This window comes from Mongoliibacter sp., assembly GCF_007692705.1.
In the GTDB taxonomy this organism is placed as follows: Bacteria; Bacteroidota; Bacteroidia; order Cytophagales; family Cyclobacteriaceae; genus Mongoliibacter.
On sequence record NZ_REBN01000119.1, the window covers coordinates 1 to 45,204 of the forward strand.

Annotated in this window: 40 protein-coding genes; 20 read left to right on the forward strand and 20 right to left on the reverse strand. The window is 40.1% G+C overall.

What is annotated here, in order from left to right:
- The coding region (locus EA341_RS05625) for a M1 family metallopeptidase (protein WP_293012148.1) at nucleotides 1-1,828 on the reverse strand (1,828 nt) is incomplete at its 3' end.
- Between the two features lie 47 nt (nucleotides 1,829-1,875).
- Here EA341_RS05625 and EA341_RS05630 point away from each other — a divergent pair.
- The 3 genes from EA341_RS05630 (at nucleotide 1,876) to frr (ending at nucleotide 3,758) form a co-directional block, all read left to right on the forward strand.
- Nucleotides 1,876-2,370 (forward strand): biotin/lipoyl-containing protein, encoded by a 495-nt coding sequence (locus EA341_RS05630; protein ID WP_293012151.1) that lies wholly within the window; start codon nucleotides 1,876-1,878, stop codon nucleotides 2,368-2,370.
- Between the two features lie 99 nt (nucleotides 2,371-2,469).
- On the forward strand, nucleotides 2,470-3,180 hold the full coding sequence (pyrH, locus tag EA341_RS05635) for a UMP kinase (RefSeq protein ID WP_293012154.1): 711 nt from the start codon (nucleotides 2,470-2,472) through the stop codon (nucleotides 3,178-3,180).
- Between the two features lie 17 nt (nucleotides 3,181-3,197).
- Nucleotides 3,198-3,758 (forward strand): ribosome recycling factor, encoded by a 561-nt coding sequence (gene frr, locus EA341_RS05640; protein ID WP_293012157.1) that lies wholly within the window; start codon nucleotides 3,198-3,200, stop codon nucleotides 3,756-3,758.
- Between the two features lie 71 nt (nucleotides 3,759-3,829).
- Here the strand turns inward: frr and EA341_RS05645 are convergent, their stop codons facing one another.
- Together EA341_RS05645 and EA341_RS05650 are read right to left on the reverse strand one after the other, a co-directional pair.
- Nucleotides 3,830-4,657 carry a purine-nucleoside phosphorylase gene (locus EA341_RS05645; RefSeq protein ID WP_293012160.1) on the reverse strand — a complete coding sequence of 276 codons (828 nt, stop codon included), beginning with the start codon at nucleotides 4,655-4,657 and terminating at the stop codon, nucleotides 3,830-3,832.
- A gap of 9 nt (nucleotides 4,658-4,666) precedes the next feature.
- Entirely contained in the window at nucleotides 4,667-5,503 is an 837-nt protein-coding gene (locus EA341_RS05650; RefSeq protein WP_293012162.1) for a purine-nucleoside phosphorylase, read from the reverse strand.
- A 119-nt stretch (nucleotides 5,504-5,622) separates the two neighbouring features.
- Between EA341_RS05650 and EA341_RS05655 the strand changes: the two genes are divergently transcribed.
- Nucleotides 5,623-6,147 (forward strand): NADPH-dependent FMN reductase, encoded by a 525-nt coding sequence (locus EA341_RS05655; RefSeq protein WP_293012165.1) that lies wholly within the window; start codon nucleotides 5,623-5,625, stop codon nucleotides 6,145-6,147.
- Nucleotides 6,148-6,150: 3 nt separating this feature from the next.
- Here the strand turns inward: EA341_RS05655 and ftsZ are convergent, their stop codons facing one another.
- The 13 genes from ftsZ to mraZ form a co-directional block, all read right to left on the reverse strand.
- Nucleotides 6,151-7,794, reverse strand: a complete 1,644-nt coding sequence (ftsZ, locus tag EA341_RS05660) for a cell division protein FtsZ (RefSeq protein ID WP_293012168.1) — start codon at nucleotides 7,792-7,794, stop codon at nucleotides 6,151-6,153.
- Between the two features lie 105 nt (nucleotides 7,795-7,899).
- Nucleotides 7,900-9,213: a cell division protein FtsA gene (gene ftsA, locus EA341_RS05665; RefSeq protein WP_293012170.1), complete on the reverse strand. Its 1,314-nt coding sequence runs from the start codon at nucleotides 9,211-9,213 to the stop codon at nucleotides 7,900-7,902.
- A gap of 11 nt (nucleotides 9,214-9,224) precedes the next feature.
- Nucleotides 9,225-9,980 (reverse strand): cell division protein, encoded by a 756-nt coding sequence (locus EA341_RS05670; protein WP_293012172.1) that lies wholly within the window; start codon nucleotides 9,978-9,980, stop codon nucleotides 9,225-9,227.
- Nucleotides 9,970-11,364 carry a UDP-N-acetylmuramate--L-alanine ligase gene (murC, locus tag EA341_RS05675; protein ID WP_293012174.1) on the reverse strand — a complete coding sequence of 465 codons (1,395 nt, stop codon included), beginning with the start codon at nucleotides 11,362-11,364 and terminating at the stop codon, nucleotides 9,970-9,972. Before murC ends, EA341_RS05670 begins: the two co-directional genes overlap by 11 nt.
- Entirely contained in the window at nucleotides 11,361-12,443 is a 1,083-nt protein-coding gene (gene murG, locus EA341_RS05680) for an undecaprenyldiphospho-muramoylpentapeptide beta-N-acetylglucosaminyltransferase (RefSeq protein ID WP_293012236.1), read from the reverse strand. The genes murC and murG overlap by 4 nt, the downstream gene beginning before the upstream one ends.
- Before the next feature lie 33 nt (nucleotides 12,444-12,476).
- Nucleotides 12,477-13,649, reverse strand: a complete 1,173-nt coding sequence (locus tag EA341_RS05685) for an FtsW/RodA/SpoVE family cell cycle protein (protein ID WP_293012177.1) — start codon at nucleotides 13,647-13,649, stop codon at nucleotides 12,477-12,479.
- The gene (gene murD / locus EA341_RS05690) at nucleotides 13,646-14,998 is read right to left on the reverse strand and encodes a UDP-N-acetylmuramoyl-L-alanine--D-glutamate ligase (RefSeq protein ID WP_293012179.1); all 1,353 of its coding nucleotides are present in this window, start codon (nucleotides 14,996-14,998) and stop codon (nucleotides 13,646-13,648) included. The genes EA341_RS05685 and murD overlap by 4 nt, the downstream gene beginning before the upstream one ends.
- Nucleotides 14,999-16,210, reverse strand: coding sequence for a phospho-N-acetylmuramoyl-pentapeptide-transferase (gene mraY / locus EA341_RS05695; protein WP_293012181.1), 1,212 nt, complete (start codon nucleotides 16,208-16,210; stop codon nucleotides 14,999-15,001).
- 1 nt (nucleotide 16,211) lies between these two features.
- Entirely contained in the window at nucleotides 16,212-17,675 is a 1,464-nt protein-coding gene (locus EA341_RS05700; protein ID WP_293012182.1) for a UDP-N-acetylmuramoyl-L-alanyl-D-glutamate--2,6-diaminopimelate ligase, read from the reverse strand.
- Nucleotides 17,676-19,784, reverse strand: a complete 2,109-nt coding sequence (locus EA341_RS05705) for a penicillin-binding protein (RefSeq protein WP_293012184.1) — start codon at nucleotides 19,782-19,784, stop codon at nucleotides 17,676-17,678. It lies immediately after the preceding gene.
- Nucleotides 19,781-20,161: an FtsL-like putative cell division protein gene (locus EA341_RS05710; protein ID WP_293012187.1), complete on the reverse strand. Its 381-nt coding sequence runs from the start codon at nucleotides 20,159-20,161 to the stop codon at nucleotides 19,781-19,783. The genes EA341_RS05705 and EA341_RS05710 overlap by 4 nt, the downstream gene beginning before the upstream one ends.
- A gap of 2 nt (nucleotides 20,162-20,163) precedes the next feature.
- A complete protein-coding gene (gene rsmH, locus EA341_RS05715) occupies nucleotides 20,164-21,069 on the reverse strand; it encodes a 16S rRNA (cytosine(1402)-N(4))-methyltransferase RsmH (protein ID WP_293012189.1) in 906 nt (301 codons plus the stop codon).
- Nucleotides 21,070-21,072: 3 nt separating this feature from the next.
- On the reverse strand, nucleotides 21,073-21,507 hold the full coding sequence (mraZ, locus tag EA341_RS05720) for a division/cell wall cluster transcriptional repressor MraZ (protein WP_367126978.1): 435 nt from the start codon (nucleotides 21,505-21,507) through the stop codon (nucleotides 21,073-21,075).
- A gap of 476 nt (nucleotides 21,508-21,983) precedes the next feature.
- Here mraZ and EA341_RS05725 point away from each other — a divergent pair, with 476 nt between their 5' ends.
- Nucleotides 21,984-23,201 carry a TlpA disulfide reductase family protein gene (locus tag EA341_RS05725; protein ID WP_293012193.1) on the forward strand — a complete coding sequence of 406 codons (1,218 nt, stop codon included), beginning with the start codon at nucleotides 21,984-21,986 and terminating at the stop codon, nucleotides 23,199-23,201.
- 23 nt (nucleotides 23,202-23,224) lie between these two features.
- Here the strand turns inward: EA341_RS05725 and EA341_RS05730 are convergent, their stop codons facing one another.
- The gene (locus EA341_RS05730; protein WP_293012195.1) at nucleotides 23,225-24,199 is read right to left on the reverse strand and encodes a polyprenyl synthetase family protein; all 975 of its coding nucleotides are present in this window, start codon (nucleotides 24,197-24,199) and stop codon (nucleotides 23,225-23,227) included.
- 232 nt (nucleotides 24,200-24,431) lie between these two features.
- Between EA341_RS05730 and EA341_RS05735 the strand changes: the two genes are divergently transcribed.
- The 6 genes from EA341_RS05735 to EA341_RS05760 all read left to right on the forward strand — a co-directional run bounded on the left by EA341_RS05735 (nucleotide 24,432) and on the right by EA341_RS05760 (nucleotide 32,972).
- Nucleotides 24,432-26,132, forward strand: coding sequence for a 1-acyl-sn-glycerol-3-phosphate acyltransferase (locus EA341_RS05735; protein WP_293012197.1), 1,701 nt, complete (start codon nucleotides 24,432-24,434; stop codon nucleotides 26,130-26,132).
- Nucleotides 26,107-27,165, forward strand: a complete 1,059-nt coding sequence (locus EA341_RS05740) for an NAD(P)H-dependent glycerol-3-phosphate dehydrogenase (protein ID WP_293012198.1) — start codon at nucleotides 26,107-26,109, stop codon at nucleotides 27,163-27,165. Before EA341_RS05735 ends, EA341_RS05740 begins: the two co-directional genes overlap by 26 nt.
- Before the next feature lie 13 nt (nucleotides 27,166-27,178).
- Complete coding sequence (locus EA341_RS05745) at nucleotides 27,179-28,456, forward strand: APC family permease (RefSeq protein WP_293012200.1); 1,278 nt, start codon at nucleotides 27,179-27,181, stop codon at nucleotides 28,454-28,456.
- 52 nt (nucleotides 28,457-28,508) lie between these two features.
- Nucleotides 28,509-30,158: a DUF5060 domain-containing protein gene (locus EA341_RS05750; RefSeq protein ID WP_293012202.1), complete on the forward strand. Its 1,650-nt coding sequence runs from the start codon at nucleotides 28,509-28,511 to the stop codon at nucleotides 30,156-30,158.
- A 265-nt stretch (nucleotides 30,159-30,423) separates the two neighbouring features.
- The gene (locus EA341_RS05755) at nucleotides 30,424-31,377 is read left to right on the forward strand and encodes a nucleoside hydrolase (RefSeq protein WP_293012204.1); all 954 of its coding nucleotides are present in this window, start codon (nucleotides 30,424-30,426) and stop codon (nucleotides 31,375-31,377) included.
- A gap of 266 nt (nucleotides 31,378-31,643) precedes the next feature.
- Nucleotides 31,644-32,972 (forward strand): pyridoxal phosphate-dependent aminotransferase, encoded by a 1,329-nt coding sequence (locus tag EA341_RS05760; RefSeq protein ID WP_293012206.1) that lies wholly within the window; start codon nucleotides 31,644-31,646, stop codon nucleotides 32,970-32,972.
- Here EA341_RS05760 and EA341_RS05765 read toward each other — a convergent pair.
- Nucleotides 32,926-33,906, reverse strand: coding sequence for a zinc dependent phospholipase C family protein (locus tag EA341_RS05765; protein WP_293012209.1), 981 nt, complete (start codon nucleotides 33,904-33,906; stop codon nucleotides 32,926-32,928). The genes EA341_RS05760 and EA341_RS05765 overlap by 47 nt on opposite strands.
- Before the next feature lie 259 nt (nucleotides 33,907-34,165).
- Between EA341_RS05765 and rpsT the strand changes: the two genes are divergently transcribed.
- From rpsT to EA341_RS05810, 9 genes are all read left to right on the forward strand, one after another.
- Nucleotides 34,166-34,420 carry a 30S ribosomal protein S20 gene (rpsT, locus tag EA341_RS05770; protein ID WP_293012211.1) on the forward strand — a complete coding sequence of 85 codons (255 nt, stop codon included), beginning with the start codon at nucleotides 34,166-34,168 and terminating at the stop codon, nucleotides 34,418-34,420.
- A gap of 142 nt (nucleotides 34,421-34,562) precedes the next feature.
- Complete coding sequence (gene radC / locus EA341_RS05775) at nucleotides 34,563-35,261, forward strand: DNA repair protein RadC (RefSeq protein WP_293012213.1); 699 nt, start codon at nucleotides 34,563-34,565, stop codon at nucleotides 35,259-35,261.
- Nucleotides 35,262-35,263: 2 nt separating this feature from the next.
- Nucleotides 35,264-35,890, forward strand: a complete 627-nt coding sequence (locus EA341_RS05780; protein WP_293012215.1) for a DUF1684 domain-containing protein — start codon at nucleotides 35,264-35,266, stop codon at nucleotides 35,888-35,890.
- Nucleotides 35,891-36,335: 445 nt separating this feature from the next.
- A complete protein-coding gene (gene pheT, locus EA341_RS05785; RefSeq protein ID WP_293012217.1) occupies nucleotides 36,336-38,747 on the forward strand; it encodes a phenylalanine--tRNA ligase subunit beta in 2,412 nt (803 codons plus the stop codon).
- A 4-nt stretch (nucleotides 38,748-38,751) separates the two neighbouring features.
- Nucleotides 38,752-39,036 (forward strand): hypothetical protein, encoded by a 285-nt coding sequence (locus tag EA341_RS05790; protein WP_293012219.1) that lies wholly within the window; start codon nucleotides 38,752-38,754, stop codon nucleotides 39,034-39,036.
- Between the two features lies 1 nt (nucleotide 39,037).
- Nucleotides 39,038-39,322 (forward strand): cell division protein ZapA, encoded by a 285-nt coding sequence (locus EA341_RS05795; protein WP_293012221.1) that lies wholly within the window; start codon nucleotides 39,038-39,040, stop codon nucleotides 39,320-39,322.
- A 64-nt stretch (nucleotides 39,323-39,386) separates the two neighbouring features.
- Entirely contained in the window at nucleotides 39,387-40,952 is a 1,566-nt protein-coding gene (gene rny / locus EA341_RS05800) for a ribonuclease Y (protein ID WP_293012223.1), read from the forward strand.
- 394 nt (nucleotides 40,953-41,346) lie between these two features.
- Nucleotides 41,347-42,126, forward strand: coding sequence for a zinc-dependent peptidase (locus EA341_RS05805; RefSeq protein ID WP_293012226.1), 780 nt, complete (start codon nucleotides 41,347-41,349; stop codon nucleotides 42,124-42,126).
- Between the two features lie 70 nt (nucleotides 42,127-42,196).
- Nucleotides 42,197-43,486, forward strand: coding sequence for a M20/M25/M40 family metallo-hydrolase (locus tag EA341_RS05810; RefSeq protein ID WP_293012228.1), 1,290 nt, complete (start codon nucleotides 42,197-42,199; stop codon nucleotides 43,484-43,486).
- A 135-nt stretch (nucleotides 43,487-43,621) separates the two neighbouring features.
- Here the strand turns inward: EA341_RS05810 and EA341_RS05815 are convergent, their stop codons facing one another.
- Both EA341_RS05815 and EA341_RS05820 read right to left on the reverse strand, forming a co-directional pair.
- Nucleotides 43,622-44,101 (reverse strand): hypothetical protein, encoded by a 480-nt coding sequence (locus tag EA341_RS05815; protein WP_293012231.1) that lies wholly within the window; start codon nucleotides 44,099-44,101, stop codon nucleotides 43,622-43,624.
- Nucleotides 44,070-44,282 carry a hypothetical protein gene (locus tag EA341_RS05820; RefSeq protein WP_293012234.1) on the reverse strand — a complete coding sequence of 71 codons (213 nt, stop codon included), beginning with the start codon at nucleotides 44,280-44,282 and terminating at the stop codon, nucleotides 44,070-44,072. Before EA341_RS05820 ends, EA341_RS05815 begins: the two co-directional genes overlap by 32 nt.
- Nucleotides 44,283-45,204 lie beyond the last annotated feature (922 nt).

The following is a 45,204-nucleotide window of genomic DNA, read 5'->3' on the forward strand; positions in this document are numbered from 1 at the left end:
CTGATTCATTAAATTGTCTAACAAAATGATCCAATCCTCTAAAAGAATTTTTTTCAGCAAGAAGAACTTTTCTCTCGTCGAAGTACATTAGCGAAACTGGCGTTTCATTTTCAAGTGCGAATTGTTGCCACTCTTTTTCCAGTACAAAATCTTTTTCTTTTCTTTCCCCATCAACATACCAACTGACTTTAAAAGGTAGCTTGTAGAGTGGTGTTGTCTCGAAATCCTGTCTTTGAGCAACTGTTAATAGTAAGTTATCAGGCTGACTATAGTCTACTTCATATTCTAGAATTGGATGACCAGAATCCAAAAACCACTGGTTAAAAAACCAATTTAAATCCATCCCGGTCACTTCTTCAAAAGCCAACCTAAGATCATGGACTTCCACACTCTGGAAAGCGTGTTTGGTCAAATAATGCTTGAGGGATTCAAAGAAGGCTAAATCTCCAAGGTGATTCCTAAGCATGTGAAGAATTCTTCCTCCTTTGGCATATGAATGACTATCGAACATATCTTCCGGGTCGTCATAATAAAACCTAATCAAATCAACCTGCTTCCTTGAGGCTTCTGCCATATACTGCTCCATTTCAGAAACATGATGCAAGTCAGCTTCATCACTTCCTTCTTTGTAGTCATACCACAGGTATTCAGAATAGTTGGCAAAAGCTTCGTTCAAGGTAAGGTTCGACCATGATTCATTGGTTACATAATTGCCAAACCATTGATGAAACAGTTCATGAGCAATAATTCCATCCCACTCCGAATCTATTGCCGCCCTTTCATCCAGATTAAGCTCTTCCATAAAAACAGAAATGGTAGTGTTTTCCATAGCTCCTGACACAAAATCCCGCACCACTACTTGATCATATTTCTGCCAAGGATATTTTACACCCAACAAATCTGAAAAGAAGCCGATCATCTCCGGTGTGTGTTTGAAGACTGTCTTCGCTCCCTCGGCATATTTCTCCTCTACATAGTAATTAACTTGAATATCTTCCCAAGAGTCCTCAATTTCCACAAATTCGCCAACGACCACAGCCATAAGGTATGGTGCATGTGGTAAATTCATTTCCCAATGATCAGTTCTTGTACCATCTCCATTAGCGGTTGAGGCAATCAAAGCTCCATTACTGATCGTTCTAAATTTCTCCTCTACAGTCAATTTGATATCATGAGTCGCACGCTCATTCGGTCTGTCGAAAGTAGGAACCCATTTCGAATTATGCTCCGTTTCGCCCTGAGTCCAAATTTGAGTAGGCTTATTTTCTTCACCATCTGAATTGATAAAATACAAACCTTTACGGTCTGTAATTGCCGCGCTACCTGAACCCGAATTTTCATTTGGCATAGCTGTGTACCTGATATTGACCGTCAATGTATCTTTTAATGAGAATTCCTCAGGGAGGTAAACAGTTAGTTTTTGTGTGTCATATTGAAAATTCAGATCATTTTTCCCTGCTTCATCCACAAGAGCTACTCCATGGATTTCAAAATCTTTGGCATCGAGTACTATAGTTTTCTGAGAGAAAAAATAAGGTTTGAGGGTAAGCATGGCTTCTCCTATAACCCACTCGTTTTCAAAGTCAAAACTGAGATCCAAAGATGTGTGCAAAAGATCAAAATCCCTTTGCGCTGACCCCTGGTATTCAGAGATTTTTCTTTCGAGCTTCTTGACCAGCTTGCTTTTATCAGTCTCTTCTGAAAGTACTGTTTCACTGTTGTAAACTGATGATGGCTCCTTGTTTTCTATAGCAACCCTATTTGACTGGCAAGACCAAATCAAGAGGAAAATGAAGGCTAAGATGGGTTTGCTTTTATTCATTCTCATTAAAATGATTTTAAGATTAATCGTATATTAGGCGCAAAATAAAGCAAATGTATTCAGTAAGCATCAATAATTCAGTTTTTGAGGTCGAAAAATCAGCAGCCTCGATCAAAGTAAATGACACAATTTTAAATTGGGACATCACCAAAACAGGCGAAAATCACTATAGTGTGATTTTCGAAAACAACTCTTTTAACCTCGAATTGGTCAGTATCGACAAGGATAGCAAAACCGTTATCTTAAAACTCAATAACAAATCCTGCGAAATCAAACTCAAGGATAAATTTGACCTTTTGCTGGAAAAACTCGGAATGAACATGATGGCTTCCAATGCTGTCAAGGACATCAAAGCTCCCATGCCAGGTTTGATTTTTGATATCAAGGTAAAAGAAGGTGATGAAGTCAAAAAAGGCGATCCGGTATTAATCCTTGAGGCAATGAAAATGGAGAATATTTTAAAATCACCCGGAGACGGCATAGTACAAACTATCAAAATCAAGAAAGGACAGAGCGTGGAGAAAAATCAAGTCTTGATCCAATTTTAACCTTCCCCATATTTAGTTTTCTATTATAAGGCTTTATATTTGGCAGATTTATAAGATATAAATAAAACCAGTAACCTTCCTTTTTACCAAAAAATCGTAATGAAATACAATAGGATCTTATTGAAGCTGAGTGGAGAAGCCCTTATGGGAGAGAAGAATTATGGGATTGACTCCAACAGGCTTCAACAGTACGCCCATGAAATAAAAAAAGTAAAAGACCTCGGTGTAGAAGTAGCTATAGTAATCGGAGGCGGAAATATTTTCAGGGGTGTACAAGCCGAAAAAACAGGGATAGACAGGGTACAGGGTGATTATATGGGCATGCTTGCCACTCTGATCAATGCTATGGCTTTGCAGAGCGCATTGGAACAAGACGGAATGTACACAAGATTGATGTCTGGTATAAAAGTGGAAAGTGTTTGTGAGCCTTTCATCAGGAGAAGAGCAATAAGACACCTTGAAAAAGGAAGGATTGTGATATTCGGCGCCGGTATTGGTAACCCATATTTCACTACAGATTCAACTGCAAGCTTAAGAGCTATTGAAATAGAGGCAGATGTGGTTTTGAAAGGAACAAGAGTTGATGGTGTCTATACTGCTGACCCTGAAAAGGATAAGAATGCAAAGAAATACAGCACCTTGTCTTTTCAGGAAGCTTATCAAAAAAACCTCAATATAATGGATATGACAGCATTTACCCTATGTCAGGAAAACAACCTTCCTATCGTGGTATTTGATATGAATAAATCCGGCAACCTTGAGAAAATTATTGCCGGAGAAGAAATAGGAACATTAATCACTTCAAATTAATCCAGAATCTACAAGACATGGAAGAAATTCAACTTTACCTGGAAGAAGCAAAAGAACTTATGCAAAAAGCAGTGGATCACACTGCAGGAGAATTGGTCAAAATACGCGCTGGAAAAGCAATGCCAAATCTTTTGGATGGCGTAATGGTTTCTTATTATGGTGCCCCGACACCATTGCAACAAATTGCATCAGTGACTACTCCAGATGCGCGCACTTTGACAATCAAACCTTGGGAGAAAAATCTGATCTCAGAAATAGAAAAAGCAATCATCAATTCAGATCTTGGTCTGGCTCCACAAAACAACGGTGAAATCATCATTTTAACCATTCCTCCCTTAACGGAAGAAAGAAGGAGAAACCTTGTTAAACAAGCTAAACAAGAATGTGAATCTGGAAAAATCTCTGTTAGAACCATCAGAAAGGATACCAACGAATCACTAAAAAAGCTTCAAAAAGACGGAACTTCTGAAGATGACATAAAAAGAGCTGAAGATACAGTCCAAAAACTCACTGATCAGTACTCCTCAAAAATTGATGAGCTTTTGGTCAAAAAAGAAGCTGAAATCATGACGGTTTAACCTGAGATGATTTTGTAAAAAAGGGAGCCTCTATCAGCTGATAGAGGCTCCCTTTTTTATTTCATTATTTTTCAGTTCAAAATAGATTTTATCAGCTTAACCAACTTTCCACCTGCCTTGTTAGCCACATCTACAACATCATCATGTGTGAATTCTTTATAAACTTTCGGAATACTTTCATTGGTGATGACAGAAATAGCCAAAACCTTTATTCCCATATGATGTGCTGCAATGACTTCCGGAACAGTACTCATCCCCACAGCATCAGCACCAATAAATCTGAGGTACTTCACTTCCGCTTTTGATTCCAATTTTGGACCTGGAACACCTGCATATACACCTTTCTGCAGGACTATCTTTAAATTGTATGCCTCTTGGTTTGCTCGTCTCACCCATTCTTCAGATAAGGGTTCAGACATATCTGGAAATCTAGGACCTAATTGATCATAGTTCACCCCTCTTAGAGGATTATCAGGGAAGAGGTTGATCACATCTTCTATCAACATTAAGTCACCTACTTGAAAATCGGGATTGAGGCCTCCAGCGGCATTGGTCACAATCAGGTTTTTCACTCCCAAAGAATATAACACCCTAATTGGAAAAACTACCTCTGACATCGCATAGCCTTCATAGTAATGAAACCTCCCATTCATACACCAGATTAGCTTCCCTTGAAGAATCCCTAAAACAAGTTCTCCCGAGTGCCCTTCTACTGTAGTAGTGGGGAAAAACGGAATCTCTGCATAAGGAAAGCTTTTGATAACTTCTACCTCTCCCATCAACCTACCCAAACCGGATCCAAGAATGATTCCTATTTCTGCATTACCTTCGACGTTTTGAAGTAGAAATTCACTTGCAGCTCTGATTTTATCAGTGTATGATACTTGATTCTTTTGCATAACTTTATACTACAGCGACTTGATAAGTTCTTTTATGATCAATCCCATGCCAGGTTCTGCCTGAGCAGCTGCTGCAAGTACTTCTTCAATTTTGACTTTTTTAATATTTCCAGGAGAGCAGAGGTCCGTGATTGCAGAAATAGCAAATACAGGCAGGTCCATTTGTCGGGCGACTATCACCTCTGGTATGGTGCTCATTCCAATGGCATCTGCCCCTATTTTCCAAAGGTATTTGTATTCTGCACGTGTCTCCAGGTTGGGACCCTGCACTGCTGCATACACACCCTGATGAACAGTTAAGGAGTTTTCCTTCGCAATTTGCATTGCTTTCTCCACCAAATCTAATGCATAAGGCTCTGACATATCTGGAAACCTCACTCCGAAATCATCCAGATTTTTTCCTCTTAAGGGGTTTTCAGGAAAAAGATCGATATGGTCATTGATCACCATCAACTGACCGATCTGAAAATCAGGATTTAGCCCTCCTGCAGCATTCGAAACAAAAAGATGTTGAACGCCCAGTTTTTTCATCACCCGCACCGGAAATGTAACTTCTTTCATCGAGTAGCCCTCGTAATAATGGAATCTCCCCTGCATCGCAACTACTGACTTACCTGAAAGTTTTCCAAAAATCAACCTTCCCTTATGGCTTTCAACAGTTGATATTGGGAAGTACGGAATCTCATTGTATGGAATTTCCATTTCAATTTCTATATGCTGGATCAGTTGCCCCAAACCAGTACCTAGGATGATACCTACTTCTATTGGTTTGGAATACTTCCCTGAAATATCGTTGACCGCATGATAGATTTGATCTAAATAACTTATAGTTGGTTCTTGTCTCATGAAATTTGATTTTAATTCTAGCAATAATATATAACCTATTGTAAATATTTATTTCAGATACGAAACTAAAAAGCAAACCTGATTGTAGTTTAGCTGCAATAATCAAGAATTTCTTTTAGATGGTAAAGATAATAGTAGGTACTAACCGTAAAAACTCGCTTTCGTACAAATTAGCATTAATCTATCAGGGTAATCTGAAAAAGCTGGGTGCTGATGCTGAAATACTGAATTTAGAAGATTTGCCAAAAGACTTTGTTTTTTCTGCCCTATATGAAAACAATGGGAAAAACCTTCTGTTCAATGAATTTCATCAAAAAGTGAAGGAAGGCAGCAAGTTTGTTTTCATTGTACCTGAATACAATGGCTCTTTTCCGGGAATATTAAAAGCATTCATTGATGGGATGACGTATCCCAATGCTTTTAGGAATAAAAAGTGTGCAATGATAGGACTTTCGTCTGGAATAGGCGGGGGTGGCATCGCTTTGAGCCACCTCACCGACATCTTCCATTACCTTGGGATGCATGTACTTGCCCTCAAACCAAAATTGGCTAAGATAGAAGACAACATATCAGATAACCTGCTCACCAACAGGCTGTACATGGAATTACTTCAATCCCAAGCTGAAATGTTGATTGACTTTTAACGGTCAATCAACATTATCATGTAAAAACTTATTGTTTTTCAAAAACTCATTTTCGTCCGTTAAGTTGAATCTTGAGAGACTCCTTTCTGAGCTATGCTGAACGTCAGAAAGCTTGACTTGCTTTCTTACAAAAGCAGGAGTTTCCAACTTTTCTTTGAAATCCTCTGAGTTTTGGCTATGGTTAGTTCTCATGTTTTTCAACTTCTCAAACCTTTCATAGGCCTTTTGAATCGCTTTTTGCCTTATTTGCTCATAATAATCATTCCCATAAACAGGCTTTTCTTCCTTGGCCTCAACTTTTGGTAATTCAGGGGCTTTTTCTTCTTCCTCTTCTAAGGTATAGATAACCTTCTCATCTGACTTCTGCTCTTCAGCAGAGATGATTTCAAAATCATGACTTTCCTCTGCCTCTTCTATTTCAATAGGCTTATTTTCAACCTCCTGTTCTTTTTCAACAGATTTCACTACAGCCTCACTTTTGGAAGGAGTTTCATTTGCAGCAGGAATTGGCCTTTGAAAAGTAAAAGTATAGGACTGCCCGACAGTTTTTTCCTCCACGTTGGAAGTTTTTCCTGATTCGAGATCTATAACCTTTATTTGCTTTTCTTCCTCTTCCGACTCTTTAACAACCGCTTCAGCAACTGTTTCTTTTTTGGTAGCAATAGAGCCAGTCAATTTATCCATTTCAAAACCAGTAGCAATTACAGTAACCCTTATACCTTTATTCAGGTCTTGATCAATACCTTGACCAAAAATTACCTCTGCATCTTCGCCTGCTCTTTCTTGGATATATTCAGTGATTTCACTTAGCTCATCCATGGAAAGTTCATCATCTTCTCCTGACATGATGGAAAGAAGAATCTTTTGAGCTCCTTTGATATCTACATTGTTGAGCAATGGAGAAGCAATTGCTTTTTCAGCAGCCCTAATGGCACGACCTTCTCCTTCTTCTGTAGCAGAACCCATTACCGCAGCACCCGCATCTTTCATAACCGTCTTCACATCCTCAAAATCCACATTGACATCTTGATGAACAGTGATAATTTCAGCTATGGATTTGGCAGCTGTGCTCAATACATTATCCGCTTTGGCAAATGCAGAGCGGATGGCAAGATTGCCATAAATCTCCCGCAATTTATCATTTAGAATCACGAGTACTGTATCACAGTTTTCTCTAAGAGACTCAATTCCAAGCTGTGCTGATTGCATCTTCTTCCTGCCTTCAAATACAAATGGAGCAGTAACAATGCCTACAGTAAGGATGTCCATATCTTTGGCAATTTTTGCAATTACCGGAGCGGCACCTGTCCCGGTTCCTCCTCCCATACCCGCTGTGATAAATACCATTTTGGTATTATCCGACAGCAACTCTCTGATATCTTCCTTACTTTCCAAAGCAGCGTTTTTCCCTTTTTCAGGGTTGGCACCGGCTCCTAAACCTTCCGTCAGGTTGGCACCCAACTGTAGCCTTAATGGTACTGGACTGCTTTTGAGTGCTTGGGCGTCAGTATTGACGACCACGAACTCTACGTCCTTAATACCTTGGTTGTACATGTGGTTCACGGCATTAGAACCGCCACCTCCTACTCCGATCACCTTAATGATGGATTTCTGGTTTTTTGGAAGATCAAACTTGTAATCTTTCATGTTATCTGACATTTAATTAATATGTTGGTGAATAATGATTTTCGATGTTTAAATTTTTAGGGAAGTGAAAAGCAATGCCTTGCACCTCCCCCAATATGATAAGCCCTAGTAATTATTATCTTCATGGATATCATCTGAGATCATATCTTTAAGTCTGTTTTTAATGTCTGAGAAAATTCTGGTACCAAAATCCTTCCTCTGCGTTTTAACCTGTGCCTTCGGACCTTCTTTCTCAGACCTTTGTTTGTAAGTATCTTCTCTTTCATCGAGAGATTTGAACCCTGCCAATACCAATCCAACCGAAGTGGCATACATGGGACTCTTGATCTCATCGACCTTGCATTTCCCCAAATGCTCATTTGGGTATCCTATTCTGGTATCAAGTCCGGTCATGTACTCAAAAAGCTGGGCTACGCCTGAAAGCAATGAACCACCGCCTGTCAATACGATACCGCCTGCAAGCTTTTTGTAATGACCACTTGCGACAAGCTCATTTTGAACATGCTCTATAATTTCTTCCATTCTTGCCTGAATAATGGAAGCCAGATTTTTGATGGATATTTCCTTAGGAGGTCTATTTCTCAAGCCGGGAATCGAAACAATTTCGTTTGGATTGGCTTCTTCTGAAATCGCCTTCCCAAATTTGGTTTTTAGCAATTCTGCCTGATGATAAAGTACCATACAGCCCTCTTTTATATCGGTTGTGATGATATTTCCTCCCAACGGGATCACTGCTGTATGCCTGATGATGTTGTCATGGAAAATGGCGATATCAGTGGTGCCTCCACCGATGTCTACCAAACAAACTCCAGCTTCCTTGTCCTCCTCACTGAGAACAGAAAGGGAACTCGCCAGTGGTTCCAAAATAAGGTCCTTGGAAATAAGATCAGCCCGCTTGATGCAGCGATTGATGTTGCTTATTGCTGTAGATTGTGCAGTAATGATATGGAAATCAGCTTCTAGTTTGCAACCGGACATTCCGACAGGGTCTTTGATCCCATCTTCATAATCTACTGTATAGTCCTGTGGCATTACGTGAATGATCGTATTGCCTGGAGGGACAACGATATTTTCCATATCGTTTGAAAGTCTTCTTACATCCTCTATAGTAATTTCACCTTGTTGAGGATTACACATGATACCTCCATGATGGACAGAGCTCCTGATATGCTGCCCTGCTATACCTACGATTACATTCGCAATATCCACTTCAGCCATATCCGAAGCGTCGCTTACTGCCTTTTGAATGGCATTGACGGTCTTGTCAATATTGGTTACTATTCCACGGATTACCCCGTCAGAAACAGCTTTACCTACTCCCAAAACCTCCAGTTTATTGAACTCATTTTTCCGTCCAACAATCGCACAGATTTTGGTAGTTCCAATATCCAGTCCTACAATAAATTTGTCGTTTTCCATAGCATCATCAATTATTCACAAACAATCTGACCTTTATATTTTACATTAACCCGGCTGTATGCATTCCACCCCTTGACAGGTAGAATATTTTCATAGAACAGGTTGATTTTTTTAAACTTCTCTTCCAATTCACCTGCATCACCGAACTCTATCACCTGCCTTCCCACTTGTTGATGCATTTTTATATCTGACTCTTTTTCTATTTCCAATTCTGTCAATTGTGCACTCCAAAACTTATCTCCATGGATGAAGTTGAGTAACTCCATAAGTGCTTTATGGGATTCTGAGAGGTCTTTTTCCTCTAGTAATGATTCAGAGTATGCCCCTTGAAGGACCAAAACCCTGGTGGTGTACCTCGGAGAAGTAGGCAAGATTAACCCTTCGGTAGAAATATAGCCGTCTGCAGCCCTGGACCTTACTATTCTCGCCATTGGTATATGCTGCTCTATATCGATTCTGATATTTCCTTTTTGATCTGAGAATACTTCCGCATTCTTGACGAAGGGATGTGACTCCACTTTCCTTTCCAAGTGATTGAGATTAATCTCTGAAAAAGACACTCCCTTTTCCAACAAAGGGAATTCAGCTTTAAGACTTTCAAGTATCTCCTTATCCTCCACGAAATACACGTCTGCCACTCCCTTGATGAATACTTCTATTTCAGCAAACTTCCGCTCAGCATGCTTTTTTTCTACAAAACCAATGAATGCCACCAGTATCAGTAGAAGAATGCTTACACCTATAGTTTTTTTCAGTCTAGTTTTCATAGCTTCTCATCCAATTTGCAATTGGCTCAACCAATCTATCAATGTCCCCCGCACCTATGGTAACAAGTACCTCAGGTCGGTTTGTATTCAAATAGTCAAGCAAACCTTCTTTTGACTGCAGACTTTTTTTCTTTACTGCTATATCTTCCAGCAGAATTGAGGCTGTCACTCCTTCTATTGGAAGTTCTCTAGCTGGATAGATATCCAGCAAAATCACCTCATCCGCCAATGAAAGGCTTTCTGAAAACCCTTTTGCAAAATCACGAGTCCTCGTATATAAGTGGGGCTGAAATATTGCGGTCAACCTGTTTTGAGGATACATGGCTCGAACAGAACTTAAGAAAGCTCTGATTTCTTCCGGATGATGTGCATAGTCATCAATGTAGACCTTACCCTTTTCCTGTACCCAAATTTCAAATCTCCTTTTTACGCCTTTGTAGCTTTCTACAGCCTCTTTGATTTTTTTGGGCTCTATGCCCATGCTCAAAGCAATAGATATTGCCGGAAGGATATTTTCTACATTGTGAAAGCCCGGCATCTTTAATTGAATATCCTTGATTTCCTTTTTCCCATCTTCATAATCAAAATAAAAAGAGGCTACTTTAGCTCTAATATTTACCGCTTTCACTTTACCTCCATTTATCCCATATGGAAGGACTTTTAGAGACTTTTTTGTTGACCCGAGTTTATGAAAGGCATTATACTGAATGTAGAGCTTACCTTTTTCTGCAATAAGGTTTACAAAATCCCTGAAGCCTTCAAGCATATGAACATCATCTCCGTATATATCCAAATGATCCGGATCCACACTGGTAAGCACCACTACATCAGGGTGCAGATGAAGAAAGGACCTGTCAAACTCATCTGCCTCCACTACTACGGTTGAGACATCTTTTGACTCATCATGAAGGATGAGATTACTCTGATAATTTTGTGTAACTCCACCCAAAAAGGCAGCTACATTCTTTCCAGACTGCTTTAAGATATGAGCAATCATACTGGATGAAGTCGTCTTACCATGCGTCCCTGCTACTGCTATCGTAGGCATATCTTTGGTAATCATTCCAAGTACAGCCGCCCGCTTATGAAGATTATACCCGTTTTCCCGGAAATAATTTAATTGCACGGAATTCTCAGGAATAGCTGGTGTCCAAACGATAAGGGTACTAGCTGCATCCTCTTTTACTTTCAAAGGAATACTTGATTGTGAATCTTCATAGGAAATCTCCATACCCTCTTTCTCCAACAAAGCAGTCAATGAGGAAGGCGTACGGTCATAGCCTGACACATTTACTCCAACATGGTTAAACCACCTTGCCAAAGCACTCATGCCTATTCCTCCTATACCTAAGAAGTGGACGCTATGTAGTTTTTTCAGATTCATGCAATGATATCATCCAATGCCTGTATTATTTCTTCGGCCGCGTTTGACTTGGCCATGCTCTTCATATTTTCACCGATTTCCTTGGCTTTCCCCACTTCTGCAAAAAGCGAGTCCAATGTGTTTTTCACTTTGCCCACAGCTTCACTGTCTTTCAGCAAAATCGCAGCATCTCGATTCACATAGGCCAAGGCGTTCTTGGTCTGATGATCCTCTGCCACATTTGGTGAGGGTATAAATATTACAGGTTTCCCCACCAGACTAAGTTCTGACACTGAAAGTGCTCCAGCCCTCGATACTACCACATCTGCAGCTGCATAAGCCAAGTCCATTTCTTTAATAAATTCTCTGACGTGAATATGCTGAAGGCTTGATAGAGAGACTTTATCCTTCATCTCTGAAAAATAGAATTTCCCACATTGCCAAAGCACTTGATAACCTGAGTTCTCTAATGCTTCCATATCAGCCAAAAGGGCCTGATTAATGGTCCGGGCACCTAAGCTTCCTCCCAAAACCAATAGGACTTTTCTGTTTCTGTCCAAACCAAAGTGGTCAAGCCCTTTTTCTCTCTTTCCTTTAAGATTTAGAATGTCTTTTCTGACAGGGTTTCCTGTTAATTTGATTTTACTTTTGGGGAAAAACTTATCCATTCCCGGATAGGCCACGCAAATGGCATTTGCCTTTTTGGCCAATAACTTATTGGTAAGTCCGGCATAAGAGTTTTGCTCTTGGAGCAATGTCGGAATACCGCGTCCTTGCGCCACATAAAGCAAAGGCCCACTGGCATAGCCACCGACTCCAACCACAGCTTCCGGCTGGAAGTCCTTAAGTAGCTTCTTAGACTTATTAATACTTTTCAGTAATTTGAAAGGAAAACTCAAATTGGAAAGGCTCAAGCTTCTCTGGAGTCCTGCCACGGTAAGCCCTTCAATTTTATATCCAGCCTCAGGCACTTTTTGCATTTCCATTTTACCTTCCGCTCCCACAAATAGAATCTCTGCCCCAGGATGCTTTTCTTTCCAGGCATTGGCAATAGCAATTGCTGGATAGATGTGGCCTCCTGTACCTCCTCCGCTGATCATGATTCTATATGTTCTGTCTTCTTTCTTCACTTTTTATGCTGTCTGAAATGCTTTTCTTGGTTTATTTCCTTCTGTACCTGTTTCTATTGAATCTACATGGTCACCCCTGCTTACACTGAGGATAATACCAAGAGAAAATCCGGTAAACACCAGAGATGTACCTCCCATACTTAGCAAGGGTAAAGGCAAACCCGTAACTGGACCAACTCCCACTGCAACACCCATATTGACCATCGCCTGAAGGACTAATGCAAAGCTTAGCCCTGCGGAAAGCAATCCTCCAAATGGCTTGGTAGAGGTAGCGACTATTCTCATTCCTCTGTAAAGCAATGCCAAGTACAGAAACAGTACTACCCCTCCTCCTATCAATCCATATTCTTCGATGATAATGGCATATATAAAATCTGAATAAGGATGTGGTAAAGAGTTCCGTTGCTCTGAATTACCTGGACCTTTTCCCGTAATGCCACCAGTGGATATTGCTATATATGATTGTTCTACTTGATACTGAGTTTCTTTTTCGTCAAAAAAACTTTCCACCCTGGAAAAGAATGTGGATCCACGTTGCCCCATCAAGGCGGAAGCTGTTATGAACATTGTGCCAAAAAGTACACACATAACCAAATACTTACCTGGTACCCTTCCGATAAACATCAAGAGGAAACAAGTGAAGAGTAGAAGCACAGCAGTGGACATGTTTGCAAGCCCAATCAACATACAAATAATCCCTATAACTATAATGATTGGAAGAAATGACTTCTTCAACTCTTCTATACTCTTTTGTCGTTTGGCCAATAGACTTGCCAATGTGGCAATCAACGCCAACTTTGCAATATCCGAAGGTTGTATAGCTTTATTAATAATAGGTATGGTAATCCACCTGTTCGCTTCATTGATATTAGTCCCAAAAAAGTAAGTAAAAACCAATAGAGGTATAGAAAGCAATAACAACAACCTTCCTATCAAACCATACCATTTGTAAGGCACTTTATGCGCAGCCCACATCACAATAAGACCTGCAAAAACCATCATGGAATGATCAAAAAGGTATTTTTCCGTATTCCCTCCCTTGTATTTATAAGCTAGAGAACCGGTGGCAGAATACACCACCAGAATACTAATAATAGACAGCACAATCACGATCCCCCAAATAATAGGGTCTCCTTTAAGGTGTCTATCGATCCATGATTTCAGTGCTGTAATCATTTTCCTACTTTTTTTAATTCTTCTACCGCAGCCACAAACTGCCTTCCTCTATCTTCATAGTTTTGAAACAAATCAAAACTCGCACAAGCCGGAGATAGCAAAACAACATCTCCCTGCTCACCTAATTTCAAACCCCAGTTCACTGCTTCAGCAATAGATTGGGTTTCTCTGATTTCCATTATTTTCCCTTTAAAAGCATTTTTCAGCTTTCCATTTTCTTTTCCCAAACAGATCAGAGCCTTAATTTTACCCTTTACCAATGGCTCAATCATGGAATAGTCATTTCCTTTATCAACCCCCCCGGCTATCCAAATCACAGGTTGGCTAAAGCTATCCAGCGCAAACTTGGTCGCATCTATGTTGGTACCTTTGCTGTCATTGATAAATCTTACTCCCGATATTTCAGCAACTTCTTGCATTCTATGAGCGGCATTTTTAAAATCTGCCAGGCCTTGATGAATCATATTGTCAGATACACCTGCCAGCATTGCTGCCAAAGACGCCATCATGGTATTCAAAGCATTGTGCTTGCCCTTCAATACGATGTCCTTGGGGTCAATTTCAAGCTTTCTTCCCGGTGACCTCAAGTCCATTTTATTGCCATCGTAGTATCCACCTCTTCTTTGAGATGATCCCATTGACACCGGATATGGTGTAGCTACCAGGTTGATCCTTTCCATTCCTTGCTGTGTCAACTTATCGTCTTGGTAAAAGATGACTGCATCATTACTCCCCATTAGTTTGAAAAGGGAAAGCTTCGAAGCGATGTAATTTTCAATTTTATAGTCATACCGGTCCAAGTGGTCCGGTGTGATATTGGTCAATATTCCGATATGAGGTTTGAGTGTTTTGAACCCGTCGATTTGAAAGCTACTCATCTCTATTACCCACCAGTCTTTATCCCCATCTACCAACTGAGCTGCCCAGCTTTGACCTACATTTCCGGCCAGTCCTACATTCAACCCTTCCTTTTGAAGCAGGTGATAGGTCAAAAGCGTGGTAGTCGTCTTGCCATTGGTACCAGTGATTCCTATCACCTTACCTTTGGAGTATCTACTGGCAAATTCCAGCTCATCAATAATCCCAATCCCCTTATCCAATGCCCTCCGCACAATAGGAGCAGTCAATGGTATCCCGGGACTTTTCACAATTTCGGCAGTGTTCAAAACCTCATGCTCAGAATGGCCTCCTTCTTCAAAACCAATCCCTTTTTCAATGAGCAGTTTTTTTCTGTCTGCACTGATTTGACCTTTATCAGATACCCACACGGCATAGCCTTGCTGTTGCGCGAGCAATGCTGCTCCCACTCCACTTTCGCCTGCGCCCAATATGACTATCCTCTTTTCCATTTATCTCAATTTCAAGGTGGCCAAGGTGATGATTGCCAACAATATTCCCATGATCCAAAACCTCACTACAATCTTGGATTCATGTATATTCTTTTTCTGATAATGATGGTGTAAGGGAGACATCAGGAAAACCCTTCGACCTTCACCATATTTCTTTTTTGTATACTTGAAATAACTTACCTGTGTGATCACTGACAGTAATTCAATCAAGAATACACCACAGAGAATAGGGATCAACAATTCTTTTCTCAAAGTCAGAGAAAGTACTGCTATAACACCGCCCAACATCAGACTTCCGGTATCCCCCATAAAAACCTGAGCCGGATAGGCATTGTACCAAAGAAATCCTACACAGGCTCCTACAAAAGCGGCACAGAAAATCACCAACTCTCCTGAGTTGGGTATGAAAAACACATTTAAATACTGTGAGAAAATGGCATTACCTGATATGTATGCAAATATGGCTATCGTTAAGCCTATGATGGCCGATGAGCCTGCTGCCAAGCCATCAATGCCATCCGTGATATTTGCACCATTAGATACTGCTGTGATTATAAAGGTCACCAACAAGATATATAAAACAGGTGTAGCACTCTCGCCTAGGAATCCAAGGAAAGACTCGTAGTTCAATTCATTGTTTTTCATGAATGGAATAGTGGTTTTGGCCACTTTCACATCCCTGTAAGCCGGAGTTTCTACTACCCCTTCTTCTATAGATACCGGATTTGTAAATTCCCTGACCACCACACCTTCATGGAAATATAAGGTTGCACCAACTATTACCCCAATGGTGATTTGACCAACGATCTTAAACCTTCCTGCAAGTCCATCTTTATTTTTTCTAAAGACTTTGATATAATCATCCACAAAGCCTATGGTCCCTAACCATACAGTAGTAATCAGCAATAAAATGATGTAGATATTGTTGACATTGGCAAAAAGCAAAGTTGGGATGATAATCCCGGCCATAATCATCAAGCCGCCCATGGTTGGGGTCCCTTTTTTCTCCTGCTGACCAGCCAAACCTAAATCTCTAACCGTTTCGCCAATCTGCATGGAGCGGATCCAGTCGATGATATTTTTACCAAAAGTAACCGTGATGATCAAGGACAATAGCGCAGCCATACCTGCCCTGAAGGAGATATAGCGGAACACACCTGTACCAGGTATATCCATCACACTGTCCAAATAATCAAAAATCGGATATAACATATTATTCCTTGTTCAAAAGATTAAGCATTTCTCTTACTACTGCCCTGTCATCAAATGGGTGTTTTACCCCTTTAATTTCTTGGTAAGTTTCATGACCCTTACCTGCTACCAAGATGATATCACCTTTTTTAGCTATAATTACCGCGGTTTTAATGGCCTCTCTCCTGTCCTCTATAATCATGGTCTTTTTGAAATCGACTGGATTCACTCCTACTTCCATTTCCCTGAGAATGGCCATTGGCTCTTCATCCCTTGGGTTGTCTGAAGTAAGGATAACTTTATCGCTATATCTGGTGGCAATTTTAGCCATTATTGGTCTTTTGGTTCTGTCTCTGTTTCCACCACAGCCAATCAACGTAATGACCTGTTCTCCACCTGTTCTTACCCCATCGATAGTCTTCAAAACATTTTCCAGTGCATCGGGTGTGTGGGCATAGTCCACAATTGCCGTTACTCCTGCTATGGAAATTTTGTCAAACCTTCCTTGAGCACCCTGCACTTTGGATAATTGCATCAATACTTCTTCCTCTTCCTCACCAAGTAATACTGCAGTACCAAAGACAGCCATTAGGTTATAAGCATTGAATTCTCCTATCATCCTAAACCAAATCTGACGGTTATTGACATCCAATTCAAGTCCTTCTATGGTGTTCGAAAGTACCTTTGCTTTGAAATCTGCAGGATATCTTAATCCAAAAGTCTGATGCGTTGCTTTGCAATTTTGCAACATCACCAAACCCCTTTTATCATCCGCATTGACCAGGGCAAATGCTGATTTGGGCAATACATCGAAGAGTCTTTTTTTGGCTTTGATGTATTCATCAAAATTGCCGTGGTAATCAAGGTGATCGTGCGAAATATTGGTAAAAACCGCACCTGTGATCAAAAGTCCTACAGTCCTTCCCTGCACAATTGCGTGGGAAGATGCTTCCATAAAACAATGCGTGCATCCCCTATCCACCATTTTCCTTAAAAGAGATTGAATGGAAATGGCGTCAGGAGTAGTATGTGTGGAAGGAATCACTTCTTCATTGATCTTATTTTCTACGGTAGAAAGTAAGCCCACTTGATATCCCATTTCCACAAACAACTGAAACAGAAGCGTGACGGTACTGGTCTTACCATTGGTACCAGTAACCGCCACTAGCTTCAGCCTTTCAGATGGATTTTCGAAATAATTGGCAGCCATGACTCCTAAGGCTATTGAAGAGTCTGAAACCTGTACATAAGTAATATGCTCTAATAAAGCATCAGGTAACTGTTCACAAACAATTGTGGTCGCCCCTTTATCAATTGCGGTCTGAATGAATTCATGACCATCTACCTGAGTACCTTTCACAGCTACAAAGGCAGCATGAAGTGTCACCTTGCGGCTATCAAAGACAAGTTCACTGACTTCCCTATCCATGTCACCCACGGTGGAAACCAGCGATACTTTATACAATATGTCTTTTAACACTTTCATTTATCCTAAAATCAAATTGATCACATTATTTTGCTGAATAGGTGAACCCGGGGAAATAGACTGATTTTTCACCCTTCCTTTACCTTGATAGATTACCCTTAGCCCTTTATTTTCCAGTACATATAAGGCATCCCTCAAGGCAAGTCCACTCACGTCTGGCATGACGGGAGCTTCCACCTGATTGGCTTGAAATTGGATAGACTTATCCATTGCCCTAGATTTCACGTAGCCATCGTTGACACCATTACCATGGTTAGAAATACCGAACCTGTTGCAGATCAATTGCAATTCATCAAACTTTCCTGCCTGAATAAATGGAAAATCGCTCTCCTGCTGAGCCAAATAAATATCAGCTGGATATTTCCTGTTCATATTAAGGTCTTGAGCATGAATTTTATCAGCTATTTCTTTGAAAACAGGCGCTGAAATGTCTCCCCCAAAAGCATTAAAACCTTTAGGGCTGTCTATTACGACAATGGCAGAATATTTGGGATTATCAGCCGGAAAGTACCCTACAAAGGATGTATAGTATTTTTTAGTATAACGTCCATCTTCCAGCTTCTGCGCAGTTCCGGTTTTACCTGCAATCCTGTATTGCTCATTGTATACATTCTTGGCAGTCCCATTCTTTACAACACCTTCCAAAAGTTCCTGTAACTGCAGGATGGTTTTTTCGGAAGCTATATTTTTTCTTATGACTTCTGTCTGATATTGCTTTTCTACCTGATTGCCTCTGGCGATAGCCTGTACAATCATAGGCTTTACCATCTTACCATTATTTGCCACTGCGTTGTAAAGGGTCAAAGTCTGTAATGGTGTTAGTTTGGTTTCATATCCTATGGACATCCAAGGCAGTGTAGTCCCATACCAATACTTATCGCCTGGCTTTTTGAAGTAGGGTGCACCTTCCCCTTTAAGCTGAAAACCTAATGGCTTGTCTAACCCCGCCTTCTCGATATAGCCAACAAATTTGCTTGGGTTGTGCCCAAAATACTGATCCATCAATTTGGAGATTCCGATATTGGATGATTTTTCAAAAACCTCTCTAACACTGATTTTGCCATAACCACCGGTCTTGGCATCTGTCATTTTTCGGTCATAAATCTGAAACACCCCATTTCCAGTGTCCACCATATCATTAAGGCTTACCTTTCCTTCTTCCAATAAAGCCAACATGGACATCAATTTGAAAGTAGACCCTGGTTCAGTGAGTCCCTGATCTCCAATGGCGTAATTGTAACTTTCGCTGTAACCTCTTCCATTTTTATTTTTCTGCAGGTTACCTAAGGCCTTGATGTGACCGGTAGCAACCTCCATTACAATTACAGTCCCGAATTCGGCGTCTTTCTCGATTAATTGCTTTAGTAGAGCTGACTCTGCTACATCCTGTATATTGACATCTAAAGTGGTCAAAACATCAAACCCATCTTCAGGCTTGATATCCTCTGCATCAAAAACAGGCTTCCAATACCCCCCTGCGATTCTTTGAAACATAGCCTGACCACTTTTACCTTGCAAGTAGTCATTGAAGCTGTATTCTATACCTGCACCATACTGATCTTCGTTCACAAAACCTACAGTTCTGCTGGCAAGGCTATTAAATGGTCTGTATCGTTTTTCTACTTTTTCAAAAATTACTCCACCAGCCATCCTGCCTTTTCTAAAAATGGGCCAGCTACTCATAACCTGCATATCCTGATAGCCCACTTGACGTCTATTGAGGATAAGGTAGCGCTTACCGTTACTTTTGGCATCGGAAATCATTTTCTTATAGGAAGCTTTTGACCTGTCTTTAAAAAAAGAAGACAACAACTGGCTTAAAGAATCTATCCCGGCATTGAAAGTCACATCTTTGGCTACCGTAGGATCCAAAACCACTCTGTAAAAAGGCAGGGAGGTGGCCAAAAGGCTTCCATCAGTAGCATAGATATTGCCTCTTGTAGCACTTACCTGTCTGTATTTAAAATTTGTTGACTCCGACTTCGCCAACCACTTTTCCCCTTCCACAAACTGCAAACGGACAATCCTATAGAGGATTGTCCCGGCAATCAAGGCTACTATCAAGAAAGCAACCCTAACCCTTAGCACTATGGAACGTTTGATATTCACTTTTTTTGTTTGACTTTTATTGGGGGTTCATTTATTTCTTCTATTCCAAAAGGTGCAATCTTTTTTGCAACCTCAGACTGTTTACTGCTGAGCATATATTCTGCTTCCAATGTGGTGACGTCTGCCCTGACATCCTCCACTTCTCTTTGCAGAATCTCTATCTTCCGAACCATGCTTTCCGCGCTGTGATTACTCCATATATATATGAGCGCAAGCAGTGCGACATATAAAAAAGGAGGAACAAACTGAACAGGAACGCCATCGCCCAACAACCCAGTCATATTGAGTTTTTCTTCGATTAGGGTAAAGAGATTTTTGCCTCCTACTCTCGCGGAATTCCCTTTCTTGATCTTCTTCTTGAAAGTGTTTTGGCGCATCTTTACAGTTTTTTAGCGATTCTAAGTTTTGCACTACGTGCCCTATTGTTCACTTCTATTTCTTCCTTGTCTGCTATGACTGCTTTTCTTGTTACAGGTTCTAAAGGCCTTTGAAGATTACCGAAGAAATCCTTTTCAACCTCACCGTGAAATTTCCCCTTATTGACAAAATTCTTGACCAACCTATCCTCTAAAGAATGATAGCTCATGACCACCAGTCTTCCTTCCGGCTTGAGCACCTCAATTGTCTGAAGTAGCATTTCTTCCAGTGCTTTCATTTCATCATTGACTTCAATCCTCAAAGCCTGGAACACTTGAGCATAATATTTAAAGTCTTTTCCTCTTGGTGCAAAACCTTTCAAAAAGGCTTTGAAATCACCAGTAGTGGAAAAAGGTCTGGATGCTCTTTCTGAAACAACAGCCTGTGCCAAGGTCTTTGCATTCTTGACCTCACCATAAATCCCAAATATTTTATGGAGATGTGATTCTTCAAATGTATTGAGCACATCTTTAGCCGTCAGGTCCATTTCACTACTCATCCGCATGTCCAATGCGCCATCAAATCTTGTCGAAAAACCCCTTGTGGGCTCATCAATCTGGTGTGATGAAATTCCAAGATCTGCCAGAATCCCATCCACCTGCTGTACTCCGTACAGTCTTAAATATTTTTTAAAGTCTCTGAAGTTTGCCTGCACGAAAGTAAATCTGTCGTCTTCGGGCACATTGGCTTCAGCATCTACATCCTGATCAAAACCATAGAGATGTCCACCCTCCAGATATTTCAGAATTTCCCGTGAATGCCCTCCACCACCGAAAGTCAGGTCTACATAAATCCCATTGGGATTAATAGCCAAGCCTTCAATGCAAGGTCCTAGCATTACGGGGATATGATAATTAGAAGTTGCCATGGCCTAAGAAAGATATTGATCCATAAGTTTTGACAACTCCACCTGATCAGCTACGATATTTTGACGGTATTTTTCAGGACTCCATATTTCAACAAAACCTCCTACCCCAATTAAAATGGCATCCTTTTCAATACCGGCCCAACTGCTAAAAGTCTTAGGGATCAATAATCGTCCTGCGCTGTCCAGTTCCACTTCTGTCATGCTTTCAAAAAAGCTTCTTTTAATCAGCCTCTGTACAGGATCTCTGTCAGAAAGTGCAGAGACCTTGTGTAAAAGTTTTTTAAACTCAATCTGGGTATAAAGCGCAAGACAGCCATCGTCACCTTGACGTAGAATGAGCTCCACACCATTTGACTCTGGAATTGCCGCCTTTATTTTGGCAGGCAAAGCCAGACGACCTTTGGCGTCGACCTTACACTCGTACCGACTGTTGAACATTCCCATGGGCTTATCTTGAGTTTGCTATAAACACAAAAGTAAGAAAAGCATCTACACATCCCACCACTTTCTCCCACTTTTCTCCACTTTTTTATAAAACTATCTAAAAGTTTCAATTATCACAATGATTAATGAAAAAATTCATATTTATTTCACTTGAAGATCAGGCAGTTGAAAAACAATTGAATTATCATAAAAATGCTCATTTTGGGTCAAAAAAAGCCAAAATAAAGGTATCTATCAATCTATTCCCTTTACTTTCTACCCGAAATTTGCAGTGATGTTGAAAAGTGGGACAATTTCCCACATTTTAAAAAAAATGTTCAAAATCAGAAAAAGTTTAATTCAAAGGACATAAGTCTACCCCATCCTATGACCATTCATGGAACTTTATTTAGGAATAATTAATTTACCCTACCATAATTGTAGACTAATAATAGCTTATAAGAATTGAATTTCAATTTTCTTGCTGATTTATGAAAAAGAACCTGCTTACCATTTTAAGTATAATTATCATGGGCTGTGAGAGCAGCAAAACAGCATCATACGAATTCCCGGAAAAGTATCTTATAAACCTAGACATCACTCCTGACAATATCCCTTTTGAACTCGCTTTGAAAAAAAGTGGGGAAAAGTGGTATGCAGAAGTTTACAATGCAGAAGAGGTATTACGCTTTGATGAGGTAATGGTAAAAGAGGATTCGGTTTTGATTTCCTTGGGAGTATTTGATGCAGACCTTAAAGCCAAAATCCAAAATAATGGACAGTTACAAGGGGTTTTTGTTAAAAACTACCTGGAGGACTACAAAGTACCTTTTACCGCTGAACCATCACAAGGCCTTAGATTCCCGGTAAATAGTCCGGTGAAGATGGATTTATCAGGGCGGTGGAAAACTACCTTTACAACCGAAAATGATTCTTATGATGCCATTGGGGTTTTTGAACAGGAGGGTAATCGGATCACAGGAACCTTTATGACAAAGTTGGGAGATTATCGCTTCCTTGAAGGAAATGTAAGTGGCGATGAATTTTATATGAGCGCATTTGATGGAAGCCATGCTTTCCTTTTCAAAGGGAAAATTGAGAAAGATGGTAGTCTCAGTGGAAGTTTCAGAAGTGGACCCAAATATAAAGAAACCTTTACCGCAGAGCGAAACGAGAGCTTTGAATTGCCCGATGCCTATTCATTGAATTACCTAAAAGAAGGCTATGAAAAACTTGATTTCAGTTTCCCTGACATCAATGGCAATAAGGTCTCTCTTTCAGATGAAAGATTTCAAGACAAGGTAATCTTAGTGCAGCTATTTGGAACATGGTGCCCAAACTGCATGGACGAAACCAAATTTCTTGGACCATGGTACGAAAAAAATAAGAATTCAGGGATCGAAATCATTGGTCTTGCTTTTGAAAGTAATCCAGATTTTGAATATGCAAGTAGCCGGGTAAAGAAATCTATGGAAAAACTTGATGCAAATTACACCTTCTTAATAGCAGGAGAAAGCAACAAGGAGAAAGCCTCTCAAGCACTCCCTGCACTAAACCAAGTAATTGCTTTTCCTACTTTGATCTACTTGGATAAAAAAGGAAAAGTAAGGCATATTCATACCGGTTTCAACGGACCAGGTACAGGAATCTACTTCGAAAAGTGGGTAGGAGAACACAACATTCTTGTCAAAGAGTTGCTTTCAGAATAACAGAAAGGGCAATTATTAGTCCTTTACTTCTTTCTTTCTATGGTATACCTGACCAAGCCATCAAGGGAGGATTTATATTCTGACTCTGGAAAATCACTTAATATCGTCATGGCTTCCTCAAAATACTGATTCATGATTTTAGTAGCATATTGAAGCCCCCCCGATACCTTAACAAAATCAATAACCTCATTGACAGATTTCTTGTCATCGTTTTTATTCCTGATCAGGTAAATGATGCGCCGCTTTTCCAACCACGAAGCATTATTTAGGGCATAAATCAGCGGCAGGGTCATTTTTTTCTCTTTGATATCAATACCTACAGGTTTACCTATTTCATCCTCCCCATAATCAAAAAGATCGTCTTTGATCTGAAATGCCATTCCGATTTTTTCACCAAAATCCCTCATTTTTTCAATCAGTGCCATATCTGCACCAGAAGTAGCTGCACCAACGGCACAACAAGAGGCAATAAGGCTAGCGGTTTTTTGTTTGATGATTTTGTAATAGACTTCCTCTGTAATATCCAGCTTTCTGGCCTTAGCAATCTGTAACAGTTCTCCTTCAGACATCTCTCTCACAGCCTGGGAGACAATTCTCAGAAGCTCAAAATCACCATTATCCACACTCAATAAAAGACCTCTAGAAAGCAGGTAATCCCCTACTAAAACAGCAATTTTGTTTTTCCAAAGGGCGTTGACAGAAAAAAATCCTCTTCTGTAATTGGCATCATCCACCACATCGTCATGAACAAGTGTAGCAGTATGCAAGAGCTCGATCAAAGCTGCACCCCGGTAGGAAGACTCTGTGATGCCACCGCTTACCCCAGCTGTCAAAAAGACAAACATAGGCCGCATCTGCTTCCCTTTTCTTTTTACAATATAATTGGTGATATGATCAAGCAACTTGACTTTGCTCTTCATGAAATCCCGGAATTTTTTTTCAAATTCCGCCATTTCAGTGGCTATAGGTGCTTGTATCTTTTTAAGGTCAGGCTTCATAAAACAATTCGGACACAATAATACGATGGTTTCCCACTAGGACAAAACCCATTATCAATTATTACATAAAGAAACAAGTCCTACCTCAAATCGTTTGAGAAATTTTACTTATCTTTTTGATTATATCGTAAAGACCTGAAAAGCAGTATGAAGCTGATTTGAGGGGAACTTCAAAGTAATAGCCCTCACCTTTTTTACTATATTTGTTTCTTTATTAAAAAGAGAAAGAACCTTGGCTGAGACCTATATCAAACACAAATATGATCCTATTCTCCCCCAAAAGGATGAATGGCCTGTGGTAAAGCTCAGTAAGAGCAGGAAGGAATTTATCAAAACTGTGGCTGAAGCCAGCAAGAAATCTATCCTTCAAATCACCAATAACAACATTGACTTACTCAAAGAGGAGCTGGAAACTACTCTTTACAGAGAAAAGCTACGGATCAAGCAAAACCCTTGGGCGGTAGATCCTGATGATGAACAGGATTTTTGGAGAAAGGTAAAATCCAATCTTGTTCAACTTAGTCAGGATGGAAGCCTCAATAAAACCCAAAAGAAGAGAATTTATATAGAAATCCTGGACGAAATCACCATGCGCTATGCTGAGGAGATTGCCAGTAATTTTATTCACTCACATTATAAATTGACCAGGAGAATGGTCACCTATGGATTTTCTCGCTTACTCAACGCGGCAAGAGTGAAAGGCCTCAGGTCCATTTTCAGCAATCAATACAGCCTACAGGATAAAATACAAATAGTCGGGGAAACAGATCAAATACGGGAACTGGCATCCAAAGGAACCATAGTTATGGTACCCACCCATTTCTCTAACCTAGACAGTATCCTTATTGGCTGGATCATTTCAGTTTTAGGATTGCCTCCTTTTATTTATGGCGCGGGATTGAACCTGTTTAATATAGGTATTTTTGCCTACTTCATGAATGCACTGGGAGCCTACAAAGTAGACAGAAGGAAAAAAAACCTTCCTTACCTAGAGACTTTAAAAACATACTCTTCAGAAGCCATACAGTTTGGGGTGCATAGTTTATTTTTTCCAGGAGGAACAAGATCAAGGTCTGGAATGATCGAGAAAAAGCTTAAACTTGGCCTACTAAGTACAGCAGTTGAGGCTCAGAGAGCCAACTTTCAAAAAGGGGTGAAGGATGTAGCAGGAAAGATATTTATTGTCCCTGTGACCATTAATTATCATTTTGTTTTGGAGGCGCCAAGCTTGATCAAAGAACATTTGTCTATGACTGGACAAGAACGGTATTATAAAGAATCAGATGAGTTTTCTACTTCCTACAAAATCTCAAAATTCCTGGTGAAGTTTTTCACCAAAGGATCAGACATTTCAGTCTCCATAGGGAAAGCTATGGATGTGTTGGGGAATTATGTAGATCAAGATGGCCAAAGTCTGGACAGGCATGGCAGAATCATCAATACCAGTGATTATTTCATATCTAACGGGAAAATCACGGTGGATGCACAGAGAGAAGAAGAGTACACCCATCACCTTGGCAAAAGGATCGTAGAGGAATTCCATAAAATCAACCGTGTTTTCAGTTCACATTTCGTGGCTTTTGTGGCGTTTCAGCTAATTAAAAGAGAGAATAAAAAAATGGACCTCTACAGTTTGTTAAGACTCCCTGAGGAAGATATTGAAATCCCTTATGAAGAATTCAAAACAACCTGTGAAAAGCTCCTGCAATCCATTATGGAATTGGAAGCCGAAAGTAAATTGCAGGTTGCACCACATATGCGCAATGATATCAATACCATCATCAATCATGGGCTTGAAAATGTAGGTATGTACCATGCAAAGCGTCCATTGGTCAAAAATGAATCCGGTAATATTGTCACTCAGGATTTATCCTTGTTATATTTTTATCACAACAGACTCTTAGGCTATGAGCTTGAAAGAAAATTCAACTGAAAAACCTATTGGCGTAGTCGGTATGGGAAGCTTTGGTACAGCCATCGCTAATATTCTTGCTGCCAAAAGTAAGGTGATCGCCTATGCCAGAAGGGCTGAAGTAGTTGAAGAAATCAATGAAAAACACAGCGTAGATGGTGTAAATATTCATAAAAGCATAGTGGGCACCCAGGATCCTAAACAAATTTGCAGTACTTGTGAAACCATATTTTTTATGGTCCCCTCTGCTGCCTTTCAGGAAGTAATTCGGGCTTTTGCACCATATCTATATCCTTATCATATTGTCATTCATGGTACAAAAGGACTTTGCCTTAATCTTCCCCAAGGAAAATCACTGGATCAATTGGGGAAAATCACCAGGAAAAATATCCTGACCATGAGTGAAGTTATCCTGAAGGAGACTGTTGTCATTAGGGTAGGTTGTTTGGCGGGGCCCAATCTTGCCAGAGAGCTTTATTTAAGTCAACCTGCAGCCACTGTGGTTGCAAGCCGATTTAATGAAGTCATCATGGAAGGACAGCGCTTATTAAGAAATGATAAGTTTCAAGTATATGGCAATTCCGATATCGTTGGGGTTGAGCTTAGTGGTGTATTGAAAAACATTATTGCCATAGCTTCAGGAGCATTGGCAGGATTAGGTTTGGGAGAAAATGCGAAAGGACTTTTGATTTCCAGGGGCATGGTAGAATTGGTTTATCTCGGAAATGCGCTAGGGGGCAGTTTAAAATCTTTCATCGGACTTGCGGGGATAGGTGACTTGGTCACAACCTGTAATTCAACTCTTTCAAGAAACTATACTGTTGGTTATAGACTTGCGAAAGGAGAGAAACTTTCCCATATCTTGAACACCATGGAGGAAGTAGCAGAAGGAATCAATACTGTTCGTTTGATGAAAGCATTTGTGGAAGGCACTGGCATGAGAGCCCCTATCACCGAAAACTTATACAAAGTGCTATTTGAAGACCTTAGAATTGAAGAAGCTTTACAATACCTTATGAAGTACCCATTCAGTGTAGATGTAGATTTTATTTGATTTTTGAAGTTAAATGGAAAACAAAGGACTGAAGAGAGGTATTCAAAGATGGGACTTGGTCTTTTTGATCATCAATTCAGTCATAGGTGCAGGAATATTCGCATTACCTGCCAAGGTTTTTGCCCTTTCAGGGGTCTATTCCATCCTTGCTTTTTTGGCATGTACCCTAGTCATGGTAGTGCTGATTTTGGTGTTTGCCGAGGTCAGTTCGAGGTTTGAAAAAACAGGAGGGCCTTATTTATATGTATTTGAGGCCTTCGGTCCCACACCGGCATTTATAATAGGGTGGTTACTGATGTTGACACGCTTATTCAGCTATGCCACCTTAATCAATCTATTGGTACTTTACCTTTCCTTCTTTTCAGATGTTTTTAATCATGCTGAAGTAAGAATCACCATGATTCTTTTGATCACAGGACTGATTACCTACATCAATTGGATAGGTGTTAAAAACACCGCTAAAATCAGTAACATCCTAACAATAGCCAAATTATTCCCATTGGCAGTATTTATAATAGTAGGATTGTTTTATATCGATTTTGATTTGGTACAACCTGGCCCACTGCCTAGTTGGGAGGATTTTTCAGCTTCCACTCTTCTATTAATTTTTGCTTTTGGGGGATTTGAAGCAGGCTTGGTCAATAGTGGGGAAATTGTCAACCCCAAGAAAAATCTACCGTTTGGATTGATGACCGCAGCGGCCATTATTGCTGGATTTTATATCATGATCCAGGTGGTTTCGATTGGCACTTTACCTGACTTGGCCACCTCAGACAAGCCTTTGGCAGACGCGGCTACAGGTTTTATGGGCTGGTGGGGAGGAATGTTCATTACCTTAGGTGCAGTAGTATCGATCATGGGAACACTAAATGTGCAGATTTTGAGCGGATCGAGGTTACCTTTTGCCTTGAGCTTAGAAGATCAGCTACCAAAATTCTTTGCCAAGATCCATCCTCGTTTTGCTACACCATTTGTATCACTGGCATTTTTTGCTGCTTTGGTGGCCTTTGTGGCCATCGTATGGGGATTCATGAGCTCTTTAGCGGTATCGGTGATTTCCAGGTTGATTCTATATGGCATGGTCGCAGCTTCCTTGATGAAATTAAGGAAAAAAGAAGTCAAGAGGGATTATTTCAGGATTCCCTACGGCAACCAATTCGCAATCGCCGGTATTTTGGCTACACTATGGTTGCTTTCAGGCAGTCAGGCTGAAGAGATTTGGGATACTGCAATTTGGACTGGATTTGGCTTAGGGATTTTTGTATTGCATAAGCTTTTTGCAAAAAAATAATCCATTGCGTTGGATTTTATTTAGTTTTAAGGAACATCAAGCCCAAGCCTATATGATCCGAGCCCTGACCTATACTGTGGGGTGCTGGTTACTTCTGACCTTTTACACCCAGGCACAGACTGTTTCCAAAGCCTTTTCTAAAAACCTCAATTCACAAGCAGAACAATGGCAGGTCCATGATATTAAATTTAAAGGAAAGTCGGGTAGTGAAAACCCATTTGATGTAAAGTTTGGAGCGATATATTCAGGTCCAGATGGGCAGCTTATGGACGTCCCAGGCTTTTTTAATGGCAACAATGAGTGGGTATCCCGCTTTTCTGCTTCTCAAACAGGCAATTGGACCTTTGAAACCTATTCCTCCAGACCGGAATTAGCAGGACTGAAAGGCAGCATCAAGATCAGCCCCAATACCAGACCCAACCAAAAAGGTGCTGTAATCATAGACCCCAAAAACCCCAAGGCATTTGTCTATGAAGATGGCAGCCCTCATTTTTTGTTGGCATACGAACTTGATTGGCTATATGCCTTGGACTATGAGAATCCTGAAGGAATGCCTAGAACCGGTAAAATCCTGAATGATGTCCAAAACCATGGATTCAACCATGTGGTCATGAATGCCTATGCTTATGACGTAGGTTGGGGAGTGGCAAAAGATGTTCCTGAAGAATATTTCTTCGGAAAACCGGATTATGGAATTTTTGAAGGAGGTAATGAAAATCCGAATTTTGACCGACTTAACCTCAAACTTTTCCAGCATTTGGACAGGGTATTTTTGGCCATGCAGGAAAGGGGTCTGGATGCCCACCTGATGATCTATGTCTGGAACAAAAAAGTAAACTGGCCGGAGATGTACAGCAAAGCTGACAACATGTACTTTCATTATATCATTGATAGATACCAAGCTTTTAGCAATATCATCTGGGACATCTCAAAAGAAGCCCTTGACTACGGCAGATGTGATATTCCTTACCTGCACGAGCGCATCAGCAGGATAAGGGCTAGAGATGCATTTAAACGCTTATTGACTGTCCATGATTACGAATACAATTCCCGGCATGAAGACAAGGTAGACTTTGTGTCTATCCAAAGCTGGAGGCCAAACCTGTATTCACTCATGCTTCAGGGAAGACAATTCCATACCAAACCAGTGGTCAATATAGAACATGGCGGCTATGAAGAAGGCCCTTATATTTCCTTTTTAGGCAATTACACCAATGCGGAAACATGCTTGGAAAGAACTTATGAATGTGTTTTTGCAGGAGTTTATGGCTCCTATTATTGGCAGGATGCAGCATGGAACATTGTGGTATGGGATGCTATGGATGAAAAACATGATTTTGATCCGCCACGCTATGATTATTACAAACATATGGCCGATCTTTTCGAAAAATTCAAATTCAATGATTTCAAGCCTTCAGTACCAAAACTAACCACCAATGACAAAGGCGGAAATGATAATCTGGCTACGAATGGATTTGGAATGTACGACGACAAAGGGAATTACCTGATGTTGATTCCCAAAGAAACAGAAAGGACAAATGTAATTCTGCCCAAGCCCGAAAGTGGCAGAGTAAAAGTAACCTGGATGAATCCATTCACCGGGGAATATCAGGAAAAAGGAATAATTGATTGGTCAGGCTGGATGGAAATGATCAGCCCCTGGCAGTATGAAATGAGTGTGTTGATAATTGAAAAGATATAGTGGACATTAAAATATGATGTACATCCGCAATTTTACCACTTATCAATTAAAAAATGATTTTCAGACAAACTGATACTAATAGAAATTAGATAATTATTAATATTGATTTAATAAAACGGGTTAATTCTACAAAATAGTTTCTATTGTTTTGATTGCGGTTAATCAATTAAAATATTTTTTGATAACCAAAAAATGTTGTGATTGTCCGCTGATATACAACCTATTTCAGTCAAACAAAGAAATTGAATCCAAAAATTGAGAAAGCATGAACACAGAACAGAGCATAAATAGAGGTTTAATTATACACCTGATTTTAGCGATATTGCTTTTTGCTGCTTTTCCAAGCCTAGCCCAAAAACAAAAAGTATGGCTGGATTCAGATACAGGAAATGAAATGGACGATTTGTATGCCATTGTTAGGTTGCTGAAAGACCCCTCGGTAGATGTTGTCGGACTCAGCTCAGCCCATTTCAACAATCCTGATTTGTTGGTTTTTGAAAAATGGAATGCTTACGAGACAGAGGGCTTAGAGACCATGGAAGATTCTCAAAGACTCAATGAACTGATTCTCAATACCATGGGTCTGGAAAGCATTCCCCACCCCAAAGGAGCTGACCGGCAGATCGGCAGAGCTTGGGGAGGTTCCGAACCCAGAGATTCTCCTGCAGCTCAGGAAATCATCAAAATCGCCAAAGCTCTTCCCGATGGAGAAAAGCTGGATATTTTGACCTTAGGTGCCCTGACCAATATCGCTTCAGCCATTATCCTCGCCCCTGATATACTCCCCAAAATCAGGGTTTTTGCCTTGGGAGCGAAGTACGACCAAAACAAACGTGCCTGGAGCAAAAATGAATTCAATATCCGAAATGACCTCAATGCCTTTGATTATTTACTTGATCTCAAAGATTTTGATTTCACCGTGATGCCATTAGAAACTGCCCTTCCTTTGAAATTTGACCGGGATGAGACGTATCAAAAAACAGATGACAATATCCCCATAGAAAAAATCCTTGCAGACCGGTGGAGGGAACAAAATCCGCAGGATAAAACCAGGGTAATGTGGGATCTGGCTTTGGTACAGGCTTACCTCCTGCCACAACATTCAGAAACCTTATTGGTCAACAGCCCGCCTGAAAACAAGTCTTTTACCGTGAAAATCTATTCCAAAATTGATCAAGATGCCCTGATGGAAGATTTTTGGACTTACCTTAAGAAATAAGACAGATTTCAAAATTTAAAAAACTATTTGATAATGAGCGATATACCCAAAATTTAAACAAACTGCCCAATAAAACCATTTGATTAGCACGTATGGAAGTTCCATCAAAACAGCAGTGAATTGGTGAAATTAAGACTTAAACTTATTTTTAAAGGTAAAGCTGATTTTTTTCACAATACCCTTCTATCGCCCATCTTTTTTAAAGAATCCGCAATCATTCTCTGCACTTTTTGTTTATTTGTTTTCGATTTCCAAATACCAGCAAGATGAGGACATTGTTATTAAGACCAGGAGCAGAAGAACTGAATTATGAAATCCGCGGTATTGTCAAAAAAGCCCGACAGATAGAATCTTTGGGTTATGAAATCACCTGGGAAAATATAGGCGACCCTATACAAAAAAGTAACAGTGTCCCCTCATGGATGAAGGATATTGTATCTGAACTAGTAAGCCAAGACAAATCCTATGGCTATGCCGACTCTAAGGGAGTATTGGAAACCAGAGAATTTCTTTCCGGCCTCAACAATCAAAAGGGAGGTGCACAGATCGGAGCAGAAGACATCTTATTTTTCAATGGCTTGGGAGATGCGATTGCGAAGCTCTACCAATTTTTAATTCCAACAGCCAGAATCATCGGCCCCTCTCCTGCTTACAGCACCCACAGTTCTGCAGAAGCAGCACACGCCAATACAGCTCCCATCACCTATAAGCTTGACCCTGACAATCAGTGGTTGCCCGATATGAATGACCTCTACAACAAGGTCAAATACAACCCCTCTATCGTTGGTATTCTGATCATCAACCCGGACAATCCTACCGGCATGGTCTATCCTAAAGAGGTATTGGAAGATTTCGTAAAAATCGCAAAGGAGTTCAATCTGCTTTTGATTGCAGATGAAATCTATCAAAACATCACCTATAATGGCATAAACGCAACAGCCTTGGCAGAAGTAATCGGAGATCTTCCGGCTATCTCACTCAAAGGCATTTCCAAAGAATTCCCATGGCCAGGTTCCAGATGCGGATGGATGGAATTTTACAACAGAAATGCCTCCAAGGAATTTGCCAAGCTGTGTCAAACACTGGAAAATGCGAAAATGATAGAAGTCTGTTCCACCATCCTACCGCAACTGTCTATACCAAAAATCATGAGTCACCCTGAATACAAGCCGTACAGGAAGGAGCAAAATGAACGGATAGGGAAAAGAAGCAGAATCATGGAGAAAATATTGGGCGACATTCCAGGAATCAAATTCAATCCCACACAAGGAGCATTTTATAACACCATAGTGTTTGATGAAGCTTTATTGGAGCCAAATCAACATTTACAGGTGGAAAACCCTGAAATAGGCTTACTCCTTGAAAAATGGCTCTCTGAAAAGGACATGCCCTTAGACAAGCGGTTTGTTTATTATTTACTAGCTGCACAACAAATATGCGTGGTTCCTATAAGTTCTTTCTGTTCTGATCTAAGAGGATTTAGGGTAACATTACTGGAAGAAAATGAAGAGGTATTTAGAAATACTTTTGAAAAACTTGGAATTGCCATCAGGCAATACCTGAATTCCGCAAAAAAAGACCTGATCTCTTCCTAATAAAAACAAACTGTTTTAATTGTTTGACTGAAGAAATAAAATCCCCTTCATGTTCTCGGACTTTAAGATTCTTATCAGGCTTTAATTCCTCTTTAGGGAATTCCTCTGATCCGATTTTGAGTCCATTCAAGTCAGGCTGTCCCGCATCAATCCAAGCCGTATACCAAAAATCAGCTGTCATTTTGATAGACCGCTTCATTTGCCTTTCTACTTGACCTGCCAACATCGTGTGATAAGCCAAGGTGAAATCCCGAGAGTATACCTGTGTATTGATACCTCCCCTTTCTTCAAAGCTGTACTTTTTATCCTCAGCAAATCGCTCCGACAGTATTTTTTCAAAACGAAGAACCGAATCCAACGCATGATGTGCACCAGCCACCGCATCCCAAACAGAAAGCTGTGGCCGCTCATGATAAATGGCCTTTCCTACATAAAAGTCGAAATCTTCAGACAAAAGCTCAGGGATTCTGCTTTCCCAAAATCCATGTATACCGTATTGACCCGTAAGCTGCCCATTGTAATTTTTGGTGGTGTGAAGGGGCACATGCATATCCCCGATATAATGTCCTAAATCTGCAGACAACCTCAAGATAGCTTTTGCATCCTTTCTTTTCATGGCCTCTGTCAATTGAATTTTGACATGGTACACATTCCAGGGACCAATTCCTTTTTCACGTAATGAGGTCTCCTGAAATAAATCGAGTGCCTGATTCCAATACCTTGGCAAGGTGTAGAGCGCACTATCTCCATAACTATCTATGTCAATAAAATGCTTCTCTGCTTCCCCCTTAACTGCATATCTTCTTCTATCGGGATTTACTGCATTTTCAGAAATAAAATCAATATAATGCTTATAAAACCCCATCATTTCAGGAGGAAGTGAAAAAACAGCCTGTCGATTGATTTTTCTATGTGCATAAAAACCCCAAGCCATTAAGGGTTCCGCACAAAAAATAGATACAACAAAAAATATGAAACACTTTTTCATAACAAAAGATAAGAAATCTCAGACGCTAAATAAAACAAAAAACATTACCTTCGTGAAAATATTTATGAAATCCAGTAAAAGAACCAAAGCCCTCCTATTTTTAGGTTAAGTTTGGATTTTCTTTGGTGTTTCTAAAATTATAAGTTAACTTTGCACTCCGTTTAGATAAAGGGTGTAAACAAAGAAATTAAGTTAAATAAAGGATATGGCAAATCACAAATCGGCACTTAAAAGAATCCGTGCAAACGAAGCCAAGCGTTTGAGAAACAGATATCAGCACAAGACTACAAGAACTTTCATCAAAAGATTGAAGTCTTCTACTGACAAAGCTGAAGCGCAGGAATTGTTAAAAACAGTTACATCTATGATTGATAAACTTGCCAAGAAGAATATCATTCACAGTAACAACGCTGCCAACAAAAAATCTAAATTGACTAAATTGGTCAATTCATTGGCATAAAAAAAAATTATCCGTTTAAATAGCCCCGGAACTGATTCCTGGGCTTTTTTTGTTTTTAAGCTATTGCTATTTTTATCCTAATTCCCGTTTTTAATCAGACGGGTACTCAGTCTTTTTAATTTGCTTTTAAAATTTTAGCCTTATGGACGCCTATCCATCAATCAAAATTTCAATGCTCTCTGAAGAAGATCGCCCAAGAGAAAAACTCCTCCTCAAGGGTAAATCAACACTTTCTGACGCTGAACTCATTGCTATTCTTATTGGATCAGGTACAAAACAGCTCAGCGCAGTGGACTTGGCAAAGCATATTTTAAGCAAAGTAAATTACAACCTGGCTGACTTGGCCCGACTGAGTATTACAGATTTGAAGAAATTCAAAGGGATAGGTGAAGCCAAAGCCATTTCGATTGTAGCAGCCTTGGAACTGGGAAGAAGAAGAAAGCTCATCACAGAGCAACCTAAAAAAGCCAAAATCAATTCTTCTGCCGATGTATGGCAATTTATGAAACCCGATCTTTTAGATGAATCAGTGGAGCATTTTTATATACTGCTGCTCAACCGCAACAACCAAATCGTCAAAAAACAAATTATAAGTTCTGGTGGAACAACAGGGACGGTAGCTGATCCAAAGATCATTTTCAAACATGCTTTGGACAATCTAGCCTGCTCTATCGTTTTGGTCCACAACCATCCATCTGGCAACCTCAAACCTTCGGATCAGGATCGCCGTCTTACAAATAAACTTGTGGAAGCTGGTAAAAATCTTGATGTCCCTATTATTGATCATGTGATATTCACCGATCTTGCCTATTTTAGCTTCGCAGACGAAGGCTTGATTTAATTATGAAGACAAATACCATATTAATTATTGGAGTATTGACAGTTATAGTTTTGGCGGTGATCTATACCCTTACAGGAACTGACAATCCGGAAACCTATATTGAAAACGTAGAAAAAGAAAGGGAAAGACAATACAAGTTTATACGCTTCAATGTAGAATCTCCTTTGACAGATGAGCAAAAAAGAACTTTTGGAGAACTGGAATATTTCCCCATTGACCCGAGCTATAAAGTAAGGGCTAAAATGGTCCCTTTAGAAAACAAAAAAATGGTGGAACTCCCCATGACTGATGGCACATTGGAAAAATACCTGCAACACAGCCATGCGGAATTCGAACTGAAAGGCCAAAGCATCAGATTATTGCTCCTTCAATCCCAAAAAGACCCTGACAGGAGGAATTTCTTTCTCGCATTTGCGGATGCAACAAGCGGTGAAGAAACATATGGAGGCGGTCGCTTCATCAACTTGCGCCAAGACGGCAAAAACAGCATCACCATAGATTTCAACCTGGCTTACAACCCCTACTGCGCCTACAACCCGGACTTTGCCTGCCCTCTTCCACCTAGGGAAAACATCCTCGAGATCCCCATCAATGCTGGAGAGAAGGATTATAAAAAGGAGGAAGGATGAGTAAAGAGGCGAGAGATTAGAAACAAGAATCAAGACACAAGAAAAAAGATGGGTTGATATTGACCTTTGGGGTTTCCAAAACGCCGAAGGTTTGTTTGGATAAAATGGGGATGCAAGAGGTAAAGATAAAGGATGAGAAGCGAGATGCGAGAAAATTAAAAGAGAGGTCTGATAAGTTGTAAGCCTCGTAAATCGTCCTTCGTAATTCGAAAATTATTTAAGTGAAGAAAAAACAATGCCTGAAGAGGCTATTACTTCCTAATCCGTCCTTCGTAAATCGCAATTTTTAAGGCATCCACTTCTTACCTAAGCCAATTCTCTTAAATTTGTGCCGTATTCTGAATTAACTGTGCTTTCATGAAACCGAGCATAAGGTTAAGCTCAAACAGATGGATGATTTTTGTGGCGAGATTCCACCTGACCTTTAAGAAATAATTATAAACAGATGAAAATATCAATCAATAGATTAAAAGATTATATCAAACTTGAGCAATCTCCAGAGGAAATAGCTGATTTGCTTACCGGAAGCGGACTTGAAGTGGAGGGGATTGAACTTTTTGAATCCATCAAAGGTGGTTTGGAAGGGATAGTCATTGGAGAGGTAATCACCTGTGAAAAGCATCCCAATGCGGATAAATTAAGTAAAACCACCGTTGACATCGGAGACCAGATTGTACCTATAGTCTGCGGTGCTCCAAATGTAGCCAAAGGACAAAAAGTAGTGGTTGCCAAAGAAGGATGTACACTCTATCCGATCAGCGGAGATCCTTTTGAAATCAAAAAAGCCAAAATCCGTGGAGAAGTTTCTCAAGGTATGATCTGCGCCGAAGATGAAATCGGGATTGGCGAAAGCCATGCAGGGATCATGGTTTTGGATACCGATCTCTCTAACGGCACTCCTGCTGCAGAATATTTCAAAGTAGTCCGTGACCACGTTTTGGAAATCGGATTGACACCCAACAGGGCTGATGCAGCTTCCCATCTTGGGGTGGCAAGGGACCTGAAAGCTTTGCTTCAAAAAGAAATCTGTCTTTCATCGGTAGAAGACTTCCAGGTAGACAATAAAGCCTTGCAAATCCCTGTAGAAGTGGAAAGTGCGGAAGACTGCCCAAGATATGCTGGACTGACCATTTCCAACATCAAAGTTGGCCCATCTCCGGAATGGCTGCAAAACTACCTCAAGGCTCTTGACCTTGAACCCATCAACAATATCGTAGACATCACCAACTTTATCCTGCATGACTTGGGGCAGCCCTTGCATGCTTTTGATGCGGATAAAATCAATGGAAAGAAAATAATCGTCAAAAAGCTTCCTAAAAACACTCCATTTATCACTTTGGATGAAAAAGAGAGAAAGTTATCCGGTGAAGAACTGATGATCTGTGATGAAAAAGGGGGATTGTGTATAGCCGGTATTTTTGGAGGAAAAGGTTCAGGAGTATCTGATGAAACCACTTCCATCTTCCTTGAATCCGCTTATTTCTCACCGGATGTAATCAGAAAAGGTTCCCAGTTTCACGGGCTCAAAACTGACGCTTCATTCAGGTTTGAAAGAGGCACAGATCCCAATATGCCGGTATATGCTTTGAAAAAAGCGGCAATGTTGATCAAGGAAATTGCCGGAGGCCAGATTACCTCTGACATCATCGATCTCTATCCAAATCCAGTTCAGGATTTCGAAATAGAGGTGAGTTATGCCCATATTCACCGCCTGATAGGCAAAGAAATTTCCAAAGAAGAAATCAAAACCACTTTGGAAAACCTGGATATCCGATTCATAGGGGAAACAGAGAAAAACATCACCGTATCCGTCAAACCTTACAGGGTAGATGTTACCAGAGAGGCCGATGTCATTGAGGAAATCTTAAGGATCCATGGCTTTGACAATGTTCCACTTTCTGAAAACCTCAATTCAGATTACCTGGCTGAGCATCCTGCCAAAGACTTCAACAAGCTCCAATATAAATTAAGCGAGGTTCTTTCAGGGCTTGGATATTTTGAGATCATCACCAATTCGCTCACAAAGCCTGTATACTCAGAAAAATCAGGCTTTCTTAACCCTGAGAATAATGTTGAGATTTTGAATAAGCTCAGCGAGGAACTGGGGGTTATGAGACAGACAATGCTTTTCTCTGGGTTAGAAGTCCTTGCCCATAACATCAACAGAAGGCAAAAAGACCTGAAACTGTTTGAGTTTGGAACCACCTACACCAAAGAAGCAGAAGGTTATTCAGAAGAGAAAAAACTCGCGCTTTTTCTCACTGGAGACAAAGCAGCAGAAAGCTGGCTGGAACCTTCCAAATCATTGGCTTTTCCTGACCTTTATGCCACGGTGGAATTGATTTGCGAAAAATTGGGCATTGAAAATTCCGAAGTGGAAATCATTCATGATGCACCTTTTGATTATGGCCTGAAAATCATGCTTGGAACCAAGGAGCTTGGAAAAGTAGGCTTGGTTAATGAAAAGCTTTGCAAACTTGCGGAAGTAAAACAGGAAGTTTTCTATGCAGAACTGAGCTGGGACCTTTTGATCAAAAAATCCAAAGGACTTAAAAAATACAGTGAAATTTCAAAATTCCCTGAAGTACGTCGAGATCTCTCTTTGGTAATTGACAAAGAAGTGAGTTTTGACCAAATCCGAAAGACAGCATTGAAAGCAGGAGGCAAACTTTTACAGAGAATTGGTGTCTTTGATGTGTATCAGGGAGAAAAAATCGAAGCAGGTAAGAAAGCTTATGCATTAAGTTTTTATCTTCAGGACAAAGAACAGACACTGACAGATAAAATCATTGATAAAACCATGAACAGGCTTATTGTTAGTTTTGAAAATGAAGTAGGAGCATTTATCAGAAAATAGACTTATGATTCACGAAGAACTTCAGCGTATGGAAAAGCTTGCCTCGCAGGTAAGCAAGAAACTACAAAACTTAGAGGAGGAAAACCTGAACCTATCCAAAGAGCTGCAGACGCTCCGCCAAAGTTTGGAGGAAAGGGAGCGTACACTGGAGGATTTTAAAAATCAAATTAAAATAGCTAAACTTGTAAACAGCATACCGGTAGAAGAAATGGAGTCTGCCGAATTGAGAGAAAAAATCAATAATTATATAAAGGAAATTGATAATATAATCGCTTATCTGTCTGAATAATATGGAAACACTATCTATTAGGTTGAAAATCGGAGATCGGGAATACCCAATGAAGGTGAAGACCGAAGATGAATCCAAAATCAGACATGCGGGCAAATTGATTAATGATAAAATAAAAAGATATAGAGAAGAATTTGGTCTGGATGACAGACAGGATCTTTTGGCTATGGTAGCCTTTGATTCTATGGTAGAATCAATGGAGCAGAATATGATCAATACAGAGGATAGCGAAATGATCCGTTCCAGTGTTAAAAGAATCAATGACCAACTAAACTCTTTATTATAATTTCATTCCTCACAATTCGTGGATTTTACTTCTTCGGTAGGTTAATCATATATATAAAACACCTATGGGAGAGTCAATATACATCATAATCGCAGGCGCTTTGGGCCTGGGGCTTGGCGCAGTAATCGTCGGCCTTTTTTTGAAAAACAACAGTAAGAAAATAGAGGAGGATGCCAGAGAAAAAGCTAAGAGCATCATTAGAGAGGCGGAAATAAACGCTGAGGCAACCAAGAAGGATAAAATTCTTGAAGCAAAAGAAAAATACCTGAGGTTGAAGTCTGAGTTTGAAGAAGAGGCCAACAAAAAGAAAAACCTCATCATCACGAATGAAAACAAACTCAAACAACGTGAGCAATCTCTTTCCAAAGAGTTAGAACAGATCAAAAGAAAAGAAGCGGAACTGGAAAGCAAAAAAGAAAATCTCAGCGCCCAGCTTCATGCTGTTCAGGTAAAAAAAGATGAACTGGACAGGGTAACCAACCAGCGGATTTCAGATCTTGAAAAGATAGCTGCGCTTACTCGCGAAGAGGCCAGAGATCAATTGGTCGAAATGCTGAAAGATGAAGCCACTACAAAGGCTTCTTCCCAAATCAAAGATATCTTGGACAATGCCAAACTTACTGCCACCAAGCAGGCCAAGAAGATTGTATTGGATACCATCCAAAGAACAGCAACCGAACACGCCATTGAAAATTGCGTCTCTGTATTCAATATTGAGTCAGATGATGTAAAAGGTAAGATCATCGGTAGAGAAGGTAGAAATATCCGTGCGCTCGAAGCAGCCACAGGAGTGGAAATCATTGTGGATGATACACCTGAGGCCATCATTATTTCAGGCTTTGATCCGGTTAGGAGAGAAGTGGCCAAGCTTTCCCTTCACAGATTGGTACAGGATGGAAGAATCCACCCTGCCAGAATTGAAGAGGTGGTAGCCAAAACAGAAAAGAACATAGAGGACGAAATCATCGAAATCGGAGAAAGAACCTGTATTGATCTTGGAATCCACGGACTACATCCAGAATTGATCAGGATGGTGGGCCGAATGAGGTTCAGGTCATCTTATGGTCAAAATCTCCTTCAACACTCCAGAGAAGTCGCCAAGCTTTGTGCTACCATGGCTGCTGAAATGGGATTGAATGCCAAGCTTGCCAAAAGAGCCGGTTTGCTTCACGATATAGGAAAAGTTTGGCCTGAAGAAGCTGAATTGCCACATGCCGTACTGGGGATGGAGTTGGCCAAAAAATACAAGGAACATCCTGAAGTATGTAATGCCATAGGTGCTCACCATGATGAGATCGAAATGACTTCCATGATATCTCCTATCGTGCAGGCATCTGATGCCATTTCAGGCTCAAGACCGGGCGCAAGACGTGAAATCATGGATAGCTATATCAAACGCCTTAAAGAGCTTGAAGAGCTCGCTTTGGCGTTTGACGGGGTCAATAAGTGCTTTGCCATGCAGGCTGGTCGCGAACTGAGAGTTTTGGTAGACGCTGACAACGTAGATGATGCTACTGCAAGCAAACTCTCTTTTGATATATCCCAGAAAATAGAAAAGGAAATGCAGTATCCTGGTCAGATCAAGATCACTGTAATCCGGGAAATGAGGGCAGTGAATTATGCGAAGTAATATTATCTGATTGGCATATTTGTTAAGGATTTGAATTCAGTTAAAAAACGCATAAACTGATCTTTACAGATATTGTTGGATATGGGATATTATTGGATATTCTCACCTCATATATCAAGCTTGAATTGATTAGCTAGGATACATTAATATAAAAGATTCTGAGGCTATAGTCACCAATGGTTGCATTTGTAACTTAAACAAAGGTGTAGAGGAAACTTTACACCTTTTTTATTTTGAAGTCAATGCTATATTCTGAATGACGTCAGAATTCTTTTGGAATAATATCCACTAATATCTAATATCGATTAATATCGAATTGGACTTCAGAGTCAGTCTTTATTTCATAACCCGATTTATTCTATATTTCCAAATAACCATTTTATAAATTCCAGAAATGTATTTCCTCCACCGTCTATTCTTCTCCATCGGAGAATTTTTTTACACTTTATTTTTGAGATTGAAAGTCGGTTCAAAAATCCAAAAGCTAAGCAAGGAAGATATCAACGTTTTGGAAAATCTTTTCCCCTATTACAAAAACCTAAGCAAAGAACATCAGAAAGACTTTATCTCAAGATTGGAATGGTTTCTTGCTGAAAAAGAATTTATTCCAAGGGGTGAATTGAAGAAAGTCACTCCTGAAATGAAACTACTTGTCGGTGCCACTGCCATCATGGTTACTTTTGGTTTCAGGGGAGTTTTTCTCCGCCATTTCAGTAAAATATTGCTTTACCCTGACTCCTATTATTCTACCATCAATCAAAAATACCATTATGGTGAAGTCAACCCCAAACTTGGGTTAATCGTACTGTCATGGGAAAAGTTTGTAGAAGGGTTTATGCATTCCCAAAGTGGAATCAACCTGGGGATCCATGAAATGGCGCATGCCATGAAGTTGGAAAATCAAATCCATTATAATAGAGAAAGTAATTTCTTTAACCCTTACAGGTGGGAAAGGTATGCTGTAGAAGCCAAAAAGGAGAAAGAAAAAATCCAAAAAGGCGATTCGAATCTTTTCAGAAAATCTGCAGGGGCAAATGACCATGAGTTTTTTGCAGTCGCCTTAGAAGTGTTTTTTGAAAGATCACTGGAGTTTGCCGCATATAATCCGGCACTTTATAAAGCACTTGTTTATTTATTAAAACAGGATCCAATTCAATTACACAACAGTAACTGAGACAATTTTTTAAGCGGTTTGCTGGATGAAAAAAAATTCCACTATTTCAAAATTGAAAAATTTCAAAACTATGAGAGTAGCCACTTTATTCGTCATCTTAATTATATCAGGAATTCTGCTTCAGGTAAATGCTCAGGAAATCCAGTCCAAATACATGGAGCAGGTTCAGCAATTTTCCTCCAAACCGGAAATCAAAGAAGCCTTTGCCTACATCCGGGAAATCGATGATCAGACAATCGCGGATATGATCACCTTGACCGAAATCCCTGCTCCTTCTTATCATGAGGAAGAAAAAGGAAAGGCCTTTGCAGAAATGCTGAGGAAGGCCGGCGCTGACTCGGTATGGACAGATGAGGTCGGCAATGTCATTGGCCTAAGAAAAGGAACAAAGGGAGAAAAAACCATTTTGGTTGAGGGGCATCTGGATACAGTATTTCCCTTTGGCACCGATGTGAACGTAAAACAAAAAGGCGACACTTTGTTTGCTCCTGGCATTGGAGATGCCAGCAGGTCCGTAGCTATGATAGTTGCACTTTTGAAAACCATGGAGGCTCAAAACCTCCGGACAAGCCACAATATCTGGTTTACCGGTACAGTGGGCGAAGAGGGTTTGGGAGACCTTTATGGCGTCAAGCACCTCTTTAGAGAGGGAGCACATCCATTGGCTGCACATATCGCCATAGATGGTGGCGGACTGGAAGACATAGTCAACGGAGGCATCGGTTCGCTGAGGTATAAGGTCACCTTCAAAGGTTCAGGTGGACATTCTTACGGGGCCTTTGGTATTGGCAACCCACACAATGCTTTAGCCCAATCCGTAGTAGCATTTGTTCCAAAAGCGGATGCATTTACAAAAGAAGGCCCAAAAACCACCTACAGCATATCCGTACTGGGAGGAGGTACATCTGTCAATTCCATACCCTACGAGTCCTGGATGCTGGTAGACATGCGCTCGGAAAGTAATGAAAAACTCCAGGGCATCAATACCCTGTTTCTGGAATCCATGCAGGAAGGGCTTAAAAAGGAAAATGATATCGTCCGTAGAGGAAAACCCCTCACTGTTGATATAGAAAAAGTAGGTGACAGGCCTAGCGGGCTAGCCTCCCCTGAATCTCCTCTAATCCAACAAAGCATGGCCATAGCCAATTTTTTGACCGGTAAAGATCCCAAGTTGAGTTCCAGCTCAACCAATTCCAACATTGCCTTCTCCAAAGGCATCCCTGCCGTAACGATAGGCCGCGGAGGAGAAGGTGGCGGAGTCCATACCCTGGATGAGTGGTGGCTCAATAAAGATGGGTACTTGGGAATTCAAAATGCCTTGCTTTTGGTATTGATGCAGGGGGAATATATACCTGATTAAATGCCAAACGCTAACTGGTTATCCGGAGGCTGTGCCTCCGGATCATTGGTATTCAAGCCTTTGGCTTGATAGAAATTCGTCACAATATGCGACTATACCAGAAGTCCGACGGCGCAACCGTCGGACAACCGGAAATCACTTCATCTTATGTATTGATTTCAATTCTAAGATATCCAGCAAATCTTTAGGTCTTCCTGCTCTTTTTTTACTTTCTAACAAGTCTTGTAAATTGAGGACATTCCATTTATATATTCCACGTTCCTTTATTTCCACTATTTCACTTTCAGAAAGGGCTTCATCAAAGCTTTTTCCAATCTGAAAATTTGTAATCAATTCAAGATTTAAATCAGCTGGAGAGAATTTTACTGATATATTTTGCTTTTTATTTTTAACTTTTTCTGGAAAGCTGTCTATCTCATACCCCATTCGTTTAAACACTCTCAGTAGCTTAGAAAAATTCTCTTCTGATGTATCTATCCAAAAATCCACGTCTGCAGAATGACGCTGATATCCGTGAAAATTTACCGCCCCACCACCTACCAAAAGCATTTTTACACCTTCTCGGGATGCCTCCATTAAAAATTCATCTATGTTTTGTTTCCAGATTTTTTCCATGTGAACTAGCCTCAATGACGAAGTTTTCTTGAGAAGTTTTAGCAGTTGTTTTTAGAGGAAACTTCAACATATATTCGCAAAGGTCCAGAAAGTTATAAAAACGTTCATTAGGTTCTAGTTTTAGAAAAGCTTCCCGCTGTTCCTGCTTACTTTCTTTTTTGGTCTGAAACTTAATTTCCATATAAGTTGGATTTAAGTTTTTAAATATAACAAACTGATTTGAGATTTTGGAAAAAATAAAATATTGCCAAATAAAGAGGAAGTCCCCACATTTGGATTTAACATAATTAGCCGATACTTTGAAAAAACCAATTCTATACAGGTTGGATTTATAAAACTTCCCCCAAACTATAAAAAAAGCCCAAAATTTGACAAATCTTATTTTCACTAATTCATAAGGTTAAATTAGAAAAGGGGATCCTAGATTAAAGTCATAAGCGATGCATTGACTGATGTCAAATTAATGTTTCTGATTACACGCTTCTCTGCCAGTTACATCAAATTTTAATATGAGTGTATGGATCTATACACGTTAGTCTTTCAATTCCAAACTTTCAACTTTTCTCAAACTTTGAATTTGAGATCGCAGGGGAGGATGAATTTCGACCGGGCCGGCGCAAGCCTTGTGCCTGGATAGGATTCGAAATTCTTGATTTTTTGGCTACTTTTTCATTAAGGAAAAAGTAGCTTCATAAATAAATTTTAATCAGAGTTAAGCATTAAGAACAGGATCATAACAATAATTGCCTACGTGCATTGATACGGATACTCATAATTTTTAAAATTAATGTTTGAATTTGATCAATATCTAGTTAAAAATTAGTTTAATAAAGTTAAAGCTCAACCTAAACTCCATATAGGTCAAGAATAACCCTACTTCAGAAAGCTATTCAGTATCAGGTTTTCAAGCGATCTTAATCACTCTTTACAGAAACCCATTACCCAGCCTGCGGTTACTCGGAGCATGTGGGTTTCTGGTAACAAAGCCCTTGGCTTGATACAAATTCGTCGCAAAATGCGACTTTACCAGAAATCCGAAGGCACAACCTTCGGACAGCAGATAATCTGCGAAATTTTTTAAAAACTATAAAAAAAGTTTATAA

What these genes read in the sequence shown, in the direction of transcription:
- EA341_RS05630 (WP_293012151.1), top strand. Translation starts at nt 1,876, where the DNA reads ATGTATTCAGTAAGCATCAATAATTCAGTTTTTGAGGTCGAAAAATCA.
- pyrH (WP_293012154.1), top strand. Translation starts at nt 2,470, where the DNA reads ATGAAATACAATAGGATCTTATTGAAGCTGAGTGGAGAAGCCCTTATG.
- frr (WP_293012157.1), top strand. Translation starts at nt 3,198, where the DNA reads ATGGAAGAAATTCAACTTTACCTGGAAGAAGCAAAAGAACTTATGCAA.
- EA341_RS05645 (WP_293012160.1), bottom strand. Translation starts at nt 4,657, where the DNA reads ATGCAAAAGAATCAAGTATCATACACTGATAAAATCAGAGCTGCAAGT.
- EA341_RS05650 (WP_293012162.1), bottom strand. Translation starts at nt 5,503, where the DNA reads ATGAGACAAGAACCAACTATAAGTTATTTAGATCAAATCTATCATGCG.
- EA341_RS05655 (WP_293012165.1), top strand. Translation starts at nt 5,623, where the DNA reads ATGGTAAAGATAATAGTAGGTACTAACCGTAAAAACTCGCTTTCGTAC.
- ftsZ (WP_293012168.1), bottom strand. Translation starts at nt 7,794, where the DNA reads ATGAAAGATTACAAGTTTGATCTTCCAAAAAACCAGAAATCCATCATT.
- ftsA (WP_293012170.1), bottom strand. Translation starts at nt 9,213, where the DNA reads ATGGAAAACGACAAATTTATTGTAGGACTGGATATTGGAACTACCAAA.
- EA341_RS05670 (WP_293012172.1), bottom strand. Translation starts at nt 9,980, where the DNA reads ATGAAAACTAGACTGAAAAAAACTATAGGTGTAAGCATTCTTCTACTG.
- murC (WP_293012174.1), bottom strand. Translation starts at nt 11,364, where the DNA reads ATGAATCTGAAAAAACTACATAGCGTCCACTTCTTAGGTATAGGAGGA.
- murG (WP_293012236.1), bottom strand. Translation starts at nt 12,443, where the DNA reads ATGATCAGCGGAGGAGGTACAGGAGGCCACATCTATCCAGCAATTGCT.
- EA341_RS05685 (WP_293012177.1), bottom strand. Translation starts at nt 13,649, where the DNA reads ATGATTACAGCACTGAAATCATGGATCGATAGACACCTTAAAGGAGAC.
- murD (WP_293012179.1), bottom strand. Translation starts at nt 14,998, where the DNA reads ATGGAAAAGAGGATAGTCATATTGGGCGCAGGCGAAAGTGGAGTGGGA.
- mraY (WP_293012181.1), bottom strand. Translation starts at nt 16,210, where the DNA reads ATGTTATATCCGATTTTTGATTATTTGGACAGTGTGATGGATATACCT.
- EA341_RS05700 (WP_293012182.1), bottom strand. Translation starts at nt 17,675, where the DNA reads ATGAAAGTGTTAAAAGACATATTGTATAAAGTATCGCTGGTTTCCACC.
- EA341_RS05710 (WP_293012187.1), bottom strand. Translation starts at nt 20,161, where the DNA reads ATGCGCCAAAACACTTTCAAGAAGAAGATCAAGAAAGGGAATTCCGCG.
- rsmH (WP_293012189.1), bottom strand. Translation starts at nt 21,069, where the DNA reads ATGGCAACTTCTAATTATCATATCCCCGTAATGCTAGGACCTTGCATT.
- mraZ (WP_367126978.1), bottom strand. Translation starts at nt 21,507, where the DNA reads ATGTTCAACAGTCGGTACGAGTGTAAGGTCGACGCCAAAGGTCGTCTG.
- EA341_RS05725 (WP_293012193.1), top strand. Translation starts at nt 21,984, where the DNA reads ATGAAAAAGAACCTGCTTACCATTTTAAGTATAATTATCATGGGCTGT.
- EA341_RS05730 (WP_293012195.1), bottom strand. Translation starts at nt 24,199, where the DNA reads ATGAAGCCTGACCTTAAAAAGATACAAGCACCTATAGCCACTGAAATG.
- EA341_RS05740 (WP_293012198.1), top strand. Translation starts at nt 26,107, where the DNA reads ATGAGCTTGAAAGAAAATTCAACTGAAAAACCTATTGGCGTAGTCGGT.
- EA341_RS05745 (WP_293012200.1), top strand. Translation starts at nt 27,179, where the DNA reads ATGGAAAACAAAGGACTGAAGAGAGGTATTCAAAGATGGGACTTGGTC.
- EA341_RS05750 (WP_293012202.1), top strand. Translation starts at nt 28,509, where the DNA reads ATGATCCGAGCCCTGACCTATACTGTGGGGTGCTGGTTACTTCTGACC.
- EA341_RS05755 (WP_293012204.1), top strand. Translation starts at nt 30,424, where the DNA reads ATGAACACAGAACAGAGCATAAATAGAGGTTTAATTATACACCTGATT.
- EA341_RS05760 (WP_293012206.1), top strand. Translation starts at nt 31,644, where the DNA reads ATGAGGACATTGTTATTAAGACCAGGAGCAGAAGAACTGAATTATGAA.
- EA341_RS05765 (WP_293012209.1), bottom strand. Translation starts at nt 33,906, where the DNA reads ATGGCTTGGGGTTTTTATGCACATAGAAAAATCAATCGACAGGCTGTT.
- rpsT (WP_293012211.1), top strand. Translation starts at nt 34,166, where the DNA reads ATGGCAAATCACAAATCGGCACTTAAAAGAATCCGTGCAAACGAAGCC.
- radC (WP_293012213.1), top strand. Translation starts at nt 34,563, where the DNA reads ATGGACGCCTATCCATCAATCAAAATTTCAATGCTCTCTGAAGAAGAT.
- EA341_RS05780 (WP_293012215.1), top strand. Translation starts at nt 35,264, where the DNA reads ATGAAGACAAATACCATATTAATTATTGGAGTATTGACAGTTATAGTT.
- pheT (WP_293012217.1), top strand. Translation starts at nt 36,336, where the DNA reads ATGAAAATATCAATCAATAGATTAAAAGATTATATCAAACTTGAGCAA.
- EA341_RS05790 (WP_293012219.1), top strand. Translation starts at nt 38,752, where the DNA reads ATGATTCACGAAGAACTTCAGCGTATGGAAAAGCTTGCCTCGCAGGTA.
- EA341_RS05795 (WP_293012221.1), top strand. Translation starts at nt 39,038, where the DNA reads ATGGAAACACTATCTATTAGGTTGAAAATCGGAGATCGGGAATACCCA.
- rny (WP_293012223.1), top strand. Translation starts at nt 39,387, where the DNA reads ATGGGAGAGTCAATATACATCATAATCGCAGGCGCTTTGGGCCTGGGG.
- EA341_RS05805 (WP_293012226.1), top strand. Translation starts at nt 41,347, where the DNA reads ATGTATTTCCTCCACCGTCTATTCTTCTCCATCGGAGAATTTTTTTAC.
- EA341_RS05810 (WP_293012228.1), top strand. Translation starts at nt 42,197, where the DNA reads ATGAGAGTAGCCACTTTATTCGTCATCTTAATTATATCAGGAATTCTG.
- EA341_RS05815 (WP_293012231.1), bottom strand. Translation starts at nt 44,101, where the DNA reads ATGGAAAAAATCTGGAAACAAAACATAGATGAATTTTTAATGGAGGCA.
- EA341_RS05820 (WP_293012234.1), bottom strand. Translation starts at nt 44,282, where the DNA reads ATGGAAATTAAGTTTCAGACCAAAAAAGAAAGTAAGCAGGAACAGCGG.